Annotated in this window: 44 protein-coding genes, 4 pseudogenes and 1 riboswitch (1 of these 49 running past the window's edge); of the genes and pseudogenes, 24 read left to right on the forward strand and 24 right to left on the reverse strand. The window is 38.0% G+C overall.

The window, feature by feature from the left end:
- Positions 1 to 862: 862 nt before the first annotated feature.
- The 9 genes from metF to ADICYQ_RS03860 all read right to left on the reverse strand — a co-directional run bounded on the left by metF (position 863) and on the right by ADICYQ_RS03860 (position 14,011).
- On the reverse strand, positions 863 to 1,816 hold the full coding sequence (gene metF, locus ADICYQ_RS03820; protein ID WP_020890426.1) for a methylenetetrahydrofolate reductase [NAD(P)H]: 954 nt from the start codon (positions 1,814 to 1,816) through the stop codon (positions 863 to 865).
- Between the two features lie 168 nt (positions 1,817 to 1,984).
- Positions 1,985 to 4,699: a methionine synthase gene (metH, locus tag ADICYQ_RS03825; protein WP_020890427.1), complete on the reverse strand. Its 2,715-nt coding sequence runs from the start codon at positions 4,697 to 4,699 to the stop codon at positions 1,985 to 1,987.
- Between the two features lie 4 nt (positions 4,700 to 4,703).
- Positions 4,704 to 5,747, reverse strand: coding sequence for a homocysteine S-methyltransferase family protein (locus ADICYQ_RS03830; protein WP_020890428.1), 1,044 nt, complete (start codon positions 5,745 to 5,747; stop codon positions 4,704 to 4,706).
- Positions 5,748 to 5,822: 75 nt separating this feature from the next.
- Positions 5,823 to 5,924: riboswitch (SAM riboswitch) on the reverse strand.
- Positions 5,925 to 6,193: 269 nt separating this feature from the next.
- On the reverse strand, positions 6,194 to 7,501 hold the full coding sequence (locus ADICYQ_RS03835; protein ID WP_020890429.1) for a hypothetical protein: 1,308 nt from the start codon (positions 7,499 to 7,501) through the stop codon (positions 6,194 to 6,196).
- Between the two features lie 78 nt (positions 7,502 to 7,579).
- Positions 7,580 to 9,130 carry a PAS domain-containing hybrid sensor histidine kinase/response regulator gene (locus tag ADICYQ_RS03840; protein WP_020890430.1) on the reverse strand — a complete coding sequence of 517 codons (1,551 nt, stop codon included), beginning with the start codon at positions 9,128 to 9,130 and terminating at the stop codon, positions 7,580 to 7,582.
- A 55-nt stretch (positions 9,131 to 9,185) separates the two neighbouring features.
- Positions 9,186 to 11,534 (reverse strand): PAS domain S-box protein, encoded by a 2,349-nt coding sequence (locus ADICYQ_RS03845; protein ID WP_235114353.1) that lies wholly within the window; start codon positions 11,532 to 11,534, stop codon positions 9,186 to 9,188.
- Positions 11,535 to 11,856: 322 nt separating this feature from the next.
- Positions 11,857 to 12,090, reverse strand: a complete 234-nt coding sequence (locus ADICYQ_RS26570; RefSeq protein ID WP_040414398.1) for a (2Fe-2S) ferredoxin domain-containing protein — start codon at positions 12,088 to 12,090, stop codon at positions 11,857 to 11,859.
- A gap of 29 nt (positions 12,091 to 12,119) precedes the next feature.
- A complete protein-coding gene (locus ADICYQ_RS03855; RefSeq protein ID WP_051160114.1) occupies positions 12,120 to 13,319 on the reverse strand; it encodes a DUF819 family protein in 1,200 nt (399 codons plus the stop codon).
- A 50-nt stretch (positions 13,320 to 13,369) separates the two neighbouring features.
- Complete coding sequence (locus tag ADICYQ_RS03860; protein WP_020890435.1) at positions 13,370 to 14,011, reverse strand: NUDIX hydrolase; 642 nt, start codon at positions 14,009 to 14,011, stop codon at positions 13,370 to 13,372.
- Between the two features lie 215 nt (positions 14,012 to 14,226).
- Between ADICYQ_RS03860 and aceK the strand changes: the two are divergent.
- Positions 14,227 to 15,953: pseudogene (gene aceK, locus ADICYQ_RS03865) on the forward strand (bifunctional isocitrate dehydrogenase kinase/phosphatase).
- Between the two features lie 118 nt (positions 15,954 to 16,071).
- On the opposite strand, the gene ADICYQ_RS03870 reads toward aceK, so the two are convergent.
- Entirely contained in the window at positions 16,072 to 16,587 is a 516-nt protein-coding gene (locus tag ADICYQ_RS03870) for a gamma carbonic anhydrase family protein (protein WP_020890438.1), read from the reverse strand.
- Positions 16,588 to 17,295: 708 nt separating this feature from the next.
- On the opposite strand from ADICYQ_RS03870, the gene ADICYQ_RS03875 reads away from it, so the two are divergent.
- The 6 genes from ADICYQ_RS03875 to ADICYQ_RS03895 all read left to right on the forward strand — a co-directional run bounded on the left by ADICYQ_RS03875 (position 17,296) and on the right by ADICYQ_RS03895 (position 22,222).
- Positions 17,296 to 18,018, forward strand: coding sequence for a YceI family protein (locus ADICYQ_RS03875; RefSeq protein WP_020890440.1), 723 nt, complete (start codon positions 17,296 to 17,298; stop codon positions 18,016 to 18,018).
- A gap of 83 nt (positions 18,019 to 18,101) precedes the next feature.
- Positions 18,102 to 19,382, forward strand: coding sequence for a chorismate-binding protein (locus tag ADICYQ_RS03880; protein WP_020890441.1), 1,281 nt, complete (start codon positions 18,102 to 18,104; stop codon positions 19,380 to 19,382).
- Complete coding sequence (gene gdhA / locus ADICYQ_RS03885) at positions 19,383 to 20,732, forward strand: NADP-specific glutamate dehydrogenase (protein WP_020890442.1); 1,350 nt, start codon at positions 19,383 to 19,385, stop codon at positions 20,730 to 20,732.
- An 8-nt stretch (positions 20,733 to 20,740) separates the two neighbouring features.
- Entirely contained in the window at positions 20,741 to 21,700 is a 960-nt protein-coding gene (gene dinB / locus ADICYQ_RS03890) for a DNA polymerase IV (protein ID WP_020890443.1), read from the forward strand.
- The gene (locus tag ADICYQ_RS28170; RefSeq protein ID WP_020890444.1) at positions 21,681 to 21,818 is read left to right on the forward strand and encodes a hypothetical protein; all 138 of its coding nucleotides are present in this window, start codon (positions 21,681 to 21,683) and stop codon (positions 21,816 to 21,818) included. Before dinB ends, ADICYQ_RS28170 begins: the two co-directional genes overlap by 20 nt.
- Before the next feature lie 197 nt (positions 21,819 to 22,015).
- The gene (locus tag ADICYQ_RS03895; RefSeq protein ID WP_020890445.1) at positions 22,016 to 22,222 is read left to right on the forward strand and encodes a hypothetical protein; all 207 of its coding nucleotides are present in this window, start codon (positions 22,016 to 22,018) and stop codon (positions 22,220 to 22,222) included.
- On the opposite strand, the gene tamL is transcribed toward ADICYQ_RS03895, so the two are convergent.
- The 4 genes from tamL to ADICYQ_RS03910 form a co-directional block, all read right to left on the reverse strand.
- Positions 22,219 to 23,817 carry a translocation and assembly module lipoprotein TamL gene (gene tamL, locus ADICYQ_RS03900; RefSeq protein WP_020890446.1) on the reverse strand — a complete coding sequence of 533 codons (1,599 nt, stop codon included), beginning with the start codon at positions 23,815 to 23,817 and terminating at the stop codon, positions 22,219 to 22,221. The genes ADICYQ_RS03895 and tamL overlap by 4 nt on opposite strands.
- Positions 23,771 to 24,553: a hypothetical protein gene (locus ADICYQ_RS29515; protein ID WP_316929261.1), complete on the reverse strand. Its 783-nt coding sequence runs from the start codon at positions 24,551 to 24,553 to the stop codon at positions 23,771 to 23,773. The genes tamL and ADICYQ_RS29515 overlap by 47 nt, the downstream gene beginning before the upstream one ends.
- Positions 24,540 to 29,564 (reverse strand): translocation/assembly module TamB domain-containing protein, encoded by a 5,025-nt coding sequence (locus ADICYQ_RS03905; RefSeq protein WP_020890448.1) that lies wholly within the window; start codon positions 29,562 to 29,564, stop codon positions 24,540 to 24,542. Before ADICYQ_RS03905 ends, ADICYQ_RS29515 begins: the two co-directional genes overlap by 14 nt.
- A 109-nt stretch (positions 29,565 to 29,673) precedes the next feature.
- Positions 29,674 to 31,185, reverse strand: coding sequence for a catalase (locus ADICYQ_RS03910; protein WP_020890449.1), 1,512 nt, complete (start codon positions 31,183 to 31,185; stop codon positions 29,674 to 29,676).
- A 292-nt stretch (positions 31,186 to 31,477) separates the two neighbouring features.
- Between ADICYQ_RS03910 and miaB the strand changes: the two are divergent.
- The 7 genes and pseudogenes from miaB to ADICYQ_RS03940 all read left to right on the forward strand — a co-directional run bounded on the left by miaB (position 31,478) and on the right by ADICYQ_RS03940 (position 37,210).
- Positions 31,478 to 32,940, forward strand: a pseudogene (miaB, locus tag ADICYQ_RS03915) (tRNA (N6-isopentenyl adenosine(37)-C2)-methylthiotransferase MiaB).
- Between the two features lie 10 nt (positions 32,941 to 32,950).
- Complete coding sequence (locus ADICYQ_RS03920) at positions 32,951 to 34,153, forward strand: sigma-54 interaction domain-containing protein (RefSeq protein WP_020890452.1); 1,203 nt, start codon at positions 32,951 to 32,953, stop codon at positions 34,151 to 34,153.
- Positions 34,153 to 34,263: a helix-turn-helix domain-containing protein gene (locus tag ADICYQ_RS30640; protein WP_438830473.1), complete on the forward strand. Its 111-nt coding sequence runs from the start codon at positions 34,153 to 34,155 to the stop codon at positions 34,261 to 34,263. The genes ADICYQ_RS03920 and ADICYQ_RS30640 overlap by 1 nt, the downstream gene beginning before the upstream one ends.
- Positions 34,250 to 34,783, forward strand: coding sequence for an LPS assembly lipoprotein LptE (gene lptE / locus ADICYQ_RS03925; RefSeq protein ID WP_040414400.1), 534 nt, complete (start codon positions 34,250 to 34,252; stop codon positions 34,781 to 34,783). Before ADICYQ_RS30640 ends, lptE begins: the two co-directional genes overlap by 14 nt.
- A 40-nt stretch (positions 34,784 to 34,823) precedes the next feature.
- Complete coding sequence (locus ADICYQ_RS03930; protein ID WP_020890454.1) at positions 34,824 to 35,696, forward strand: DUF8458 domain-containing protein; 873 nt, start codon at positions 34,824 to 34,826, stop codon at positions 35,694 to 35,696.
- A 14-nt stretch (positions 35,697 to 35,710) separates the two neighbouring features.
- A complete protein-coding gene (gene secG, locus ADICYQ_RS03935) occupies positions 35,711 to 36,076 on the forward strand; it encodes a preprotein translocase subunit SecG (RefSeq protein ID WP_020890455.1) in 366 nt (121 codons plus the stop codon).
- Positions 36,077 to 36,232: 156 nt separating this feature from the next.
- Positions 36,233 to 37,210: a sterol desaturase family protein gene (locus ADICYQ_RS03940; protein WP_040414403.1), complete on the forward strand. Its 978-nt coding sequence runs from the start codon at positions 36,233 to 36,235 to the stop codon at positions 37,208 to 37,210.
- A 55-nt stretch (positions 37,211 to 37,265) separates the two neighbouring features.
- Here ADICYQ_RS03940 and ADICYQ_RS03945 read toward each other — a convergent pair whose 3' ends face one another.
- Positions 37,266 to 37,979: a hypothetical protein gene (locus tag ADICYQ_RS03945; RefSeq protein ID WP_020890458.1), complete on the reverse strand. Its 714-nt coding sequence runs from the start codon at positions 37,977 to 37,979 to the stop codon at positions 37,266 to 37,268.
- 227 nt (positions 37,980 to 38,206) lie between these two features.
- Between ADICYQ_RS03945 and ADICYQ_RS03950 the strand changes: the two genes are divergently transcribed.
- The 3 genes from ADICYQ_RS03950 to ADICYQ_RS03960 all read left to right on the forward strand — a co-directional run bounded on the left by ADICYQ_RS03950 (position 38,207) and on the right by ADICYQ_RS03960 (position 40,751).
- Complete coding sequence (locus tag ADICYQ_RS03950; RefSeq protein ID WP_020890459.1) at positions 38,207 to 38,485, forward strand: co-chaperone GroES; 279 nt, start codon at positions 38,207 to 38,209, stop codon at positions 38,483 to 38,485.
- Between the two features lie 52 nt (positions 38,486 to 38,537).
- The gene (gene groL / locus ADICYQ_RS03955; protein ID WP_020890460.1) at positions 38,538 to 40,166 is read left to right on the forward strand and encodes a chaperonin GroEL; all 1,629 of its coding nucleotides are present in this window, start codon (positions 38,538 to 38,540) and stop codon (positions 40,164 to 40,166) included.
- A gap of 210 nt (positions 40,167 to 40,376) precedes the next feature.
- Positions 40,377 to 40,751, forward strand: coding sequence for a response regulator (locus ADICYQ_RS03960; RefSeq protein ID WP_020890461.1), 375 nt, complete (start codon positions 40,377 to 40,379; stop codon positions 40,749 to 40,751).
- A 158-nt stretch (positions 40,752 to 40,909) separates the two neighbouring features.
- Here the strand turns inward: ADICYQ_RS03960 and ADICYQ_RS03965 are convergent, their stop codons facing one another.
- The 7 genes from ADICYQ_RS03965 to ADICYQ_RS03995 all read right to left on the reverse strand — a co-directional run bounded on the left by ADICYQ_RS03965 (position 40,910) and on the right by ADICYQ_RS03995 (position 47,804).
- Positions 40,910 to 41,950, reverse strand: coding sequence for a phosphatase domain-containing protein (locus ADICYQ_RS03965; protein WP_020890462.1), 1,041 nt, complete (start codon positions 41,948 to 41,950; stop codon positions 40,910 to 40,912).
- 2 nt (positions 41,951 to 41,952) lie between these two features.
- Positions 41,953 to 43,350 carry a TolC family protein gene (locus tag ADICYQ_RS03970; RefSeq protein ID WP_020890463.1) on the reverse strand — a complete coding sequence of 466 codons (1,398 nt, stop codon included), beginning with the start codon at positions 43,348 to 43,350 and terminating at the stop codon, positions 41,953 to 41,955.
- On the reverse strand, positions 43,347 to 44,702 hold the full coding sequence (locus ADICYQ_RS03975; RefSeq protein ID WP_040414405.1) for an HlyD family secretion protein: 1,356 nt from the start codon (positions 44,700 to 44,702) through the stop codon (positions 43,347 to 43,349). The genes ADICYQ_RS03970 and ADICYQ_RS03975 overlap by 4 nt, the downstream gene beginning before the upstream one ends.
- Before the next feature lie 11 nt (positions 44,703 to 44,713).
- Positions 44,714 to 46,420, reverse strand: coding sequence for a peptidase domain-containing ABC transporter (locus ADICYQ_RS03980; RefSeq protein WP_020890465.1), 1,707 nt, complete (start codon positions 46,418 to 46,420; stop codon positions 44,714 to 44,716).
- Positions 46,413 to 47,090, reverse strand: a complete 678-nt coding sequence (locus tag ADICYQ_RS03985; RefSeq protein WP_020890466.1) for a TetR/AcrR family transcriptional regulator — start codon at positions 47,088 to 47,090, stop codon at positions 46,413 to 46,415. The genes ADICYQ_RS03980 and ADICYQ_RS03985 overlap by 8 nt, the downstream gene beginning before the upstream one ends.
- A gap of 112 nt (positions 47,091 to 47,202) precedes the next feature.
- Positions 47,203 to 47,586, reverse strand: coding sequence for a DUF983 domain-containing protein (locus ADICYQ_RS03990; protein WP_040414407.1), 384 nt, complete (start codon positions 47,584 to 47,586; stop codon positions 47,203 to 47,205).
- 14 nt (positions 47,587 to 47,600) lie between these two features.
- Positions 47,601 to 47,804, reverse strand: coding sequence for a hypothetical protein (locus ADICYQ_RS03995; RefSeq protein ID WP_020890468.1), 204 nt, complete (start codon positions 47,802 to 47,804; stop codon positions 47,601 to 47,603).
- 260 nt (positions 47,805 to 48,064) lie between these two features.
- Between ADICYQ_RS03995 and serA the strand changes: the two are divergent.
- From serA to ADICYQ_RS04030, 7 genes and pseudogenes are all read left to right on the forward strand, one after another.
- Positions 48,065 to 49,956 (forward strand): annotated as a pseudogene (serA, locus tag ADICYQ_RS04000) (phosphoglycerate dehydrogenase).
- A gap of 766 nt (positions 49,957 to 50,722) precedes the next feature.
- Positions 50,723 to 51,645 (forward strand): annotated as a pseudogene (locus ADICYQ_RS04010) (universal stress protein).
- A gap of 82 nt (positions 51,646 to 51,727) precedes the next feature.
- Positions 51,728 to 52,693: a DUF4412 domain-containing protein gene (locus tag ADICYQ_RS04015; RefSeq protein WP_020890475.1), complete on the forward strand. Its 966-nt coding sequence runs from the start codon at positions 51,728 to 51,730 to the stop codon at positions 52,691 to 52,693.
- Between the two features lie 25 nt (positions 52,694 to 52,718).
- A complete protein-coding gene (locus tag ADICYQ_RS29520; RefSeq protein ID WP_020890476.1) occupies positions 52,719 to 52,997 on the forward strand; it encodes a dihydrofolate reductase in 279 nt (92 codons plus the stop codon).
- Positions 52,998 to 53,041: 44 nt separating this feature from the next.
- A complete protein-coding gene (locus ADICYQ_RS29525; RefSeq protein WP_316929260.1) occupies positions 53,042 to 53,221 on the forward strand; it encodes a dihydrofolate reductase in 180 nt (59 codons plus the stop codon).
- Between the two features lie 102 nt (positions 53,222 to 53,323).
- A complete protein-coding gene (locus ADICYQ_RS04025) occupies positions 53,324 to 54,583 on the forward strand; it encodes a competence/damage-inducible protein A (protein WP_020890478.1) in 1,260 nt (419 codons plus the stop codon).
- A gap of 81 nt (positions 54,584 to 54,664) precedes the next feature.
- On the forward strand, positions 54,665 to 55,930 hold the full coding sequence (locus ADICYQ_RS04030) for a dihydrolipoamide acetyltransferase family protein (protein WP_020890479.1): 1,266 nt from the start codon (positions 54,665 to 54,667) through the stop codon (positions 55,928 to 55,930).
- Here the strand turns inward: ADICYQ_RS04030 and ADICYQ_RS26575 are convergent.
- Positions 55,923 to 56,726, reverse strand: coding sequence for an ATP-binding protein (locus tag ADICYQ_RS26575; RefSeq protein ID WP_235114357.1), 804 nt, complete (start codon positions 56,724 to 56,726; stop codon positions 55,923 to 55,925). The genes ADICYQ_RS04030 and ADICYQ_RS26575 overlap by 8 nt on opposite strands.
- Positions 56,618 to 57,671 carry the 3' portion of a histidine kinase dimerization/phospho-acceptor domain-containing protein gene (locus ADICYQ_RS04035; protein WP_020890481.1) on the reverse strand. 914 nt of this gene lie beyond the right edge of the window, so 1,054 of the gene's 1,968 nt are visible here — the last part of the coding sequence; its start codon lies off the right edge, out of view — the gene reads right to left on this strand; the stop codon is at positions 56,618 to 56,620. Before ADICYQ_RS04035 ends, ADICYQ_RS26575 begins: the two co-directional genes overlap by 109 nt.

Consider the following 57,671-nt stretch of genomic DNA (forward strand, 5'->3'; position numbering starts at 1 on the left):
GCATAATCCGGGTTAAAACCCGAAATAGGCAATAAATATTCTATTACGGGGATATAATCACTTCAAAATCAACCACTTCGTTGCTATTTTCGACCTCAACATAACATGGCTATGATTCAGTCTCCAAATAGCTCGATTTTTTTATGATTAAATCCCTTCCCGATTAATTCGGGACAGGAATTACAAAATCTATTGCATAATTCCCAGTAAAACTTTATAGTTTAAAATTACTTTCTATGTTGATGTCGACTTTGAAATTTTATAAATCCCAAAAACCCGTGGAGGGGTGAAATTTTTGAGCCAGGGGGGTGAGCCCCTGGTAAATACAATGAGCGCAACACGATTTTGGCGGTATTGTTGCTTTTTTTCTGCAACAATGCTGACAAAATCTCTCAAGTTAGCTTCATTACGTTACACTTCCCCATGTCTTCGGACCCGAGTTAAAACCCGAAATAGGCCATAGTTATGTTGTTACTAGATCTAGTCACTTCAAAATCAATCACTTCGCTGCTATTTTCGTATCACCATAGCAAAGCTATGCATAAGTCTCCAAATAGCCTGATTTATTTTGTGATTTCAACACTTCCCGCAAAAAGGAAGGTAGGCATTAGTAGTCCTATTACATAATCCATCTAACGCTTTGTAAATACAACGATTCATCCAATAGCCATCGGTTTTAATCATGGACAGGAGAAATATATAGTACCTGGTTTTGGCTTCAAAACCTTACCTGTCAATGTCTTCGGATCTTGGTTAAATCCGAAACAGGTGATTGCTACTACTTCCCTAATAAAATCGCTTCATTGTCAATCAGCCGTTTTTATTAAGACCCTAATTGAGACAGTTCGTATCAATTAGGGATTTAAAATACCTCTTTGGCCACCTTGTAAGTTGTATCGGCCTTGCTCATGGTGTAATAATGCAAGGTAGGTACTCCATATTTGACCAATTCTTTACTTTGCTGTATGGCCCACTCGATTCCTACTTCTTTAACATCAGCATTGTTTTTGCATTTTTCCAATTCCACCATTAAATCATCAGGCAAATCCAGGAAAAACATTTTCGGCAAGTTAACCATTTGTGAAAGCGTAGTGATGGGTTTCAAGCCTGGAATAATCGGTACATTAATTCCTGCAGCCCTCACTTTCTCAACGAAATCAAAGTACTTTTGATTGTCGAAAAACATTTGGGTTACAATATAGGTAGCTCCCGCGTCAATTTTCGCTTTCAATTTTTTCAAATCGAAATTCAAACTAGGTGCTTCAAAATGCTTTTCAGGATAGCCTGCAACGCCTATACAGAAGTCGGTTTGAAAACCAATCTCCGTCTCGTCATGAAGGTATTTACCCTGATTCATTCCTGTGATTTGCGCTACAAGTTCAGAGGCAAACTGGTGGCCATCTTTATTGGCAACGAAATTCGGTTCCAATTTGGGTGCATCTCCCCTTAAGGCCAATACATTCTCTACTCCTATAAAATACAAGTCGATAAGCGCGTTTTCAGTCTCTTCCTTGGAAAAACCTCCACATAACAAATGAGGCACCGCATCTACCTTAAACTTATTCATGATCGCCGCACAAATCCCCACCGTTCCTGGTCTTTTCCTGGTACTTATTTTTTCCAGAAGACCATTGGCGTGTTTTTTATACATGTATTCCTCTCTGTGATAGGTGACATCTATAAAAGGTGGATTGAATTCCATTAAAGGAGTAATTCCTTCTAATAGGTTGGTCAAACTCTGCCCTTTTAGCGGAGGCAGAATTTCAAAAGAAAAATGCGTTTTATCTGTATTTTTTAAGTATTCGGTAACCTTCATGATAGTGAATTGATAAGCAATCTGAAAACTGCTTTTAAAAATGTCTGAATTAATTTTTATCTACCCTAAACTTATTTTAACCCAAAATAGGCAATAGTCCTTCTATTACGTGATGAAACCAGTGAACTGACATTATTTGTGTCAATTGTTTAAATTGGTGCTGTGGCCCTATTGGGGTGTTGAAGTCAATTTAGGTGTGTAAGCAAGGTTAGGCGAAAGCCATTTCTCTGCTTGAGCTAAGGAGACTCCTTTTCTACGTGCATAGTCTGCCACCTGGTCTTCTCCAATTTTGCCTAAACCAAAATATTTACTTTCTGGATGACCAAAATAAAACCCACTCACAGAAGAGGTTGGATACATTGCAAAGCTATCTGTTAGCGTCATACTGGCATTTTTCTCCACCTCCAACAAGTCAAAGAGCGTTCTCTTCTCTGAATGCTCAGGACAAGCAGGGTAACCTGGTGCTGGGCGAATGCCAGTGTAATTCTCTTTAATTAACTCCTCATTTTCCAAAGACTCCGCTGGTGAATAGCCCCAGAAATCTTTCCTAACTCTTAAATGCAAGTACTCTGCAGTTGCCTCAGCCAAGCGATCCGCCATTGCTTTAAGCATGATGTCATTGTAATCATCTCCCTGCTCCTTAAAGTCCTTAAGCTTCGCCTCAATGTTCAGGCCTGCCGTAACAGCAAAGCCTCCCATATAATCCGTAGCATCTGGATGGATATAATCGGTCAAAGACCGGTTAGGAACATTTTTTCCCTTTCGGCCCTGTTGCCTAAGAAAGTGAAACGAGTAAGGCTTCCCTCCAGTGAATTGTGGATCAACCACCAAATCGTCTCCTGATCTTTGCACAGGAAAAAGGCCGAAAACAGCATTGGCTTTTAACCAACCCTCGTTTACTATTCGGTCTAGCATCTTGTTGGCATCATTGTACAATTTGAGTGCTTCAGTTCCTACCACTGGATCCTTTAGAATCTTTGGAAATCTACCTGAAAGCATCCAGGTACTGAAAAATGGCGTCCAATCAATATAGTCTCTAATGACAGAGAGGTCCATGTCTTTTAATACCGTCACGCCTATTTTCTTTGGCTTTACTGGCACATAGGTAGACCAATCAATTGCTACTGGGTTTGATTTGGCTTCTTTATAGGTCGCCATCTGCTTTACTTCCTGCTTGGCAGCATGTACCTCGCGAAGTTTCTGATAGGTGGCCTTTATTTCCTTTTTATACTCGTCTCTGGTTTCTTTATTTATGGCATCTCCTGCTACAGGAACTGATTTAGAAGCATCTGCAACATGAACTACGATACCACTGTATACCGGATCTATTTTCACTGCCGTGTGAATTCTAGAGGTAGTTGCCCCTCCTATTAAAAGAGGTATATCCAAACCTCTTCTTTCCATTTCAGCAGCTACATTTACCATTTCATCGAGAGAAGGTGTAATCAAACCACTTAGACCTATAATATGGGCCTTATTGTCTAGCGCTTCCTGGATGATTCGATCTGTTTCTACCATCACTCCCAGGTCAATTATCTTGTAGGAGTTACAAGCAAGTACTACGCCTACAATGTTTTTTCCGATATCATGTACATCACCTTTAACGGTTGCCAATAAAATCCTCTTTACATTGTCTTCTTGCTCACCTGTAGTCTCATTAGTACCTGGCAAAGGCATATATGGCTCGAGGTAGGCAACTGCTTTTTTCATTACCCTTGCGCTCTTCACTACTTGTGGCAAGAACATTTTCCCTTCCCCAAACAAGTCTCCAACAACATTCATCCCATCCATAAGTGGGCCTTCTATTACCTTTAACGCATCCTTTAATTTTAGTCTTGCCTCTTCCGTATCCTCCAGGATATAGTCCAGAACTCCTTTTACCAAGGCATGCTGCATTCTCTTTTCTACTGTAAAACTTCTCCAGGCTTCGTCTTCCTTGCCCTTTTTTCCGCGAGATTTTACAGAATCAGCAAAATCGAGCAACCTTTCGGTAGCGTCATCCCTTTTGTTCCACATTACATCCTCTACACGCTCCAGCAATTCCTTTGGAATATCATCATATATTTCCAGCATTGCTGGATTGACGATCCCCATGTCCATACCATGCTGGATTGCATGGTACAAAAAGACTGCGTGCATGGCTTCCCTTACAGGATTATTTCCCCTAAAAGAGAAAGACACATTACTCACCCCTCCACTTACTTTCGCACCAGGTAGGTTTTCTTTGATCCATTTGGTAGCACGGAAATAATCTACAGCATTGTTTTTATGCTCATCCATACCAGTAGCCACTGGAAAGACATTGGGGTCAAAAATGATGTCTTGAGGTTTGAATTTTATCTTTTGAGTGAGTAGGTCATAGGATTTTTTGCATATTTCAATGCGTCGATCATAGGAATCTGCTTGTCCCTTTTCATCAAAAGCCATGACAACAACTGCTGCGCCGAACTTCTTGATCGTTTTAGCTTGGTACAAAAATTCCTCTTCACCATTCTTCAAGCTAATCGAATTAACAATTCCCTTGCCTTGAATACATTTGAGTCCTGCTAAAATAATCTTCCATTTGGAGCTATCGACCATTACCGGGATCCGGCTAATTTCTGGTTCTGAAGCTACTAGGTTAAGAAATCTCACCATAGCAGCTTCTCCATCCAGCATGGCTTCATCCATACAGACATCCAAAATCTGAGCTCCTCCCCTTACTTGATCCAAAGCCACCTCAAGGGCTTCATCATAATTGTCATTAAGTACAAGCCTTGCAAATTTCTTAGATCCAGTTACATTGGTACGTTCCCCTATATTTACAAAATTTAAGGTCTCATTGAAAACCAACGGTTCTAATCCTGATAACTGTAAGTTGGGTACTTTTGTAGAATTGCTCATGAAATTAATCTTCTTGGGTTAATGCCTGCTTAATTCTAGGTGGGAAATTACTAGCTGATTTCGCCAAGGCTGCTATATGTTCAGGCGTAGTCCCACAACATCCGCCGACAATATTCAGCCAACCTTGTTTCAAAAACAGGGTCACTTCCTCACTCATTTCTTCTGGCCCCTGATCGTATTCTCCAAACTCATTGGGAAGACCTGCATTGGGATAAACACTCACATTAAAGGGGGATTTATCTGAAAGTACCTTTAGATAAGGTCTTAATTCCGCAGCACCTAATGCACAGTTTAATCCAATACTAAGTAAAGGAACATGTGAAATTGAGATCAAGAAGGCTTCGGTAGTCTGGCCTGAAAGTGTCCTTCCAGAGGCATCTGTAATGGTACCTGAGACCATAATAGGAACTCCACCTTCTGATGGTTCTAAGGGGATATTTCGCTTTTCATAAACTTCCTGAATAGCAAAAATGGCTGCTTTTGCATTTAAAGTATCAAAAACAGTTTCGACCAGTAACAGGTCTACCCCACCATCTAGCAAGCCTTCTATCTGCTCAGAATAGGCAGCAACCAGTTGATCAAAGCTTACTGCTCTAAATCCAGGGTCATTGACATCTGGTGAGAGGGAAGCGGTTCTATTGGTAGGTCCAATTGCCCCTGCGACAAACCTGGGTTTATCAGGTTCTCTGGAAGAGAAATCATCCGCTACCTCACGCGCAATCTTTGCTGATTCAAAATTAAGTTTATAAGCTATTTCAGACAGCCCGTAATCTTCCTGTGCAATAGACGTACTGCTAAAAGTATTGGTTTCGACAATATCGGCACCAGCTTCAAAATAGGCTTTATGTATATCCTTGATAATTCCCGGACGGGTCAAAGAAAGCAAATCGTTGTTTCCTTTTAGGGATTTCTTAACAGCTGCAAGTTCTTGATTTCTGAAATCTTCTTCCTGTAGGCCGTATCTTTGGATCATGGTACCCATAGCACCATCCAATATCAAAATTCGCTTTTGTAATTGTTGGAGTAATAAGTCAGTTCTTCTTTCCATGTGAATCGTATATTAATTAAAAAGCTTATACGAGCATGAACCGATGTAAAACTAGAGAGAATTTCTAACTTTTGCGGCTCATCTTTATCCGGCATTTCCGGAATGGGAATTAGCACCTTGTCAACTCAGGTTGCTAAGACATCATAGGGCCCTACCCTCCGTCTTTCTCGATAAGCGACTCAAAAGTAACATGAATTCAGGAAAAAGATTCTCTTTTTGCGAAAAACTTTAAAACTCCTTGGTTAAAACTGGCTTATATAATACTGTTGACCAAAAGGACCAAAACATTAGCAATCACAGGTCAGCATATTACCGAAATAAAAATTACTTTTTTATCAGTTTTTACAAATAATAATTGGGAGCCGTAAAACCCTCCCCTTTTTAATCAGACAGCGTGTAAGACGATTAAAGGCAAGTCTTTTGACAAACTCGGAAAAGTATTTTTTTTAAGGTCTTAAACCAATACCAAATTGTAAGTAGGGCCCTGCCATGTAACTTGACATGTTTAACTCTCCTAATTTGTAGGTGCTTAATGGCAGTTCATAACCTGCATGGGCAGAAGTTACGAGCCTAAACATTTTATTAAAAACGGGTATAGCATAAGCAACCATTACTTCAGACTTGCCCATTATTCCACTGGTTTTTAAATAACCGTCATAGTCAGGCTCTTCAAATAAAGCAGGGAAATCTGGCTTATTATTGTTTGTTAAGGTATACCGGATATTTCCATATCCCAGTCCCCCAGTAACGCCTAATTCCAGGTTTCTCATTTTATAGAGCTGGTAGCCATAATTACCATATAATCTCACACTGTTTAAGGTATGCTCACGGTTTTCATCGGCCCTACCAGCATTCGCTATATTAAAGACATCAAAGGAATAGATCCATCTACGATTCTCACCAATGATCTTCATTCCTATATTATTGGGCGTTTCATTGAAAGGTGACAAACCATTGTTTACCAAATAGTCATTCAGTTTATCAGGATTGGTGAAATTTACGCCATAGAAAAAGTGTACACCAATACCTGCATCAGGGAAGAAAAGATTTTCATCTGGCATTGAAATACCTGCCCCTAACCTAAAAAAAGCACCACTTTGTAAATTGTCAAAAGTAATGTTATTCATTTTCCAGGCTCCTTCAAATGGGCTAAAAGAGTACCCGAATTTACCAAGAAGGCTAATGTTTTCTTCGAGTCCTGGCACCCCTAAATCATAGCCAAATTGAAAACCTATTTCAGTCAAAAACCCACCGAAATTTTGCGTCCCTTTGTGAATATTTCGCTCCCTTAAAATAAACCCCTGCTCTGGTTGCTGTAAAAATGCACTAAGATCATCCACCTTTCTCTGGTCTTTAAGCATTTCAAAATTCACATACCCCGCACCTAAGGACATGTAATGAATGAGATGAAATTTACCTTCCTCAGTAAGAGAATACCCCACATTCAAATAAAAGCGTGTGCTCTTATTGTCTATGATATAATCTTTATAATAGGAGTTGGCTCCTGTGTTTTGATAAAGCTCAAAACCAAGAATAAAATCAGACAAGCGGTATTGATATCCAATACCTAGTGTAGAGTACCCTCCCCGAAGGTTTGAAATACCTTTATCGGAAAGCATCTCATTGAACTCTCTTAAATTTGCTCCTGACGAACCTGCCAAAACGTAAATTGTAGATCGCTCGGAGACACTACCCTGCGCATGCAGATTAAAGGCCAATCCCAGCCAAAGCGGTATGTATAAAATCCATCTCATAGGGCTAATCAAAGTTGCAAAGATATCATTTTAGCTGGTGAATTCCGCTACCATTTAACCATAAAAATCAATCGAATATCATAGATAATTGATTATTTTCCCATAAAGGTTCTCAGGTGTGAAAGGTTTGGAGATGTAATCGTCCATTCCTGAAGCTTCAAGCTGATCTTTTACCTCTAGTAAAGAAGAGGCCGTAAGAGCTATAATAGGGACATTTCTTTTGGAAAGCAGGTCTAGTTTTCGAATTATTTTTGCTACCTCAAAACCATCCATCTCAGGCATCTGAAGATCTAAAAGAACCAAATCGAAATCATGCTTGATAAAATGATCCAAAGCAATCTTACCATTTTCAGCGAATTTGATTTCTCCAACGCCCCATTTGGACAAATATTTTCTTAAAAGTACCTGATTTACGAGGTTGTCCTCGGCCACTAATATTCTCTTATCACCAAGTTTACCGTCCATTACCACTGTTTCTGAAATAGCCTTTAATTTCTGCTCATTCTGGATTTCAAAATTTATATCAAACCAGAAGGTAGATCCTTCTCCAATTTTGGATTCAAGGTGAATTTCTGTGCCAAATAATTTTGTAAGTTTTTTAACAATCGCTAGCCCTAAGCCAGTTCCTCCGTACTTTCTGGTAGTATCCGTACTGGCCTGAGTAAAGGCATCAAAAATGGACTGAACCTTACTAGGAGCTACTCCAATCCCTGTATCTTGAACGGTGAACCGTACATTTACCCATTCCCCTTCTTGGCTGATAAGCTCAAGAGAAATTTTAATAAAGCCTTTGTCAGTAAACTTAATGGCATTGCTAATAAGGTTATTGAGGATTTGAGCAATTCGAACTGGGTCTCCTATCAATAACTTTGGCAATGCAAAGTCCGGCTCATAGATTATTTCAAGGGATTTGTCTCGAATTTGATAACCATAAGAGTGAATTATTCTATTGATCAGGTTTTTTGGCTCAAAAGGTACTTTTTCCAAGATCAGCTTGCCTGAATCTATTTTATTGAAATCGAGGATATCATTGATAAGGCCAAGTAAATTTTCTGCTGAAAACTGTAATGTTCTTAAATTTTCAAGTTGATCCTCTCTGGGTTTGTCTTCAATCAGTAGGTGAGAAAGTCCAATTACTGCGTTCATTGGCGTTCTGATTTCATGACTCATTACAGACAAAAACTGGCTTTTCGCATTTAGCGCAGCTTCGGCTTTTTCTTTGGCTTTAAATAATTCCTTCTGGGTTTCTTTTAATTTGGTGATGTCTCTTGCTATTCCTGTATAGTACCTTACCTCATTATTTTCGTCTCGTATTACTTTTCCACTCGAACTAAATACCCGATAATGCCCTCGCTTATGTCTTAATCTAAATTCAAATTTTGGGTGGTCCTGAAAATATTTTATAGGACTGGAATTGCCATCCTGCAATACCTGAGCATCCTCAGGATGAAGATAATCGGTAAAGTCACCGCTGGTGAACTCATAGGTTTCATAACCCAAAAATTGCTTAATATTTGGAGAAACATAACTTAGCTCAAGTTGTGCGGTAATGGAAAAAATTATTTCAGTGGACTCCTCAACAAGACTTCTGTACTTAATCTCACTTTTCTTCAATTCCTTCTTTGCCAAATACTCCTCTGAAATATCTCTGACAATCCCCAGAATGTACTCTAACTTACCCTCCTTAAAAAATGGGTTTGGCCGTCAATTCATAGACCCGCTCTAGATAGGTAATTAAATCACTAAGTGTCTTTTTCTTTTCTACTGCTTCAAGAATTAGTGGCTCCACTACCTTTCTTGTAACCGTATGAACTTCTTTTAATGTCCTTCCAATAAAATAGGACTTTTCAAAACCCCAATTGGTAAAGTTTGACCCTTCGGCCACCAAATACCTATAATTTTTATCAATTAGAAAAACATTGGTAAAGGGAATATTAGAAGCGAGCACTCGATACCTGTCTTGAATTTTTTCAATTTCAAGCCTGTCCTTTTTTCGTTCTGTTACATCCTGCAATAAACCTTCGTAAAGAACGACTTTGCCCTCTGCATCAAAAACAGGACGGATTTTATCCTCAACCCATCTATAATTGCCATCTGATGATAGAATCCTGTACTCTCTATTGTATTGTGCCTTTTCAGGACAAATCAATTCTTTCTCGAAAACACAATGGTCATCGGGATGAATAAAATCCATCAAACTAACTGAGTCCCTTACAAGATCTTCAGAAACATACCCAAACTGATTGATATTTTCCGTGATATAAGAAATCTTAAATCCTTCATTTGGCTCCACCTCAAATAGTATTGCTGCACTGTTCTCGATAATCAGCTTGGCTTTTTTCGCCATTTTCTCCCCTTGGATTTTGGTAGTAAGATTTCTTACCAAGAAGGAGTAACCTATTTTTTCTACTTCAGCATTTTGAATCGGTTTAACGGACACTTCATAGGGTTGAATATGTCCTGAATTATCCAATATCTGAACTTCTTCCACACAAATCCCAGAAGCCGAAGCTTTGTTTACCAATTCTTTAAAGGAAATGGGAGGCTCATTTGTGATTTTAAAAAAATCACTGATTTTTCCACCATGTCCATTTTGATTAGGCTCTCCTTCAAATATCGCTACCTCATTCATGTATACCACCTTAAGATTAAGGTCTGTTACATATATTGGTTCATTTACCTGAGCGAGGATTTGGGATTCGAAAAGCAGCCTTCGCTCCACTGTTTTTTTCTCTGTAATGTCATTACAGTAACCAAAGACTTCAAGATTACTTTGGGAAGTAAGCTGGTTGACTTGAATGACATAAGAAATATGCTTTTCCTTGCCGTTGGTATTTGAAAACACGAATTCTCCTGAAACAGATTTTCGATTCTTAAGGGCGCCTTGAACTTTAGATTTTACCAGTTTTCGATCGTTAACCGGAATCAGATTTAGAAAATCACTTATTTCTATTACATCATTGGATGAATCCAGGTTAAAAATCTTGTTCATCCCCTTGGAAAGGAATATTTTTCTTCCTGAATTTTGTAATCTCCAAGATCCAGACTTGGCCAATATTTCAGTGGAACTAAGTAATTTCTCGTTCCGAAACAGCTTGGATTTGGTAGAGCGGTTGATGAGCGCAGCTCCAAATACATCTGCTAATTGTTTAATCCCAAATCTATTGATATGGTTGCTATTCCAGTTGGGTTGAGGTTCGGAATTGCTGAGTGTGAATAAGCCTAAGAGGTTGTTTTCAGCAAAAATCGGAACGATAATATAAGCTACAAAGCCAAGTTTTTCGGCAATAATGGCTTCATAAGAATTCCTGTTTTTAAGGTTTCTAAGATCATCTACTGCAATAAAACCTGATGCTCTCAAGTTGTTTAAAAAATCACTTTGCCCTTCTATAGAGATGTTTTTATTTGCTTTAATCGCCCCATTATCAGCCTTTTCTTTGTATTCGAAAAAACATTCAAGTTGTTGCAATTCATGATTTACATAAAAGAAGTTACCGACTTCCGCATTTTGAGATTTTACGACCATGGATAAGGCCGTCATGAAAACCTTGTCCCATTCTGCCTCTGACGCATTTAAAAAAGCGGTAGATACGTCATTGATTTGTTGGTCAAATTTCATCTTCCTTCTCAAAATGGCTGCCGCATCTTCCTGACCTAAGGTGGCACTTTGTTCATTGTCCAACAAGAAACCGGCTGCTTTTTGTGATTCTGAATAATGGTATTTCCCATTTACGATGCAAATCTTCCCTTTACCTTCAACACTCTTTCCTTCAACAGAAATTTGAAATTCCGAATTCTGATCATGTGTTGAGGACAACTGCAATTGAGATTGGTTCGGATTATTAAAAAATGAATTCACTTCATTCACTAAACCACTAAATCCAGACAGAAAGGTATCCCACGAATTCTTTTCCGATAATTGGTGCTGCCAATTGTCGGAAGAAAATATCACTTGGCTATAATCGAATACCAAAAATAAATCAAGGCTCTTCTCATCACCCTGAAAGAGATCTTTATCAAACTCTTTTTCCATGATTAAAATCAGGTCTAAACCTGTCACAATGCAAAAATTAAAAACTGAAAACCAGTAGCTTTAGGTTGTATAGGATTAATTCTATAAGTTACTAACAATAATTAATTCTCTAACATTATTGAATAAAAAAAACTAGAATTCTTATAAATATTAAACCTGCGCTAAATAAAAAATACCTTTAAATAAAATGAAATTCACTGATAATCAGAGGGATAAAACCTAAAACCTGCGTTACTTCAAGGATTATCAAATATAGTGTCAATTGAAATTTCAGAAAAATTAAAATACTTAACAAAATGGTTATTACCCATTTGAAGAAAAATCACTGAGGCAAGTCTCCTTTTAACAAAAGCGCCAATTTTTCATGGTCCCCCTTTTTTATAAGTTCATTGTTAAATACTGCCACAGGACCTGATTTACAACAATCCATACATTTTGACTTAACCATTTTAAAATTGCCCCTGAAATCACCTTCTTTTATCGTGTTTTTTATGGCTTCAGAAAAGGATTTCGCGTCATTTTTCTTACAATCCTTCCCATTACAAACAAAATAAATTTCCTTCTTGGCTTCATATCTTTATTTGTCTAACCTCCGAACGCTAATTGTAGTAATATTCCACAGATGTAGGCACCATAAGTACCCACTCCATAACCCAAAACGGCAAGCAAAACCCCAACAGGGGCGAGAGCAGGATGAAAGGCTGAGGCAACTATCGGAGCTGAGGCAGCACCTCCTATATTCGCCTGAGAACCAATTGCCACATAAAAGAAAGGTGCCTTTATAATAAAAGCAACAATAAGCATAAAAAGAATATGAAAAGCCATCCATATAATGCCGACCAGAAAAAACACTGGATTGTCAAGAACTGCTCCTAAATCCATTTGCATACCTATAGTGGCTACCAAAATATAAAGCAAAACACTGCCTATTCTGGATGCTCCTACTCCTTCTAATTTTCTCCATCGGGTAAAAGACAATAGCAATCCACCAGTAGTTGCGAGAATTACCAGCCAAAAAAAGCTGGAATCTAAAGAATAGCTTTTTAACCCTGGATAGTTTACCCCAATAAAATCACCTAAATGGCTTCCAAAAAAGTGTGCACAGCCCGTAATTACGAAACCTAAACCCAGGATGGTCATAGTGTCTGACAAAGTGGGGATTTTAAGGTTCTCTTTTTGATGGGCCTCCACTTTTTCCTTAAGAGCGGTTATCGCAGAAGTATCGGCTTTTAAAATTTTGTCAAAAAAGCCTGGCTTACCCGCCCAATACAACAAAAACGCCATCCATATATTGGCAACAATAACATCAACAGCTATCATCTGGCTAAACAACTGAGGACTAGCACCAAAAAGCTCCAACATGGCTGTTTGGTTAGCACTTCCGCCTATCCAGCTCCCCGCTATCGTAGCAAGTCCCCTCCATGTTTCATCAGCCCCTATACCTCCCAATACTTCTGGATAAAACTGAGCAACAATATACAAGGATACAGGACCGCCGATAATGACGCCAAATGTACCCGTTAAAAACATTATTAATGCTTTTGGTCCTAATTTAGCAATGCTTTTCAGGTCTATACTTAAGGTTAATAAAACCAATGAGGTAGGTAAAAGGTACCTGGAGGCAACAAAATAAAGTTCCGAATCTTCTCCCGAAATTAATCCTGTGGTATTGAACAATGCGGGTAAAAAATAACATAGCAGCACTACAGGCACTACCTTATACATCGCTTTGAAAAAAGGATGCTCACTTGCTGAAGTGTAAAACACAAATCCAAGCACTCCCATCAAAAGCCCAAAAACTACTGCATCATTTGTTATCAGTGCACCTTCCACAATTATTTGATTTCCTTCCAAAGTGTTAAAAACTCACTCAATATCATGGCTGTAGCACCCCAGACCACTTCTTCATTGATCTCATAGTATGGGGCTTGAATTTTGTATCCACCTGCCAGATTCATTCCTTTTTTCTTTATTATGGCCTCATCTGTTAATTCATCAAAGCTGCAAATAATAAGTCGATCAACCTCCCTTTCATCAATCTCAAAAATAGGGGGTTCCGAAGAATAGCCTATAAATGGCCTAACAGAAAAATTACTTGGAGGAATATAAAGATCGGATAAGTTTCCCAAAATTTGAATGTCTTTTCTTGACACCCCAATCTCCTCTTCTGTTTCCCTTAGTGCTGTTTCGCCCAAATCCCTATCTCCCAAATCCTTTTTACCTCCCGGTAAGGCAATCTGCCCACTATGTACCCCTTCGTAAGTAGCTCTTTTGATAAACGGGATAATAATGCTTTTTCTATCTTCCGAGGGACAGAGTAACATTAACACCGCCCCCTTTCTTGCATTTATCATCTGATGCTCATCAAAACGTTCCATTTCAAGGGGCATTGGAGCCATTCGCTCTTGAGCGGACCTTCCTGGTAAGGGGCCATTTAGTGATCTTTCCAGGCTGTTAACCAATTTAATGAAATCCATATGGAGTAGTTATAAATTAAAAAAAGGCCTGAATAAAATTCAGGCCTTTTTTACTTATCAAACCTATTAAACCTATTGTGTTATATTCAATAAATGAATAAACTCGAACGAAATTAACGATTAAATTTACAAAACCAAAGGTTAATATTTTGCCATAAAAAATAATATTCTAATATCGACCTCAAAACAACTCTTTTCAAATAGGATTGGCCATTATGGAAAACGAACTTATAAAATGCACAGTTGAAACTATTTTGAATGGTTATGTCTCCTACATTAGTGATTTCAATCAAATTACCCAAAGAATCCCTGGAAACTTTAGGGATAGGGATTGGAAACAACTACATGCCAATCACAGGCAAAGATTACGTTTGTACAAGGATCACCTCAGGGACATTGTTATTACATGTAAGGAACTGCTTAAGGGTCAAGAAGCAGATCAAGTCGTCTGGCAAAAAATCAGGGCTTCTTATCAAGAAGCCATTCTCCCAAATGCAGACAGGGAGTTGGCTGGGACATTTTTCAATTCTGTATTTAGAAAAGTTTTCCCAGGAAAGGTGATTCATGAAGCTTTGATGTTTTACAATTTACCCAGCACTTTAGACTCTGGAGACATCAATGATTCCTTGTTTCGCAATTACCCTGCACAAGCTGATCTCCATGAAGCCTTTGCAAGGATATTGGATGATTTTGATTTTGGCGTTCCTTATTATCAGAAAGAAAATGACATTAACCATTTAGTGGAAAGTGTGAAAAAGGTGATTCTGAGCAGGTACAGAGCAACCAATGAAACGACTACACAAGTATTAAGAGACGTCTTTTACCGTAATAAAGCCGCCTATCTAATTGGCAGAACTTATTTGGGCAACAAATGGATGCCATTTATTATTCCTTTTCTACACAACGAAAAAGGAGTCTTCGCTGACACTTTGATTTTTGATCCAAATATCATGAGTGGGATTTTTAGCTATACCAGGTCCTATTTCATGGCCCCTATAAAAATTCCTGCCCAAACTGTTAATTTCCTCCAATCTGTCATCCAACACAAAAGACCTTATGAACTTTACAATGCCATAGGATTTAATAAGCATGGCAAAACAGCTTTTTACAAGGACTTCATAAATCATCTTGAGCGTAGTAGCGACAATTTCATTCTAGCAGAAGGGATCAAGGGCATGGTAATGACCGTCTTTACGCTTCCTTCCTACAATGTAGTTTTTAAGTTGATCAAGGATCATTTTGAGCCTCCAAAAAACATGACTCGCCAGCAGGTAAAAGAAAATACAAGCTTGTAGGTCTGCATGACCGGGTTGGGCGAATGGCTGACACCCATGAGTTTGAAAACTTCAGGCTTCCTCTAAATCGAATCGATCCTGCTATGATGAAGGAATTAAAAATGAATGTTAATTCCCTTTTATCCATTGAGGGAGACACGCTCATTATCAAACACATGTACATTGAGCGTCGATTGCGTCCATTGAACCTCTACCTGGAGGAATGCAGCCTCGAAGAAGCAAAACATGCCGTAGATGAATATGCCAAAGCTATACTTCAGATGGCCCAGGCCAATATTTTCCCTGGGGATATGATGACGAAAAACTTTGGTGTTACACGTCAAAACAGGGTGATATTTTATGATTACGATGAAATAGAATTTCTCGATCGAATGAATTTCCGTATCAAACCAAAGCCTGAAACTTATGATCAAATTTATGCCTCTAAACCTTGGTATGAAATAAACGAGAACGACGTGTTTCCAGAAGATTTCAAACGATTTATGATAGGCCGCCAGGATGTTCGGGCTTATTTCATCGCCTCCAACCCAGAACTATTCGATCCAGAATATTGGGCGGCCATTCAGGACAAACTTGGGAAAGGTGAAATGATTCACGCCTTCCCCTACCCTGAATCCATGAGATTCAGGCCCGATGAGGTGGTGTAACTAGAAATAGGAGATCGTAATTATTATTACTTAAGGTCTTGAGCATGGCAGGACATCCTAGAAGCCATAATGTTACCCCGGGCGTGATTTCAGCCCGGGGTAAGTAAAAAGCCTCATTTTATTCATCTTTGTACCAACTTGCATATTTGGGATAATTAGAGGCGATTCTTAAAATTGTCGCTTCCATTTCTTTCCCTGTATCTTTCACTTTTTTGGCTGGGATGCCCGCATAAATGGTATTGCTTTCTACGATAGTTCCTGCAAGTACTACCGCTCCAGCAGCAATAATTGCCCCTTCATTGATAATTGCATCGTCCATGACAATGGCACCCATACCAATCATAACCCTATCTTTTATAGTACAACCATGGACAATCGCGTTGTGAGCGATAGATACCTCTGAACCAATATTCACTGGTGATTTCTGGTAAGAACAATGAATAACCGCACCATCCTGAACATTGGTTTTATTCCCAATCTTAATATAGTGTACATCTCCTCTGATCACAGCATTGAACCAAACGGTACAATTATCCCCCATTACCACATCGCCCGTAAGAGTTGCATTGTCTGCAAGCCAACAGTCTTTGCCCCATTGTGGAGATTTGTCATTTACTTTTTTTATCAACGCCATGTTTCGTATGTTTTTTTATTTGCAAGAATTGTAATTATTTATAAGAAGTTTGTTCCGAAATACGCAATATCTAAACCAGCTATTGCAGGAAGGAATCGCTTCAAAACCAGTCAATCGTTGTCATTTTGAATTTCATTTCAGGCAACTCAACTGATTTACTTGCAATTTCAACAGCTTCTCTGAAATTCAAAACATAATATTGCCTTAACTTCAGCTATACCCCAAACTTACAAGGTTAGAAGCTTAGTTTCAATCATGGTTGGGAATACTTCCATACGATTCCCAAAATACGATGGGCAATAAACGCCCCATTATTTGCTGAAATCTCTCCCAATTCATCCTATAGATATACCCTATCCTTTGTCGCAGTACCATTGTCGATTAAGCACTTTGCGCTAAAAAAGGGAAACCGCTATACCGGTAACTGTCCTTCTTTTAAACGATTACTCCAAAACCCAAAAAGCTAATTAAATAGGTTGATTAATTCTTAAGTTAGAATAGGCAGTGGTTAGGTGAAGCCCTCTGATTTTCTTACCTTTATGGTACTCATCACTATAATAATTGGATAATTCAGTATTAATCCCGAACGTCCTTAAATCTTAGCGGATTTAATTTCAGAAAATTGAACTTTTTTATTTACATTTAGTTTAAGTGTATATACATATAATTACGGAACCAATCTTAAACTTATTTAATCAATTCACTATTATGAAAACATTTAAATTATCAGGTTTCTTACTCGCTGCCGCTTTACTAACCTTCTCTTGTGGACAGAGTAGCAATACAGTTGAAACGACTGAGGCTCAAGAAGAAGCAGAAGCAACTGGCCAAACGTTACAATTGGACACCAATGCTAGTACTGTTAACTGGAGAGGTTACAAACCAACCGGTCAGCATCATGGAATAATCCCTGTAACCAATGGCGAAATTTCTGTTGAAGGTGATGCCATCACTTCAGGTGAATTTACTTTTGATATTACAAGTCTTGAAGTTCACGATTTAGAAGAAGGAAGTGAAAACCATGGTAAATTATGGAATCACTTGCAGTCTGAAGATTTCTTCGATGCTGCTAATCATCCTAGTGCTACTTTTGTCATCACTGAGGTTACTCCTTACACATCAGAAGACAATATAGAAGACCAGGAACAATTTGAGACTGAGAACACACCACAAAGTGAATCTGAATTGGCTCCAGCTACCCCTACCCATTGGATCAGTGGTAACTTAACCATCAGAGGAACTTCCAAAAACATTAAATTTCCAGCTGCAGTAACTTCTGCTAATGGAATGGTTTCTGCTCAGGCAGGTTTCAACATAAACAGAACTGACTGGGGACTGGCTTATGGTGACGAAGCAACTGCAGTGGACAAGGCCAAGGATAAATTCATCTACAACACTGTAAGTGTGAATTTTGACATCAAAGCCAACTAAAAAAATTAAGTCATTAATTTTTTATTTGAAAGGGGGATATATTTATCCCCCTTTTTTCATGGCATTTCCCTATTTTTGTAGGAATGTCAGCAACAGAAAGCAAGCTTACGGTTAATAAAACTTCCGACTGGATACCTAAAATGCTAGAATGGGCCAATCTTAATTTCGCCTATTTTGGTTATTTTACTTCACATGATATAGACTACCCGTCTGGAGGATTTGAGCATGTATTTTATGCTGGATCTCAAGCAGTAAGTCTGGAAAACATCAATCAATTACCTAATAATAAGCCTAAAATAGGAATCGTTAGCTACGATCAAAAAAACAAATACGAAAAGCTTACCAGCAATAATAACGAAATAATAAACTGCCCAGACAGCTTATTTTTCAGTCCTGATTTGACGATCTCCTTTAACCAAGAAGAGCTTACGATTCAAAGCTCTGCTCCTAATGATTGCTACAAACAAATTCTAAATACTAAATTACCAGATGATGTCAATCATGGCAATTGTAGCCTCCACAGTTCTCATGATGAGGAAAGTTATCGAATCACCTTCAACAGCATTCAAGACCATATCCTGGCCGGGGATATTTATGAATTAAATTACTGCATGGATTTTCATGGAGAAGTATCCAATATTGAACCTATAAGGATATTTCTTGACTTATGTGAAAATTCACCAATGCCTTTTAGTGCCTTGTTCAAAGCTGTAGATTTATATCTTTGCTGCGCCTCACCTGAAAGATTTCTAAAGAAAAAAGGAAGAAAATTACTAACCCAACCTATTAAAGGAACCATCAAAAGGGGTCGTAATATTCAAGAAGATGAAGCATTAAAAAGACATCTGGCAGAAAGTGAAAAAGAGCGGGCAGAAAACCTGATGATCGTTGATTTGATGAGAAATGACCTTGCTCGAATGGCCTTAACTGGGACAATAAAAGTAGAAGAGTTGTTTGGAATCTATTCTTTTAGGCAGATTACCCAGATGATATCTACCATAAGCTGCCAATTGCCTCTTTCAGAAAATTTTGAGCATATAATACCTAAAACCTTCCCAATGGGAAGCATGACAGGGGCGCCAAAAATAAAATGCATGGAGTTGATTGAGGCTTATGAAAATTTTAAAAGAGCTTGGTTTTCAGGCAGTATTGGTTACATCGATGAGCAGGGAGATTTTGATTTTTGTGTGATTATTAGAAGCTTAATCATGGATCAAACCAAAAAATCCTTTTATTTTGGTGTCGGTAGTGCCATTACCATAGATGCCGATGCCAAAAACGAATACGAGGAATGCTTGCTAAAAGCCTCTTCAATTATCAAAACTTTAAAAAACACCTATACAATTATTAATAACCCAAATTAAATGTCAACACTGAACAATATCCTAAAATCCGTCATTGATAAAAACCCCAACGAGGCTGAATTCCACCAAGCAGTAGAAGAAGTTTTTGAAAGCATCCTCCCCGTCCTTAAGGCCAACAATTTATATGTTGATGAAAAACTTTTTGAAAGAATCTGTGAACCAGAACGAATCATTTCTTTTCGTGTGTGCTGGACAGATGACCAAGGAAAGGTACAAATCAATAAAGGCTACAGAATACAGATGAACAGTGCACTTGGACCTTATAAAGGAGGTCTGCGCTTTCACCCAAGTGTAAATCAAAGTATTCTTAAATTTTTGGCATTTGAACAAGTGTTTAAAAATGCATTAACGGGATTAATGCTAGGTGCAGGAAAAGGAGGAGCGGACTTTAACCCTAAAGGAAAATCAGATGGAGAAGTGATGCGTTTTTGTCAGTCATGGATGATGGAGGCTTATCGCCATATTGGTCATTTCACCGATGTCCCTGCTGGTGATATTGGTGTCGGAGAAAGGGAAATTGGCTACCTGTTTGGGACCTATAAAAAGATTCAAAACGAGTTCCAGGGAGTGCTCACTGGCAAAGGAAAAGATTGGGGTGGTTCATTTTTAAGGCCTGAAGCGACAGGTTACGGGCTTGTCCATTTTGCCCATTTTATGCTGACGGAAATCGATGAGAATCTAAACGATAAAGTTTGTCTTGTTTCCGGAGCAGGCAATGTTTCTCAATTTGCCATTGAAAAATTACTTCATGAAGGAGCTAAAGTAGTGGCCTTTTCTGATTCCACTGGGTTTATTCATGATCCTGAGGGCATGACGGAAGAAAAATTAGACTACTTAAAAACGGTAAAAAATGGGCAAAGAAAGAGTATTTCTGCCTTTGCTGACAAATATGACTCCGCAAAGTTCACTGCCGTAGGTGATAAAAACCTATGGTCTATTCCTGCAGATTGTGCCTTTCCTTGTGCGACCCAGAATGAACTGGATGAATCAGACGCCAAACTTCTTAAGCAAAATGGCCTAATCCTTTTGGCTGAAGGCGCAAATATGCCTTGTACACCAAAAGCAATTAACTATTTACAAAAAACCAATGTCCTGTATGGCCCTGGAAAAGCGTCCAATGCCGGAGGAGTAGCTGTCTCAGGTTTAGAGATGACACAGAATAGAATGGGGCGTTATTGGACTAAAAGTGATCTTGAAAAACAATTGAGAACAATCATGAAAGACATTCATGAAAAATGCCTGGAAACTATCATCAAACATGATTTACAGAAGCAAGATTATCTCAATGCGGCAAATATTGGAGCTTTCGAAAAGATAGCAAGAGCAATGCATGCCCAAGGAACTGTATAAAACAAATTATGGAAAACTACCGGAAAATCATACATGTAGACATGGATGCTTTTTTCGCATCGGTAGAACAATTAGACCATCCTGAATACAAAAACAAGCCCCTTGCTGTCGGAGGAAACAAAGAAAGAGGGGTGGTAGCTGCTGCCAGTTATGAGGCGAGAAAATTTGGCGTCAGATCAGCCATGTCTTCTAAACTGGCAGCACTAAAATGCCCGAATTTAATTTTTGTACCCCCACGGTTCGAGCGGTACAAAGAAATCTCTCAGGTAATTCGAAAGATATTCCTGTCTTATACAGATCTTGTAGAACCCTTGTCGCTGGATGAGGCTTTTCTGGATGTGACCATCAATCATTTCGGCCTTCCTTCTGCCACCCTAATTGCAAAGGAGATACGTCAAAAGATCAAGGAGGAAACAGGTCTGAATGCCTCTGCTGGGATTTCGTACAATAAATTTTTAGCGAAAATAGCCTCTGATCTAAACAAGCCCAATGGTCAAGCTTTGATCACGCCTGAGAAAGCGGAAGCCTTTTTGGAGAAACTACCAATTGAGAAGTTTTTTGGTATAGGCAAAGTTATGGCCAAGAAAATGAATGGTTTTGGTATCTATTATGGATACGACCTAAAGCAGTATTCTTTGCCATTCCTCACCAGTAGATTTGGTAAATCTGGCCTTCATTTTTATCAAATAGTCAGGGGTATCCATGAGAGCGAAGTCAAACCCAATCGCATCCGGAAATCCCTCGGGGTAGAGCATACTTTTGAAAAAGACCTGATAGCAACATCCGAAATTAAAGCTACCCTAAAGGATAAATTATTGCCCGAATTTTACCGAAGACTGGAAGGTAACAGTGCCTATGGTAGAACACTTACGCTTAAAATAAAATACAACGACTTCACCCTACACACGCGAAGCAAAACACTTTTTATCTCCTATCCTCATTTCGAGTATGGAAAACATCGTCAATGAACTCCTTGACCAAGAACCATTGATTCTGCCGATTAGGCTACTTGGGGTAAGCCTTTCCAACCTTATTTCTAAAGACCAGGACAACCCTTCTGGAGAACAACTTAAGATCGATTATTGATCCAGAATTTGATTTGGAAAGAGGTAAATGCATCTTTTTACCCCTAAAAAATTTACTATTAACGTAATAAAAAACGGCATTAATATTGTTTTTATTATACAATAGCTTGGCCATAATGCGGTGGATTCATTCCTAAATAGTTTCAGGAAATCCCAGTGTACAGCCAAGGCTTAAAATTTTAACTAAAGAGAAAAACCATGAATACTGAAAAGAAATACCAACAATTTGGCTTGAAATATGGCATTCCATTGGCCATCATAACCGCAACTTTGGCCATGAAAAAATCAAGTGGTATCGGGAAATTAATTACCTTCTCCATTGTCACGCCTGCTATGCTGGGCTATTTATACAGCTTGATAAAGGTAAAAGACAAGGTAAATGAGCTACCTGAGTCTGAAAATTAAAAAGGATAACCGATTGCGAAATTAAACACTAAATTATCACTCCTCCAATCGCTATCCCCAATTTTAAATTCTTTGGCCCAACGCTCTCCTTCAGGTAAAAATGGACTCCTGAGGGGAGTGGCCAAATCAAATCTGATTACAAAAAACTCAATATCAACCCTCAGTCCAATCCCCGCACCAACTGCCAATTCCCGGTACCAATCCTTCCCAAACTTACCGCCAGGCAAAGCCTCATTTTCATTGACCAACCATACATTTCCAGTATCTACAAATGCTGCTCCCTTAAGGTAAGGAACTATGGGAAATCTAAATTCTAAATTACCCTCTAGCCTAATGTCACCAGCCTGGTCAAAATAATTACTCGTACTCTCTGCATCTGGCGAATAAGAACCGGGCCCTAGGGACCTTATGCTAAAAGCCCTGATACTATTGGGCCCTCCGGAAAAATACTGCTTGGCAAATGGTAGGGAAACGGAATTCCCATAAGGTAATCCTGCACCACCAAAAAGGCGAAAAGCAAGTAACTTTTCTTCAGTAAATCGCCAATAATACCGAAAGTCAATGTCCCCTTTATTGTATTGGGCATAATTGAAGCCCAGGAAGGTGTTTTGGTTTTCACTGCCTAGCGCATTATTCAGCAACCGTAGTCCTCCTCCAGCAAAATCCAGATTTGCCCCAAAATAAATGCTATGCACCCTGTACTTGTCCATGAGCTTATTAAAGGCAAAACTGTAGGTAAGCCCTGCTATAAATTGATGTTCAAAGCTTTGCTTCAAAAATAGATTGCTATCTAATATTTCATCAAACTCAGTTGAAGTATTGGACAGGTCCACAAAGTTTAAGGCGATGGGCGTAATCTCGTGATAAACAAAACGGTTTGCATTCCAAAAATACCCATAAGATGCTGAAACAGTATTTAACCTGTAATACCCTCGCCTATCCTGGTATTCAGTCCCTAAGCTTATCTTCGTTTTTGGCACCGAATACGCAAATCTTTCTTTTATAGAAATAGGAAACACAACTCTGGGAAAAATCAAATCTCCCTTCAAACCGACCTCAAAAGCACTTAAATTCTCTCTATCACCGGAAGCTATCTGACTTTCGTAACCGATTTGCCCTGTAAGACTGAAAGTTTCTCCACCCTGAAAAAGATTTCTGTTCCTATAATTCAGTAATAAATTTGGCCCTGCAAAATTATTAGATTTGGATACTCCTTGAAGTTCAGCCCTAAGAGAACGTTTTTCCAGAGGAGTAAGGTAGATATTTGCATCCAATGCCCCTTTGCCTTCATGAATCGTGGTATCTGTTTCTAGGTACCTTAAATTCACAAACCTAAAATTCCCTATCCCTGTTAATCGACTACTGGTTAACTTGGTATCTTTGGCGTTAAAAAGGCTATCCTTTTCGATCAAAATATACTGTTGAAGGAGCTCGGGTTTGAATGACAGCCCGTCCTGGATAAAGTCTATGTTTTCTATGGTAGTGGTATCCGTTTCTTGCCCATATTCATCCGATGAATAATTTGGATACACCCGGATATTTTTGATTTCATATGGCACAATTCCTTTTTCCGGAGCATTTTCTTTGAGCCTCAAAAAAAAGGTCGAATTTCTTATTATCGTACTGATTGGTGTCCGCTTCAAAAATTAAGAAATCTGGGTTAAAGTTATAGAACCCTTCATTTTTAAGTCCTTCATCCAGCCTAGTCCTTTCATTTTTCATCATTTCTAAAGAGAAATAGTCCCCTTCAGCAATTTTCGTAGCTTCAAGCAATTTCCTTATACTCCGATCAATCGGCAAACTATCCTTTTCATATTGGTAAGAACCCAACTGATAGGGTTGAGCCAAATCCACTTTATAATTGACCGATGCTTTTTTAGGTTGCTCTTGTACCTCAGAATTAACCTCAGAGAAAAAGAATCCATTGTTATCCAACCTGTTAAGGATCAACCCCTCTGTTTTTGCTATTTCTACACTACTGAAATAGACCGGCTCTTCTCCAAGCTTCTTATAAATAAACCGGTTGATAAACCCTGGATTTTCCTTCTGTACTTTATAATGACTCCATAAACCAACACGCATACCCAAGATCTTACTATTTGGCTCAGGTTTGAGCAGGCCTTCTAGTTCCGCATTGAGTTCCTTGAATCCTTTAACCGAAAAGTCCCTATTAATTTCTATAGTGGCACCAGTATATAATTTCTCATTTTCAGGAATATGTTTGGTAACACCACAACCTACTAAAAGCCCAAAAGGCACAAGTAAACATAAGATCCTTATTGACCTTAAATTCAAAAAACCAATTGAATATGTGCCTCTATTCCTTCTCATTTGTCTCCTCTTCTGCATTTATATCTGTAGCTCTTTCTTCCCTTTTAGATTCTATTTCTTTCCACAAGTCTTCAAATTTATTAAACTCCCTATTGAAAATTACGGATAGACCAGTAACGACCAACTGACCATCAATTAAACTTTCAAACTGATTCTTTCTAAAACCTCTTATTCGATAGCGCCCATTTTCGGAGAGTAAATACTCCACGCTTACATTTCCTAAAAGTGAACTACTGCTACCCGTAGAAGAACTCCCTTCTATGTCAATCTGACTGCCTACTTGTACTACCAATCTGTCATCCAGAAAACGTTTACTTGCATTTACGTTAAGTTGTGTTCTGGATTGAGGCGAATCCCCTTCATAATCCTCAAAACTATCCAAGCCTACATCCAACTCTAATCCTGTATCCCCTACGATGCTATTGGTGAAAGTATTTAACTGTCCTGAAAGTAACTGACTGACACTTGATCTGGCCATGGCAGTTGTTCCTCCACTGCTGGAACTTTCTCCACTAGGGAAAAATCTATTCAAAACCAAAAGTGAAAAAACCTGACGATTCAATTCTCCTTCCTGATTGTTCAATTGCTGCACCTGAGTGTATACAGCTCCGCCAATTGCCCCCCTTTGATCTTCAGGCATATCCATTCTAAATGAAATTTCTGGCCTAAGCAATTCACCATCTATATTCAGGTAAACGATAAAAGGTAACTCTTGACGGTATTTGGACATGGTCTCAAGGGAACCACCTGCTACCGTTGCTGTCATCAGATCGGCCGCTGAGGTTTTGATATTGTATATCGCTGTAATGTCCATGTTGGCATCCATGGGTTCACCAGCCCATGTTATGGTGCTCCCACTCTGAATTTCGAACTTTCTACTTACCAGATTATACAAACTCAATTCATAATGCCCTTTGGTTAGCTCATAAATCCCCGTAAGCGTGACTCTTCCGTTTGGATCCATGTTTAGCCGGAGGTCAGCAGCCCCTTCCACCATAAGGTTGTCTCCAGACCGCTCATCTATTACCAAGTTGAACACCGCCTCAGGTGAAATATTTAGTAGCATTGCCACTTTGTATCCGGTATATCCGGTATTGCTGGTTTCTTCTAGTCTTTTGGTCAGAATATCCTCGGGATCATTTCTATTTACAAATGTCACTACGCCATTTCTTTCTACAATATCCAATTGGCTTTCAGGAATGACAACACTTAAATTGGTGCCCTTATCCACACTAAGTTTGGCATCCACAATTGGCAAGTTTAGATCACCTTTGATTGTTACATTTGCCCCAATTATGGCATCTCCATAAAACAGATCATTGTCTTCTTTTGTGGAGTTTAACACCTTGAAATTTTCAGCTACCAGAGAAAGATCGAACTTGGGATTAATAAAATCGTCAGTTAAAATATCCCCATCAAGTACAAAATTATTTCCTTGTTCATCTTTTATGGTTATTTGATCCAGAAAGATCCCTTGGTTATCGACTTTAATTTCATCATCAGCAATAGCAAACCTGGAATTCAATGTTGCAACGGTAAACTCAGTCCCGTTAAACACCAAATTACCATCATAATTTGGGTCTGCTGTACTTCCCTCTACTTCGAAATTTCCTGAAATAAATCCCTTTCCCCCACTAATGGCACCAGCAGAAAGTCCATCCAATATACTCAGCTCAAATTTATTCAGCGCCAGGTCCAAATTTAACCTCGCTCCCAGAGGATCAGCAGTGAAGCCACCTGTTAAATCAAGGTCTATTCCCTGGTCTTTTATCTTTAAATCGAAGTCATAATTCTTTTGGTCATTACCAGTCGCATCCAGAGACAGATTACCTAAAGGAACTTTAAGTACCTCCATTTCTTTTACCGTAATCCCAGCTTGCAAGCCCATGGCTCCAAAAGGGTTTTCCACCTTAATTGATCCATTGACAATACCTGCTGCCAATATATCCTCAGGATTCAATAAACTGGTAAATGTTCTTAACCTGAAATCATTAAAAGTAAGATCAAAAGAGCTCTCTTCTGGATCATTGCTAAATGAAATAAGCTGCGTACCTCGTGAAAATTCAAAATCTTTAAATTTCAACCAGTCTGGCCCTAAAGTGAAGGAATTATCGGCTGGTACTTCCCATTTCTTTTTGTTAAAAATAATGCTGTCAGGAGCGATGTGTAGCTGCAAAGAGTCTTTTTCTATTCCCAAATCAAAATTAATATTTGCTAAAACTTCGGTTTCATGTCGTGAATTAAAATTGACATAAAGTAGGTTTTCGAGGACTTCACCCGTGAAATAGGTAGGTCCAACTACGAGCGGACCAGAGGACAAACCCAAAACTCCAAAATCAAAGGTAAAATCTGAAGAATCACTCTTCACATTAAAATCTAAACTATCCACTATAGCCCCTGCATAGGAAATATAAGGGAAGTTAATCCTACCCTTTAATGAAGATTTTCTTTCATCAAAGTCCAATTGAATTGACCCCTCTTCTATCCTTTCCAACCCTGGTAAAATCACCTGCTGTAAAAGCAAGGTAGAGGGTATCGTAAAATCCATTTTAACATTGACAGGTCTTTCGAAGTTTGATGTATTTTGAAATGTGCTATCAAGAAAGTATTGATTGAAATGACGTGAAATCCCTTCATAGGTTTCTCCGGGACTTACATTAGAGCTTAGTTGCCCTACCAAAACATTGCTCTCAATGTCAAAATCCGTTGAATCTGGTAAAATTTTCAAATCTAGATTCAAGTCACCCATTGGGTAGGCCTGGTCATCTAAAACTACCGTTCCATCCATTAACTTTGATTGGAGTTCAAAGCTTTCTGAATTGCCGGAAAAAGTCGTATTCATGGAAAATTTCGTCCGCAACTTTTTAGAACTGAAGTTCAACCCATACAAATCGGCGCCATTTAGATCCAAATCCAAACCAAGGTTGTAATTAGCGGTATCTAGAGAGACTGTTGCCAGCAAGCCCAAATCCAAAAACTCGTCTTTATGAATTAACCTGAATTCTCCCTCTCCATCAATAATTTCACTGCTCAGCTGAATACCTTTATAATTGTGTCCATTATAAGTCAAATTGCTCACCTCGGAAGCCAACTTGAAATCAAGTTTATCCAGCGGACCCGTATTGCCTTTTGCTGACAATTCCATATCAAGCTCACCATAATTGATCGTGTCACCCAATATTTCCCCTAAAGGCAATGCTGCTATAGTTGTGTTCAAATCATAAAGGTAAGTCCCCTCTTTGGTGGACATTTCACCATTGACCATTATGGAGGCCTCGTAGGCCTTAAGAATTGACTCAAGACTAAATTCATCAAGTGATCCTGATGAGGCAACCGTTAGGTCAAGTTTATTGGGGTATTTTATGCCCAAACTGTCTTCAGAAACAAAGAGATTAAGGTCCTTATCACTTGACACGAAGTTAAAATCATTTATATCCCAAGAAACTCGGTCCACATCTATAGGATTATTAATCGAACCGGAGACTGCAAGTCGGGTGGAATTGCCCCATCTTGCGGAAAGCTTTTTCAGATTTACTTTGTCCAATTTACCCGAAGCATACAAGCTTGCGTTAAGCTTTTTCTTGGCAAATGTCTTTATGTAAGTATTCGTTTTAAGTGTTGGTGAGAAGTAATAGGCATCTCGAATGCCAACATTTATGGTATTGAGTGCTAAATCTAAAGTTGCCTTTTCAGGGTTTTCCATTACCTCGCCCAAACCAGGGTATTGCATGGTAGCTCTTCCTTTCAAATTGCTATTGCCTGTGGCTACAATTAAATCTGTTAAACGTAAAGATTCATTGTCTAAATCTAACTGTAATTGAAAGTCTTCTAGTACAAACCCAGATTTTTCAATAAACGCAAATTTATTTAAAGCAAGCCCTGCCTTTTCTGGCTTAAAAAAAAGATTATTGACCTCCAGGTTAAAATTCTCTATGCCTATATCATTTGGGTCAAACCCAATCCCTGCACCTTGAGAGCCATTTACAAGGTAATTTATTTTATTATTGGAAAGGTTCAAAGTTGATAGCTCCACTTCCCATTGAGGCCAGCTAAATGGTTCAACTTCCGCTTCACTTTTAGTTACTGTACTTTCCGGATTGCTTTCCTTGCTTTGATACTCAACGAAAGAATCATGTAGAGAAAAATTCTTTATTAATATCCGCTGCTTCTCAAGATCTGCTTCGGGCATTTCCAATAACAAATCACCTAATGTTGAATGTACTTCCATGCCATCGGGCAAAGAAGCGTAATCAATATTTATATTTTTTAAGGATAACTCTTCTAAAATCAGCAAAGGCATTGGAACCTCACTGCTACTGGAATCCTCACTTGGAGGAAAAGGCTTGAACTGTTGATAGGCGATGGAGGAATTTTCCCATAAAATACTGTTGACATGAAAATCCATTTTATTCAAATCAAGACTTTTGATCTGAATCAATAACTTCCCAAGGTCCAGTTTTCCCTCTAAACCCAATAATTCGTCGGCATAATTTAAATTCCAGTTTTCTACTTTTACAGGGCCCACGCTGATCTCAGGATAGGCACTTGTTGTCATTGAGGCTGTATCAATACTCGTAGTATCAGAACTGGTTTCGGCTCCTGCAAATGCATCAATGAGATAATTGAAGTTAAACGCACCAGTACTATCCCTCTGAATATTAGCCGTTAAACCTTCCCATTCAAGCCTGGAAATACTAATTTTGTTGTTTCTAATGAAAGGGATTAAGGCTAGACCAGTCTCAAGTTTGTGACTGTAAATAAGCGTATCTCCTTTTGGGTCTTCTAAATAGAGACCCTCCAGGTAAAGGTTGCCTCTGAAGGTCAAAAATAACCTGTCTATGTTGACTTTGGTATTCGTTTTTTCTGAAACATATTGGGTGACCTTATTTACGATTATTTTTTGACCGAAAGGGCTTCGGACAAATAGTAGAATAAGGAGCACCAATAAGCCAAGGCCTAATAAAACCCATCCTCCAATTTTAAAAATTCTTTTACCTAAGGTTTGCGCCAATGTTGTTTTTTATTTACCAAAAAAAAGAGCGGATGAACAATCCACTCTTTTTATAATTCTCACTATTCAGTTCATAAATAATTAAATATCAATTATTATACCAATTCCATTAATGGGAGCCTACAGAGGCAGACATAACTGCATTAATATCTACACCCAGGCCTTTTGCGACCCGACTACCAAACTCATCGTCCATTCTAAACCAATGGCAAAGTTGACGATTTATAATTACATCCCTTTTGGGGCCGGTGATACCACTCATTGCGCCTATAGTATTATTGACGGTATTGTCTTGCTCACTTTTGCTCATCACATCTCTAAACAAACTTCTTGGCTGGGAGTAATGGTCGTTGTCCCCTACTTTACTGTTTCTGTCATACCAATCCGCAATCGTGTCTTCGAGTTGTTCTGACGGTTCCTGATAAGTCTTGTCCACTTCAATCTCATCAAAACTGTTGGGCCAGTAATTGGGTTGCTTGCCTCCGTTACCATCTACCCTCATCGTGCCATCTCTTTGGTAATTGTTAACGGCAAAAGGACAACGGTTTACCGGAATTTGTTCATAATTAGCCCCGATTCTATACCTTTGGGCATCCGGATAGGAAAGTAACCTGCCCTGAAGCATTTTGTCTGGACTATAGCCAAGGCCATCCACTACGTGTGCAGGAGCAAAAGCAGATTGCTCCACATCCTGAAAGTAATTGTCAGGATTTTTATTCAATTCCAACACCCCTACATCAACTAAGGGAAATTGGGAATGTGGCCATATTTTGGTAATGTCAAAAGGATTAAAATCTACCTTTCTAGCCTGGTCTGTGGTCATTACCTGAATTTTAACGTTCCATTTGGGGAAATCGCCATTGTCTATGGATTCCAATAGATCTCTTTGAGCAAAATCTAGGTCTTTGGATTTCATCTGAGCAGCCTCCTCGTCAGTAAAGTTTTTTATTCCCTGGGCAGTTTTAAAATGGTATTTCACAAATACTTTTTCATTTCTCGCATTGATCATGGAAAAAGTATGCGAACCGTAGCCATTCATGTGTCGATAACCTACGGGTGTTCCTCTGTCACTCATTAAAATTAAAACCTGGTGCAAAGATTCTGGTGTCAAAGACCAGTAATCCCAAACCATCGTCGGTGACTTACAGTTGGTGTAAGGATCCCTCTTTTGAGTGTGTATGAAGTCTGAAAACTTTTTAGGGTCTTTTATAAAAAATACAGGCGTATTGTTCCCTACTAAATCCCAATTACCATCTTCCGTGTAAAATTTGATCGCAAATCCTCTTGGGTCTCTTTCTGTATCAGCGGATCCCTTTTCACCTCCAACAGTAGAGAATCGGAGAAATACTTTTGTCTTTTTGCCTATTTTATTAAAAACTTTGGCTTTTGTATATTGGCTAATATCCTCGGTAACCGTAAAAGTGCCAAATGCTCCTGATCCTTTGGCATGAACAATCCTTTCTGGTATTCTCTCTCTGTTGAAGTGAGCCATTTTCTCATGAAGAATATAGTCTTCTAAAAGAATGGGCCCCCTGGGACCAACCGTCTTAGAATTTTCATTTTCGACATATATCCTTCCAGATGCTGTCGTTAACTTGTTATGGTTTTTCTCTTCTGACATGACGCTTATTTTTAATTTATGTACACGGTATTGCTTCGATGAAATAAAGATAAGGGGAAAATACTTATAGTAAAAATTGATTGTTTCTATAATACGATAGTCATAATCTATAACTCAAAATATAAGTTGTCGCTTTTGCCAGGCAAGTTCAAAAAGCCACAAAAAACAATAGGCATTTCAGCTTTCTTTCCAGATTCCACAATTTTACTTGAATAATGTCAGAATAATAAAGTGAACTACTGTCAATATGTCGGTATTTTATTAAATTTGCGATCTGAAATATAGTCAGCCAATGGAAAATATTATTAAGGATATCGATATCATCAGCGGTGAGGAAGACACGAATAGTGATTTTAAGGTAACCGCCGAAGAAAATACAGGTAAAGCGAAGCGGTTATACATCGAAAGCTATGGTTGCCAAATGAATTTTTCTGACAGTGAGATTGTCGCTTCCATCATGAAGGAAACGGGATTTGATACTACCTCTGATTTCAATAATGCAGATGTAATTTTACTTAACACCTGTTCTATTAGAGACAAGGCAGAGCGGACGGTACGCAAAAGATTAAGTCAGTTCAATCAAGTCAAAAAAGCCAACCCTGAATTAAAAATTGGTGTTTTAGGCTGTATGGCAGAACGCTTAAAAGAAAAGCTTTTAGAAGAAGAGAAATTGGTGGATTTAGTTGTTGGTCCTGATGCTTATAGAGACTTACCAAGTCTAGTAAGTTTGGCAGAGGATGGGCAAAAAGGAATAAACACATTTTTATCAAGGGAGGAAACTTATGCTGACATTTCTCCGGTAAGACTAAACTCCAACGGAGTAAGTGCGCTCATATCTATAATGAGAGGCTGTGACAATATGTGTTCCTTTTGTGTAGTTCCTTTCACAAGAGGCAGAGAGCGAAGTCGTGATCCACATTCCATTACCAAGGAAGCCAAAGAGTTATTTGACCAAGGCTACAGGGAGGTTACCCTTTTAGGGCAAAATGTAGACAGTTATAAGTGGTCTTCGGAGGAAAACAACAAAGCGCGTCTCAATAAAAAGGAGAACGAAGTATCCCAAGTTGTTTATTTTTCTGATTTACTAGAGATGGTAGCAAATGTAGACCCAAAACTTAGGGTTAGGTTTTCCACTTCTCATCCCAAAGACATTACAGACAAGGTCTTGGAAACGATGAAGCAATACGAAAACATTTGTAATTACATTCATTTACCTGTTCAAAGTGGCAATAGCAGGGTTTTAGAGATGATGAACAGGACTTATGACCGTGAATGGTACTTGGACCGAATCAAAAAAATACGCGAAATATTGGGTGAGAATTGTGGGATTTCTTCGGATATGATTGCAGGATTTTGTTCTGAAACAGAGGAAGAGCATCAAGACACCTTGAGTATAATGGACATTGTAAAATTTGATTTTTCTTACATGTTTTATTATTCCGAGCGTCCCGGGACATTGGCAGAAAAGAAATACAAGGATGATATTCCTTTAGCAGTAAAAAACGTAGGCTCCAGGAGATCATTGACAAGCAAGGTGCCCTTTCACTTATAAGACATCAAAGAGAAGTTGGGCAGGTACAAGAGGTTTTAGTAGAAGGATTGTCCAAAAGGTCCGAAGATCAATTAAAGGCCAAGAATTCAGCCAATAAGGTGGTGATCATACCGAAAAGCAATTTAAATATAGGAGATTATGTCACAGTTAGGATTACAGATTGTACCTCTGCGACCCTATTTGGAGAAATTGTCAATCAATAAATAAAAAATCATGATCTCTATAAGTGCATCGGAAATATTGAGCGTCAAGCAAAGGTTCGGAATAATTGGAAACAGTCCGCTACTCAATCATGCCATTCAAGTGGCCATGCAGGTTTCTCCTACAGAAATGACCGTGTTGGTCACTGGTGAAAGTGGTAGTGGTAAAGAATCTTTTTCTAAAATCATCCATGCACTTAGCCGTCGTAAACATGGCAAATTCATAGCGATTAACTGTGGTGCCATACCAGAAGGAACAATTGATTCAGAGTTGTTTGGTCATGAAAAAGGTTCATTTACGGGTGCTCACGAGGCAAGAAAGGGATATTTTGAAGGTACTGATGGTGGTTCTATTTTCCTGGATGAAATAGGAGAAATGCCTCTGGGAACTCAGGCGAGACTATTGCGGGTATTGGAAAATGGTGAATTCATCAAAGTTGGCTCCTCAAAAGTTTTGAAAACGGATGTTAGGGTAATAGCTGCTACCAATGTAAACCTTCTAAAGGCTGTTGAAAAAGGCAAATTCAGGGAAGATTTGTATTACAGGTTAAACACAGTTCCCATTTTTGTCCCCCCCCTAAGGCAAAGAGGAGATGACATAGCTTTATTGTTTAGAAAATTCACAACTGATTTCTCTGAAAAGTATCAGGTTAAGCCTATTACACTTTCCGAAGATGCGAGAAAACTTCTCCTCAAATTTCCTTTTCCTGGAAATATCAGACAATTAAAGAATTTAGCAGAGCAAATTTCGTTATTGGAGGAGGAAAGAGAAGTTGATATAGAAACCTTAATCAAATATCTTCCTGAAGAAAAAAGCAGTTTACCCGCATCAATCAAGGGAAACAATGACAAGCAGGATGCTTTCTCGGATTTTTCTGAACGTGAAATCTTGTATAAAGTCCTTTTCGATATGAAAAAGGACATGACCGATTTAAAAAAACTTATATTAGAGTCTTATCATTCAGGTGGCTTGGATCAAAATATCATGAAAAAGCATCAAAACCTTTTTGAAGATATGGAGTCATCTTCTCATTATGATGAGAGCCCCAATCCCTCTAAGAACCTACCTTTGGTATTGGAGTCTCGGAGTGCGAAGAAAGAACAGAAAGAAGAAAAGGAGAGCACAAGAAAAAACTACGAGGAAGATATCATTGAAGATATAATTCATGAAGAAGACGACAATTCGCTTTCTTTGGAAAAAAAGGAAAAGAACTGATTACCAAAGCATTAAAAAAACACCATAACAAGAGAAAATATGCTGCCATGGATTTGGGAATCTCTGAAAGAACGCTTTACAGGAAGATCAAGCAATATGATATTCAATAGAATCCTATTATTATTACTAGGCATAACTTGTTTGGTATCCGCCTGCAAAATTGAATACAGTTTTACAGGCACCACCCTTGACTACAATGTTACCAATACCTTTTCAGTAGATAATTTTTTCAATGATTCGGGAGGAGGTCCAGCCAATATGGGGCAGGTGTTCACCGAAGATCTGAAAGATTATTTTCAACGGAACACTCAGTTGGAATTGGTTCAAAACAATGGAGACATCCAATTTCTGGGAGCCATCACCAAGTACACGATAAGCCCTCAAGCGACTGTATCCAGCACTAACAGTAATGAACCTGACAGGGCAGGACAAATGCGCATCACAATATCGGTGGAATTGGAGTTCATCAACTTGTCAAATGAAGAAGAAAATGCAAAGAAAACATTTTCATTCTTTCAAGATTACGACCCAAGAAGCAAAACTTTGTTACAGGTGGAAACTGAATTAGTCGAAGTTATTTTTGAAAGTATCATTCAGGATATTTTCACATCTACTGTCGCCAATTGGTAAAAATTGTTATATTTAAAGAACCTATTTAAATATTGATACTGTGAACGCTCAAGCATTTTTAGAACTTATTAATAAAGCCGACAATCTTGACAATGCTGATTTAAAGAAAGCATTAAAACTTCAAGAGGAGTTTCCTTACTTTTTGGCACCGAAAGTACTTGCAGCTAAATACGAGTGGGACAAAGCCTCAGGTGAATCTCAAACGTTACTTCATTGGGCTGCTGTGGTAAGCCCTGAAAGGAAAAGGTTAAAAAGCTTACTGACCGGCACATCACCTATAGTTCCAGCATCAGTTTTAGAAGACGAAATCACTAAAGCATCTATTGCTGAAATCACAGTGGACGAGCCAATTGTACAGCAAGAGCAGGAAAGCAAAGTTGCCTCAGCAGACACTCCTCCCCTACCAGTAGAAAAGCCAATCCCTGCTGAGGGGAAATCTTCAGAGAATATTTCCCGGCCTAAAAGAGATGAAATATTAAGGCGTTTGGAAGAAAACCTGAAAAAGATAAACAAAGTAGCACCTGCCAACCCGGATGGTACTGAAGATTTAAAAAAAAAGGCCATACCCGAAAAAATAAATGAAGAAAAGGACACTTTAATCAATAAGGCAAGTACCTCTCCTGAAAAAACTGTCACTAAGAAACTCAATAAAGACCAACAAGAATTAATAGATAAATTTAAAGAGAAGCCCATACGGTTAAAAAGGGAAAAAATGGATGAGATAGTGGAATTACCAGACTTGTCCGAAAAAAGCACCCTTCTAAATAACAGCATGGTGTCCGAGTCTTACGCCAAATTACTGGCCAAGCAAAACAAAAATAAAGAGGCCATAGAAATATATCAAAAATTAATATTGAACTTTCCAAAGAAAAAGGCTTTCTTTGCAGATCAAATTGAGAATTTAAAAGAATAAAATAAATAACAAGCATGTTTGCAGTAATCATCAGTATCATTATCGTTTTAGCCATATTATTAATTTTGGTCATTTTAGGTCAAAACTCTAAAGGTGGCGCAGGAGCAGCATTTGGTGGTAGTGCCTCACAAATCATGGGCGTTACCAAAACTGGTAATATCTTAGAAAAAGCTACCTGGGTTCTAGCCATTGCAATTTTTGTTTTGTGCCTAGGTTCTTCAGCTTTTCATGAAAGTAATTCTTCAGGATTTACTTCTCCGAATGTTGAAAACGCACAAAAACAAATCCTCACTCCATCTTTTGATGACGAATCAATTCTACCTTCTGAAGGGACTGAGGAAGTAACTCCACTGGAAACAGCTCCAGATACAGAAGAATAACAAAAAATGCAAACACGATAAAAAAGGCCTGTTGAAATCAACAGGCCTTTTTTTTAAATTTTAATATTATTTAAGTAATCAAAAATTGAAGAAGAGCCGGAATATGATTAAATTGACACTTTAAAACCCTGAATAAAACAACCAAAGTTAAAGTCTATGTTTGAAAATCATTTAAGTATGGAAGATTTAGGTGCGGACAAATGGCCTAATGTCATTTTATGGGCCGCTCCTGTGATGTTTTTATTGGTATTTATAGAATGGGGAATAAGCTTATACCGAAAAAAAGATACCTACGATAAAAAAGATTTCCTCGCTGCATCTACAATTGGACTTGTAAATGTTGGAATAAGTGCCTTAATTAAAGCCTTTACATTCGGAGTAGCGCTATTTTGCTGGAACATTGTCCCTTGGAAAGTGCCTCCAACCTGGTGGTCATTTATATTTTGTTTCTTCGCTATAGACCTTGCAAGGTATTGGGCACATAGGGTCACACATGAGCAACGCTTTTGGTGGGCAACTCATATTACTCACCACAACTCTACTAAGTACAATTTCTCTGTTTCCTTTCGCCTAGGATGGACGCAGCACATAAAGATTATCTTTTTTGTACCAGTGATGTTGATGGGCTTTAATCCATTCGTCTTCTTTATTTGTCACCAGGTCGCTGTATTGTATCAGTTCTGGATCCACACTGAATATATCCAAAAGCTCCCTAAGCCTATTGAATATTTCTTTGTGACACCATCTCATCATAGGGTGCACCATGGAAGTGATGCCCATTATTTGGACAAAAATTACGGTTCTACTTTTATCATTTGGGACAGGATTTTCGGAACATTTAAGGCAGAGGAAGGAAGACCAACGTATGGCATCACCAAGCCAGTCACTTCTTATAACCCCGTTTACTTGGTTTTCCATGAATGGGCAGATATAGTGAGCGACATCAAAAAAGCAAGAGACGGAAAAGAGGTATACCAGATCCTATTTGGTAAACCTGGCGATGAGGTTATTAAAAACAGAGAACTCAGGGAACAATCTGAAACTGAAACCACAAAATTAAAAAGTAACGTAGCTTCCAGTCCTACCCCAATATTGGTTTCCAATGAGAATTCATTGTTGAAAAAAGAGGACTAATAACAAGATTCATAATCATCAAATAAAAAATGGGAAGACTAAATCTTCCCATTTTTTATTTGATGACAATATTCCTTAGTAACAATCGCTTACTAATGGGCAAAAGACTCTCTTGTAAAGGTACATCATGTTTGGAATTAATCCGCCAGGTAGATGGATTGGGGAGGTCCGTAAAGTTTTTGATCAAATCAAGTTTAATTCGGTGGCAGGTAGTCGTGATGCTTTTCCTAAAAGCTGCAATAAATTTAAGTACTATGCCCCTATATTTGTCCATGCTATTTTGAAATAAATCAACTTTATAACGGTAAACCAGAATGTCTTTTGAACAGCCATTGGAGACCAAAGCATAGCCTTCCTTCTGATAGATTGCAGAAAGCCCAACCGGCTCTATTTCCAATTGATCTTCTATGAAATCATATATACTCTTCCCCTCTTCTATTTGCTTTTTAATTTGCGGCAGGGCATAGGCTATGATTTCCCCTAATTGTCTCATTACTTCATCCTCTTCAGTTTTATTCTTATAGCTAATGGCAGCTTTTTTGAAATTTACAGTGTCAATTTCCCGAGGAAATGCAGCTTTTAATTGATGCCTGTTTTTATTTAATTCTTCAAGCTTCTGATGGTGTTTAATCAGTTCAGCTAATGGAGGATAAAGCTTAACTGATTTAAACTCTTTTTCTACTTCTTTCAAATAGGCCAAAAGCAGGTACTTTTTATATTCAAAATCGACCCAGCCTTCAGAAATCCAATTATCCGATAAATTTCTCATAAAACATCCTATTAAATTACAGTTATAAAGTACGTAAATGTGACATAATTACCAATTCCTCACCGCAAAATTGACAGGTTCACTTAATTTTTGCTTTGATTGAACTGTCAGTATTGATAAGTAATTAAGACTTTATGTCAGTAAAAATGTCAATAATACGATTGGCATAGAAAGTGTAAATAAGGTTTTGTATTATAGAAATTAAACTTTAAAAATAACTAAATCACATGTCTAAAGTTAACATCCAACCTCTAGCAGACAGGGTTTTGGTAGAGCCCGCTGCCGCAGAAGAAAAAACGGCCTCAGGTCTTTATATCCCTGATACTGCCAAAGAAAAACCACAAAAAGGTACCGTAATCGCAATCGGTAATGGCAAAAAAGATGAGCCATTAACTGTAAAAGTTGGCGATACTGTTTTGTATGGCAAGTATGCTGGCACTGAGCTATCTGTAGAAGGTGCTGATTATTTGATCATGAGAGAAGCGGATATTTTCGCTATCCTTTAATTAAAGGTCCTATAATCAAGTTTAATCAATTAAAACTCAAAAAAGTTTAAAAATGGCTAAGGAATTATTTTTCAATACCGACGCAAGGGATCGCCTAAAAAAAGGAGTCGATGCCCTAGCTGATGCAGTAAAGGTGACATTAGGTCCAAAAGGAAGAAATGTAATTTTGGACAAAAAATTTGGTGCTCCTTCTATTACTAAAGATGGTGTAACTGTAGCTAAAGAAATAGAATTAGAAGACCCTATCGAAAATATGGGTGCTCAGTTGGTAAAAGAAGTAGCTTCCAAAACTGCTGATGATGCAGGTGACGGTACTACTACTGCTACAGTTTTGACTCAGGCAATTTTTTCTGTAGGCATTAAAAATGTGGCTGCTGGAGCAAACCCAATGGATCTTAAGAGAGGTATCGACAAAGCTGTAGAAGCAATCGTTGGTCAATTAAGAGCTTCATCTAAAGAAATCTCTACTTCTAAAGAAATTGCACAAGTAGCTACAATTTCTGCCAACAATGACGAGGAAATCGGCAAAATGATCGCTGATGCCATGAAAAAAGTAGGCAAAGATGGTGTTATCACTGTTGAAGAAGCAAAAGGTACTGAAACAGAAGTAAGAACTGTTGAAGGTATGCAGTTTGACAGAGGTTACCTTTCTCCATATTTCACTACCAATACGGAGAAAATGGAAGCTGAATTGGAAAACCCTTACATTCTTATATACGATAAGAAAATTTCAGCAATGAAAGAATTGCTTCCAATATTAGAGCCTGTTGCTCAATCTGGAAGACCATTGGTAATCATCGCTGAAGATGTTGACGGAGAAGCACTTGCTACTTTGGTAGTAAATAAAATCAGAGGTGCACTGAAAGTTGCCGCTGTTAAAGCGCCAGGTTTCGGAGACAGAAGAAAAGCCATGTTGGAAGATATCGCTACTCTTACGGGAGGTACTGTGATTTCTGAAGAAAGAGGTTATAAATTAGAAAATGTAACTGTAGATTACTTAGGTACTGCAGAGAAAATCAATATCGATAAGGACAACACTACCATCGTTAATGGTGCTGGTGAAAAAGCCACAATCGAAGCTAGAATCAATGAGATCAAATCTCAAATTGAAAAAACTACTTCTGATTATGATCGTGAGAAACTTCAAGAAAGATTAGCTAAGCTATCTGGTGGTGTTGCTATCCTTTACATAGGAGCTGCTACTGAAGTGGAGATGAAAGAGAAAAAAGACAGAGTTGATGATGCACTTCATGCAACAAGAGCTGCTGTACAAGAAGGTGTAGTAGTTGGTGGTGGAGTAGCACTTATCAGAGCTGCATTAGCGCTTGAAAAACTGAAAGGTCTAAACGAAGATGAAGATACTGGTATCAACATCATCAAGCAGGCTATCGAAGCACCTTTGAGAACAATCGTTTCCAATTCAGGTGGAGAAGCATCAGTAGTAATCAATAAAATCAGAGACTCTAAAGGAGATTTTGGTTACAACGCGAGAACAGACAAGTATGAAGACTTGTTCAAAGCTGGTGTTATTGATCCTACTAAAGTAACGCGTCTTGCATTAGAAAATGCTGCATCTATAGCTGCATTATTGCTAACTACAGAATGTGTAGTAGCTGACGTTAAAGAAGAATCCCCTGCAGGCCCACCAATGGGCGGCGGAGGAATGGGTGGAATGATGTAATTCATTTCACATAAAATGCTTAAAAGGGAAACTATAATGGTTTCCCTTTTTTTGTTTCCACCAATTTGAGACCAAATCCCATTACTTTAGTTAAAACTTTAACGCAATCAATCTTACGAAAATTTAAAACTTTATTTTAATAGTGGAATTATAGTGTTAAATTTCAGACGTAAGAGAACGAGAGAGAGAAAAGTTATTATTTAATAGTCAATGTATCCATTCGATTTAATTGTTTTAATTGATGATGACCCAATAAACAATCTGATCAATAAACGGTTAATCAACAAATTAAATTTATCACCTAAGACCATCGAATTTTTAGAGGCTGAGGTAGCGTTACAATACCTTAAAGATCCAGATTTGGAAAAAAGGATATTGATCCTTGTCGATATTAATATGCCTGTAATGAATGGTTGGGATTTTTTAAGCCAGTACCTGGAACTTGAAAATGGCAGGAAGGATCGTATCATTATGCTATCCAGTTCAATCGACTTTCAAGACAGACAAAAATCAAAAGAATTTCCTTTTGTAAGTGGTTTTATTGAAAAACCGCTCACCCATGAAAAACTAGAATCCCTATTGTAATGTCTATTATTTTGCCTTCACGCAGATATAGCCAAATCCTGCAATAGTTTTCCCTAGCCTAAAAAAAGCCTTAATTCAAAGCTTCCTATATCATAGGAAACTTAAAACATCAACCCTTCCATTTCTGAAGTATGAAAACGCCATTAACCAATTTGAGGTTATAGGGGTAAATATGTTTTTGCATGATCAATAGCATCAGTGGAGTTTTTGACCCAAGCTATTTTATTTTCAGGAAGCAGGTCGTTTAATTCCTTTTCTCTGGAAAGGTCTATTGCCCCAACCTGCCTAATGTATACGCCTTCCACTCTATGTTTATATTTCCCAATAATTTCCGCATAAATCTCGGGATCATGTTGGCCACTATCACCTATAAGTACGAAATTTAGTTCAGGATAAAAGTCCATTAAAAATGCTATCTTCTCTACTTTATGCTCGTGGCTTCCACCACCCGATTTCCAAATATTTCTCAAACTCATGTGTCGATCCTTCAGCAATATTGGACCCATGGGAATATTCCTATATTTCATAAAATCTTGTATCAGGTCAAAAAGATTCCAATCGCTACTGGAAACATAAAAAACAGGAAAATCTCCATTTGCCGACAGCAGTCGATATAAATCACTAACTCCCGGGAAAGGTCGTCGGGTATAGGCATTCTTGGATACAGAAAGCCAAAATTTTTCCTGAATATTGGTAGCTTTGGAAATAATAATTGTGTCGTCTATGTCGGAAATTATCGCACGGGGGTATTCTTTATTAAATCTTAATATTTCTTTGGTAACGGAGGCCGCTTCCGGTTTTAAACCCTCTTCAGGTAGCAATGACAATTGAACTGTTTTTATTGATTTAGATGCTTCACTATTAAGTTCATAAAGCACTTCGAAAACACCTTCTTCATCCGTAATTAATGTTTCTTTAAGGTCTCCTACTGTTAGTTCAACCTTTGCTTCTGGTACACTACTGCCAGCGTACCTTCTCAAAGTAGCAAGTATATTGTGCAATGTGGTGTTTTTATCTGAAGGTCTACTCTGTTTATAGGCTTCAACCACCCTACCCTTTACAAAAATATGTGAGCTATTTCCTAAAACCACAAATACCTCTACGCGTAATAGGTCGAGTTTACCTAACTTCCTTTTAACTATGGAGAAAAAATAACGGATAGGCCATGTTAGCCATCTTAAAAGATAAATGTACTTCATATTTATAAGTCTTCAAATCCCAGGCCAGCGGCGGTTCTGATCTTTGAATAAGCAATAATTAGATCCACATAAAGGGCATTATTGATTAAATTAGAATCAAACAAGCTTGTTTCTCTGGCATTAATTAAAAACAAAGAGCTTTCCCCTAAATCAAACTTAATTCTTTCTCCTTTCAATAAGCTTTCTAAGCCCTGAATATTTTGAGAAAAAATATTTAACTGCCGACTTAAAACTTCGTATTCGTTGAAAACTTTCCTAAGTTTTGCGCTAAGCTGCTCAAATTTCAAGTCACGCTTATAATTCACATCCACAATTTTGGTTCGGGTAATGCCCAAATCCCCTCTTTCTTTTCGCAACAATAAAGGAGTCGCAACCTGAATTCCAAATTTATAATTATTCTCCAGGAAGCCAAATTGTTGCAGTCCTCCAAATGTTTCTGTCAAAAAGTTATACTTAAGTTTAATTTTGGGTTTCAACTGTTCCGCTTTGTACCTCCTCTCGATATCCAGGTAATCCAGATCATAATCAATTAGGCGTATTTCAGGATGATCAAGTACGGCTTCATAATAAAATTCCTTGTTCAGCTCCTGAGAAGCCGACTTGAAAAGCTGTTGAGGGAAAGTTAATGGCTCCAGGTCTATAGGCTTTTCCTCTTCATCCCAAAGAAAAACATTCAATTCCTGGGTATTGGAAAAGTAGACATAGCCAGCCTTTTGTAATTTTATACTTCTATTTAAAACCTGAGTATAAGCTTCTACAGTATCAATGGCAGGTAGGTCACCTTGTTCAAAGCGACCTTTTACTCCTTCAAACCTTACCTTGGCAAGTCTTAGTACCTCTTCATGCACTTGCAGATCTGCATAAGAACCAGCCCATTTCCAATACACAACCGTGGCCTCGTAGTACAAGAGGTTTAGTCGCTGTCTTCTCTCTTCGACAGATGCCAAATTATAAATTTTAGCTTGTTGAAGCGCTGCTCTTCTCTTATCGATAAATAACCCATTCCCAATATTGACTGCTGCCCCTACTGCATAAAGCCCATTATTAGGCACACTTTGCTCTGGGTTGAGATAAGTCCCTCTATTTTGCTCCACAATTCCCTGAAATTCTACTCCAGCTACTGTAGGAATTAAAACACCTCCTTCTCGCTTGTTGTAATACTCTTTTTCATCGTATTGCTTTTCGTCTATGCTGCCGTACAAGTAAGGATCAAACCCTCCTCTAGCCTTTCTCATCTCTTGCTTTCCAAAGGCTAAAAACAAGTCCGCCTGTTTGACCACCGGGTGATACTGCTGCACCCACAACATAAATTGGTCAAAAGAAAGGGTTTTATCCTGGGCGCTAAGAGGTGTGGATATTAACAGCAGAAATAGTCCAAGGAAACCAATATTGTATTTCATTTTGCTTGACTTTTTATTTCCTTAGATTCTTGAAGCGTATAATAATCTGGCGGGAAGCCATTCATTTGACGCCATATTTCATACCATACCGGGACATCATTTAGCAATGCAATTCCGTCAGCTCCGGCACCAATTCTCAAGGCTTCAGGCCATGGTTCTTCATCAGGGTCAGGCACTACTAACACCCGGTATTTATTATTTGTGCTGGTGAAATTATCAATAGCAAATACCTTTCCCCCAAAGGTACCATTTGACAATTCAGGCCATCCTGAAAACACTATAGCTGGCCACCCATCAAAGATAAATCTGATTTTACTTTCTAATTTAACCAAGGGAAGATCTATAGGATCCACATAAATCTCAACCGCCAAAGAATAATTCTGAGGCATGATGCTAATTATTTGAGCTCCTTCTTTAATGGTTTCACCTATCCCTACCTGAATGGCCTTGGTGATATAACCCGACTGAGGGGCCAAGACATAATACATCCCAGACCTTACAGTATAGTTGGTCAATTCATTTTTCATTTTATTAACTCCAGCCTCTGCATCATATTGACCTGAAAGTGCCGAAAATCTTTCAGAACTTACTTTGGCCAATTTGTCTCTAAAATCATTGTCAATGGCATTTAACTCTATGGTGGCCGAAATGGATTCATTTCTGCTACCAAGTAATTTATTTTCCGCACTCAATGCTTTTGCCTGAGACTCTTGAAGTTTTATTTTCCTTGTTTCCAGATCAGTAAGTGACTTCAAGCCCTCGGTGTATAGTTTCTCCATTCTGAGAAACTGCTTTTCTGCCACCAAAAAACTAACTTTCTCAGCTTCTAACATAATGCTGTCTGAAAGCACTTTTAGATTTGCCTGCTTAAGCTTGTTTTGTGCCTGTTCCTTTCTCAAGGTGTTGTTTTCTTTCAAAGCAACCAATTGTTGTTCCTGTGCTTTGATCTTTGCCTCATAAGATTTTACGGACAATTCTTTTGCATCAACTTGTAATTGCGTCCTGCTAAGTAAATCAGGATCCATGTATTGTTCCTTAACCTCTGAAAGGAAAAGTATGGTGTCTCCCTTTGTTACAAAATCACCTTCCTGAACAAACCACTGCTCAATCCTTCCAGGGATAATTGAATGTATGGTTTGTGGCCTATGTTCGGGTTTTAAGGCCGTCAAAGTTCCTTTTGACCTGAAATTTTGAGTCCATGGTAAAAAAAGAAAGACAAACCCGGTCATCAATAAATACAATAAAATTCTAATCCTTCTACGGCTTTGATTACTTGAACGTGTCAAGTGATAGCTTTCAAAAGAATCGACATCAATTAAATGTTTGATCGAATTTCTAGAAATATTTAACATTGGATTAACGTTTATTCTGGTTTCTGTAGCGTTCGTAGTTTGAAAAAATCCCCCTCAAAAGCAACCTCTCCTGACTTCATCACCACAATTTTTTCTGCTCTTTTTAAAATAGAATCCTGTGTTGATACCATTACCATTGTCCATGGACCTGAAAAAATAAAATCAAATACTCTATCAGATTCTTCCTGGCTTAGGTAATTAAGTTCTTCTTCAAGCAAAAGTAATTTGGGAGAGAAACAAAGGCTTCTTGCCAAAATGATTTTACTTATGTAGGAATTATTAAGGCCTTTTCCTTCTGGCAAAAGAGTTGTTTCAAGATCATCTTTAAGTCTATAAACATAATCGTTCAACCCAACAACCTCCAAAACTTTTCTCAACATGGTTTCGGAAACTTCTTCATTCCCTACAGTAATATTCTCCCTGATGGTTCCATGAAAAATAGATTGTCTAGACAAACTATCCCCTATTAATGACCTTAATTTCTCCAGAGACAAAGTACCCATAGGCAATTTATTTACAATTACCTTTCCCTGATAATCCTCTTTCAATCCTGCCATTAATTGTAACAATGTGCTTTTACCAGCCCCACTCTCACCAGTGACGATGACTTTCTCACCTTCCTTTATTTCAAGGTTAAAATTGTTGAGAATAGATTTATCTTTGTCTTCAGAGAAGATGGAAACATTTTTAAAGGCATAAGACAATCCCGAATTCTCTTCATTTAAAGCATTCACCTTTCCCGTTGACCTCTCCAGATCCATATCCATTATAAGCCCTAATTTTTCAGTGGCAGTTAGGGTATCATATACCGTTTCAAGGCTAAGTATAATTTTCTCTACCGAGTTGATTATCAAAACAATAATGATTTCTGCTGCAACAAACTGACCAATACTGATCTCATTGTTCATTAATAATAAACTTCCTGCTACTAATAGTATCACCACAATAACCACTTTAAAAGCAATCAGGACTTTGTATTGAAATATTAATACCGAAAAATGTTCGTTTCGAAAGGAAACATACTTCTTCACCAATTCATCTACCCGCTTAAATGGTAAAGGAGAAAACCCTGAAAGCTTAAAGGTTTCTAAAGTCCTTGCTATCTCTTCCAACCAATAGGCGATTTCATATTTAGCAGAGGACTCTTTTAAACTGGTTTTCATCCCTTTTGGGCTTGTATACTTGAAGATAAGGTAAATAGTAAGTACCAAAATCAAGGAGAAAATGATGAAAAACGGATGATAAATCGCCAACAAAATCAAACCGAAAAAGACTTGAAGAGATGCCGTACTAAAATCGATCAGTAATTTAGACAGTCCTTTTTGCAGGTTGATGGTATCGAAAAATCTATTGACCAGCTCAGGAGCATATTCTCCGCGCAAGGACTCCATTTTCAATCTGGGTAGACGGTAAGCAAATTCGATTGCCGAATTACTAAACACACGTTGTTGCAATTTCTCAGATAAATAGAGCTGACTAACTTGTAAAAAGCCACCAAAAACAACTCCAAGTGCTACAATAATCACCAGAATCACCCATGAGGTGGTAAGCCTTCCTCCCAAAATAAAATTGAGAATTGCCTGTATTCCCAGAGGCAAAGAAAGCGATACGAGACCATTCAGAACGGCGTAAAAGTAAATCGCATAAATCTCTCTCTTCTCACTCTTTAAAAGACTAAAGAACCTCTTTAAAGGGGTATTAATCAAATTTTCATTCATTTATTAGCGAATTAAAAACCAAATTGTAATAAAAGTCTACTTTTTGTTGACCAATGAAATTATCCTCAATCAAATTCGGCACATGATTAGAACAGAATGCGTTAAGAAGTGTTGACCAGATGAGCGTGGATACAAAGGCTTTTGGAAATGGATGATTGGGATTAAATTCCAAGAAAATCTTAACCAGTCGCTCACTAAAATTATAGAATTGATCAAAAAAACCACTGTTATTTTCGCTTCCAACCTCTTTTGTCATAAAAGCTTTGGATGATTCTTCGGTGACAACACTTCTAAGTAAACTTATGTTTAGATATAAGTTTTCATCAAACGAAGGACCTACTACCAATAGATTTATCGCCATTTTGATTTTGTCTTTGGGACTATCCATATTGGCTGTACCATAAACGAGATTATGCTCGAGCCATCCCCAATACCAATTGATGTAATACAATAATAATTTATGTTTGTTTTCGAAATACCGATAGATGGCGGCTTCAGTGCTTCCAACATGTGCAGAAAGTCTTTTGAAATTAAAAGCTTCCATTCCAAGCTCATCTATCAAGACTAGGCTTTCTTCAAGTACCTTTTTGCCCAAATCGGAACTTAGAGGATCCTTGATAAAAATACCTGGTTTGACAGGTATAATGGTATTATTCAATATACGGTGCATAATAAAAACATAGTAAGTCTAACGCTTATGTTATACGAACTAATCAATAGTAAGTTTTACTAACTGAAAAAAAATAAAAATCTCTTTTGAAGATTCAAACGAATGACTTCCGTTATTTTTGCTTAGGGTCGTAGGATATTTTACCTAGACCATACAGGTATAAAACCTTAGAATACCTCAGCATTACAGGCAATAATACAATGTTAAAAAACACCACCGAGACAATGTAAACCATGAGTTCTGGGTCATCGAACACATAATTCAAAACGATCATTACGTTAATGAATAATGCCACAGACAGCGCATAGCTGATGTACATCGCTCCATAATAAAAATCGGGCTCAGGTACAAGCTCGACTCCGCAGTGGGGACAATTGTGATTAACCTCAGTTAATTTTCTAAAACTAAAAATTGATACAGGGAAAATATTTCCTTTCCTACATTTTGGGCATTTAGCCTTGAGGATAGCTCCTGCTAAACTATTATTTTCATTCATACTATTATACTTAATTAGCGGACTTCGTCCAAATCATAATCTTTACCTTTCCCCCAACGTAAAAGCTCATCAATTTCATAATACTCCAGGGTATCCAAGTCTTTCATCTTGAAGTTTTCCCTTCCGGTTCTTTCCATAGCTTCTAAAAACCTGATTTCCCCATAATTGATAAGCTTGTATACACGGCCTACCCTTATATTGTCTATTGCTAATGGCATACGAAATTTATATTAATTAGGAAGATTATTGATGAACACAATCTCAGAAATTGACCTTGAAGACTCCAAAGTTAATTTGTTTTATCTTCTAAATCCGCTTGAAGCTCAAAACCTTTATAATTTCATTGAATTTAAGTCCCCTATTTCCGTATTCCCTGATGATCAAAAATATTTGAATCTGTAATTGAGTTATTTTATATCAATAACTTCAAATTCCCCAATAATCTATTAATTTTGCAACTCATAAAAATTGCTTTAGAATGACTGCCACCAAAAAGTTTATTATTGATTTTGACAGCACTTTTACCAAGGTTGAAGCTTTGGATATTTTAGGTGAAATTAGTTTGAAGGATGATCCTTTAAAAGTTGAAAAGCTACAATCAATAAAGGACATTACCGACCAGGGAATGGAAGGTAAAATCACTTTTAGGGAGAGCCTTGTTCAGCGAGTAGAAATTTTGAATGCCAATAAGGATCAAATTTCAGAATTGATTGCTGCTTTGATGAAGAAAGTGTCAGATTCTTTCCAGCGAAACAAAGAGTTTTTGCTTGAAAACAGGAATGACATATATATTATTTCTAACGGTTTCAAAGACTTTGTAGCTCCTATTGTAACAAGTTTTGGAATCAAGCCAGAAAATGTTTTTGCCAATGAATTTGTATACGATGAATCCGGCAAAATCACTGGTTTTAATAAAGACAACCCACTTTCTCAAAACAATGGTAAACCTGATACCATAAAGAAGTTAAACCTAACAGGTGACATTTATGTCATTGGTGATGGATATACTGATTATGAGATTAAGGCCTCAGGGGTAGCCAATAAATTTTACGCCTTTACAGAAAATATCCACCGCCCTTCGGTGTCGTCTAAGGCGGATCACATTGCGCCAAGTCTGGATGAAATTTTATATGTAAATAAGATGAACAAAAAGTTTTCCTATCCAAAAAGCCGTATCAATGTGCTATTATTGGAAAATGTACATCCAATTGGCGTTGAATTAATGAAAGCTGAGGGTTACAATGTAGAGGTGATTAGTTCAGCACTCTCTGAGGACGAATTGGCGGAAAAAATAAAAAAGTATCTGTACTTGGCATCCGATCTAAGACTCAGGTCACCAAAAAAGTTTTAGAGAATGCGAACAGATTAATTTCCATAGGGGCTTTTTGCATAGGCACCAATCAAATCGATTTGGAAACTTGCCAAGAGAAAGGAATCGCTGTCTTCAATGCTCCATTCAGTAATACCAGATCAGTTGTAGAACTTGCAATTGCTGAAATAATCTTTTTAATGCGTGGAATGGTTGATAAAACGACCAGTATGCATGATAGTAAATGGGATAAAAGCGCCACTGGCAGCTTTGAAATCCGAGGTAAGAAATTGGGAATAATAGGTTATGGTAATATTGGGTCTCAATTGTCAGTTTTAGCTGAGAATATGGGCTTAAATGTTTATTACTATGATGTAATAGAGCGACTTGCCTTAGGAAATGCCACAAAAATCGATTCATTAGATGAACTACTTGAAACCTGTGATGTCATTTCTCTACATGTAGATGGAAGGACAGACAATGAGTTATTGATTGACAGGGAAAAGATTGCTCTGATGAAAAAAGGGGCCTATTTGATCAATCTAAGTAGAGGACATGTAGTGGATGTGGCTGCACTTCGGGATGCGCTGATATCAGGACACCTGGCAGGAGCTGGTGTAGATGTGTTCCCTAAAGAGCCAAAGAACAACACTGAGCCTTTTGAATCAGAACTGAAAGGCCTACCTAATACTATCCTTACTCCTCATATCGGTGGAAGCACTTTAGAGGCACAACAGAACATTGCCCAATTTGTGCCTGGTAAGATCATTGAATACATCAATACTGGAAACACCTATAATAGTGTCAATTTCCCCAACATACAATTACCCTTCCTGCATGATGCACACAGGTTGATCCATATTCACCTAAATGAGCCAGGAATAATGGCCAGGATCAATAAAATATTGGCAGATTATGACATCAATATTGTGGGACAATACCTTAAAACAAATGAGAAAATCGGTTATGTCATCACTGATATAGATAAAGCCTATAGCAGCAAAGTAATTGACGAACTGAAAGCCATCCACGGCACAATCAGATTTAGAGTATTGTACTAGGATACTAGGAAACAAAAAAGGGGACTGACAAGCAGTCCCCTTAAAATATGGTCCGAATCATGGAGTGTTACAAACCTCCGGTAAAACAAGATTTGAGCTGCACCTTTCTCGCAACCTTCCACTGTTATCCTGCATCAATAAAGCTACGAGGTCTTCCAAATGGAAGATGAGGCCTGGTTTTGAAAATGTGCTTCACTCGGTATATTAATTAAATTGTGAAGTTTGAACATGTCGCTGACCCGAACCACAATGCAAATATACAATCAATATGAGGAAACCTCAAACCTCATCTTACGGTATTTGAATTTCGAAACCCAAAATGCCCTTAACAGTACAGCTCCAATTGTCATTCTATTTCATGATGGAATAGCGTCAAAATCAGCTATTTCAATGCATAATTCTTACCATCACACTAGCACAAGACTTTATTCTCCAAAAGGCTTGATTACCTTATGATTACAACATTTTCTTAAAAAGAGAAAAAAAAAGGCATTATCCCATATGAAAAAAATAAATTACAAATATGATGGTCTATCTTCTCAAAAAGAGAAAACAAAAAATTGTATTAAGAAATTATTTTGCTAATTTAAAAATTGTAGGCAATTAAAGTCAGACGTCAAAAATAGACAAAATCGAAATAGGCGATAGGGCTTTATTCCATGACAGAATCACTTCCAGACAAGGACTGGGACAGGCTATCACGAATCCTATTGCATATTCAGGTTAAACAGCTTTTATCGGATAGAATCTATAATTATTTTACATAATGTATCAAATCAAAAAAATAATTGTTTGCCTTGATCAATCAGAGATGGACAAAACGCTCGTGAAATTTGCCACATTTATAGCAAAGAGCAACCAATCCAAAAAAATTTACTTTACGAATATCATTAGAAACTTAAGTATTCCTAAAGATGTTTTAGCTGAGTTCCCAAACCTCATCGACAATATGGTAGAGGAACGAAAAAGTCAGATGAAACAGGTGGTTAAGGAAAACCTAGATCCGGATCTAAATATCAGCACAGCCTTTATAGTAAGGGAAGGACAACTTTCAAAAAAAATACTCAAACTGGCCAGTGAAAAATCCGCCGATTTAATTCTTGTTGGAAAGAAAACATCCATTAACGGATCAGGTGTAATCACTCAGAGATTGGCAAGAAGAGCCTCCTGCTCACTTTTAATCGTTCCAGAAAACAGTGTTCCAAAAATTAAAAAATACTTGTCCCGAGTGATTTTTCGGATTATTCCAAAGACGCCATGGAGGAAGCCATTGAAATAACGGAGAAATATGATGGGAAGTCAGAAATAATTTGCCAAAATGTTTTCTCAGTACCTTCCGGTTATCATTTTACCGGAAAATCCTACGAGGAGTTCAGTGATATTATGCTGATGCATGCCAAGGTTAACTACAAAAAGTTCATTCGAAAGATAGACACCAAAGGGCATGACATCACCCCACTATACACTAGAGATGAGGACGATGATCCAGTCATAGACATCATCAACAAGGCGCAAGAAATAGAAGCAAACATCATTATTATAGGAGCCAAAGGCAGAACAGCCGCCACAGCTCTGTTCATAGGCAGCTTAGCAGAACGGCTAATTCAAACAAATAATAAGGTTCCTCTTTTAGTCACAAGACCGAAGGGTAAAAATGCTGGCATAATTGAATACATACTTGATATTTAGGTTTTTACATACACAAAAATATTGTTTAGGACTTTTTATGAATATTTCATAACTTTAAATATTCTCTAAAATTAAGTATGAAATGAAAGTAAAATCATTGTTTTTATTGGTAATGGCTCTGTCCTTTTTTAGCCTTGATGCTGAATGTCAGCTCTTGAGGAAATTAAAAAGAGCTGCATCTGAGGGTGTATCACAAGGTGTATCCAGAGCTGTGGAAAAGACAGTCGCTAAACAAATGGAGAAAGCTACTGAAAGGCAACTTGAAAAAGCTTTCGAAAATCTTTACGGAGATGATGACATTGGTAACAATGATGGAGATAGCACTCATCAAGAAGGCAAATCTTATGACATCTCTAAAATCATGGGTTCCATCAACATGAATGTTGATACGGAAAGCGAATATAACTTTTCTGGCGTCGCAGTGATGGAAATCAAGAGTACCAATAAGAAGGGAAAAGAAGAAGACCCTGTATTATTCAATTCCTATTTATCTGAGAATCCTGATTATTTCGGAATGGAATTCGTTGATCCAGATAAGAAAGACGCAAATGAAAAGTCCATTATTATCATGGACCATAAAAATAAAGCCACCGTCATGTTGATGGAAAATGAAAAGGAAAAATCAAGCATGGCCTTTGGGATGGATTGGAGTGGAATGCTTGACACCTATGCTGACACTGCGGTTCACCAACCCTACGAAAGTTTGACCTTTGAAAAAACCGGTAACACAAAAGACATTCAAGGATACAGTTGCGAAGAATTTCGTATGGATTCAGAAGATGGTGAAGGCACGTATTGGATAAGCAAAGAGTCCATTGAAGGACTAGAGGGCTTTTGGAGCAAAAACAGTCCATTTGTAACCAAGAAAATGAAAGAGCAAAACAGTACATTTTTTGGTAATTTCCCTGAAGGAAATATTATGGAAATGACTTTTAAAAGCAAAGAAGACGAGAGCTCTTCAGAAATGAAAATAATAAAAATCGACAATTCACAGCGCACAAGCTATAATTTAGCTGACTATCCTAACCCGATGAAAGCGGCTAATTAACAAACCTTAAACACCTGTATCAAAATTGATCACATCTATTATTGTAGCCAAGGCGACCAACAATGCCATAGGCTTAAACGGCGATTTGCCTTGGCGACTTCCTGCAGACCTCAAACACTTCAAAAGCACTACCGCAGGCCACCATGTGATCATGGGTAGAAAAACCTTTGAGTCTTTAAATAAACCTTTGCCAGGTAGGGTCCATATTGTAATTACCAGTAATTTAAATTATACAGTTCCTGATGGTCATGAAGTAGTCCATAGTTTAGAAGAAGCACTTGCAATAGGATTGAAAAAAAATTAGACAAGATTTTTATTTTGGGTGGGGCTGAAATTTATAAATTAGCTTTGCCCTTTAGCCAAGAAATGATCATTACAGAAATAGATGCAAAGCCGGAAGCTGACACATTCTTCCCTGATTTTGACATTAAGGACTGGGATATTACCGATACTAGCAACCATAATAAAGACAAAAGCAACCCATTCGACTATGCTTTTGTGACCTACAAAAGAAAAACCATTACCTAGGGTGCTATTTTTACCATTTCAATTATAATTTTTACTCCTTATTCAAGATTGCTACTAGGAAACTTTTAATTTTGAATTTCCGAAAGATTAAAACCGTGTCACATGAACAAACCTGTTACAGCAGAAATCATATCCATAGGCGATGAATTACTTTATGGCCAAATACTTGACACCAATAGTAAATGGTTGAGTGAAGAGATGGACAAGATTGGAGTTAGAGTAGTAAGGAAAACCACTATTGGTGACGACCCGGAAGCAATGATTGAAGCTTTTAAATCAGCCTCAAAAAAAGCAGACATTATTCTAATGACTGGTGGGCTTGGGCCTACTAAAGATGACTTGACAAAAAATGTACTTGTAGATTTTTTCAATTCATCAATGAAGCTCTTTCCTAATGCACTTGAAGATGTACGCAAGTTCTTTGAAAGCCGAGGTAGAGAGTTATCCCCTACCAACCGCAGTCAGGCTTACCTACCTTCCAACTGTACCTACATTCAAAATGCCGTAGGCACAGCACCAGGGATGTGGTTTGAAGAGAACGGATCAGCATGGATGTCAATGCCTGGGGTACCTCATGAAATGAAGTACCTTATGGAAAATGCCGTGATCCCAAGAATTAAAGAGAAATATAAATTACCTGTTATCTATCACAAGCTTATAAAGACCATTGGAATCGGCGAAAGTTGGTTGTCAGATATCATCTCAGACTGGGAAGATCAACTGCCTCCACATATACGTTTGGCCTATTTGCCATCATTAGGAGAAGTCAAGTTAAGGTTAACTGGTTTCGGAGAGTCACTCCCTCCTATTGTAAAGGAAGTTGATGATCAAATAGCAAAATTGGAACCATTAATCGCTAAATACATTTATGGATATAATACAGATACAATTGCATCTGCATTGGGTCATGAGTTGATTCAAAGGAATGAAAACATTGCCATAGCAGAGAGCTGTACAGGAGGATATTTATCTCATGTTATTACAAGTATCCCTGGGGCAAGCAATTATTTCAATGGATCAATAATACCCTATCACAACACCTATAAAGAGCATTTGCTTGGTGTAAGTCCTGAAACACTTGCTTCAAAGGGAGCCGTAAGTGAGGAAACAGTTATAGAGATGAGCAAACAGGTGAGGCTTAAATTCAATTCAACCTATGGCTTGGCTACAAGCGGAGTAGCAGGTCCTGGAGGAGGTAGTGATGAAAAGCCTGTTGGAATGGTTTGGATCGCTTGTCATGACGGTGAAAAATGCTGGACGCGCATGTTACAGCTCACAAAAGACCGAATAATCAATATTCAATTAACAAGCACCGCTTCTTTAAACCTATTGAGGGAGACAATATTACATAATAGAAAGTAAAATTTAGGGATTTTCCTTTTGTAAACCAGCTACTAAATTTTAGTTTTATAGCTAGGGAGATTAAAAAAATAAGCAAAAGCTATGGCAACAGTGGAAATGGTGATGCCCAAAATGGGAGAGAGCATTATGGAGGGCACTATTCTTTCATGGCTAAAGAAAGAAGGGGACCTAATAGACCAAGATGAGTCTGTACTTGAAGTGGCTACTGATAAAGTAGACACTGAAGTGCCTGCCACACACTCTGGCGTTTTAAAAACGATCCTTGCCAAGGAAGGAGACATAATAGAAGTAGGTAAGCCTATCGCCATAATAGAGGTAAAACTCGAAAACATGGAAGAGGCTAAGGCGACTGATCTACCAAACAAACCCTCCACCGGAAACGGAAAAGAGCTTTTTCAAGATGTTCCCGAATTCACCTCTATAATCTTAGGAAAAGAATCCAATACAGAACCAGTAGGCTTTGAGGAAAAAAGGTTTTATTCCCCATTGGTACAAAGTATAGCCAACCAAGAGAATGTAAATTATTCAGAATTAGCAGAAATATCTGGAACTGCAAAAGGTGGAAGGGTCACCAAAAAAGACATTTTAGAATATATTGCAAAAAGGAAAGAGCCTTTGGTGCCCTCTCCTGGTAATCAGAATGATGAAATCCTGGAGATGGACAGGATGAGGAAAATGATCGCCCAACGAATGCTGGATTCGAAAAACATTTCAGCACATGTCACCTCTTTTATGGAGGCCGATCTTACCAATATCGTGTTTTATAGAAACCGAATCAAAGATGCTTTTCAAGCAAAAGAAGGCGAAAAAATAACCTTTACCCCATTCTTTATTCAAGCGATTGCGAAGGCCTTGAAAGATTATCCAATGATGAATATTTCTGTTGAAGGAGATAAAATCATCAAGAAGAAAAACATCAACATCGGCGTTGCTGTGGCCTTGGCAAATGGGAACCTGATTGTACCTGTGATTAAAAATGCAGATCAATTGACCCTGGCGGAGTTGTCCAAAAAAATCAATGAACTTGCAATGAGAGCAAGAGAAAACCGATTAAATGCAGAAGAGTTAAAAGGAGGCACCTATACACTCTCAAACATAGGTTCTTTTGGCAATATCATGGGGACTCCAATCATTGTACAACCTCAGGTGGCTATTATGGCAGTAGGAGCAATTACCAAAAAACCTGCTGTGATAGAATCTCCTACTGGAGATTTGATAGGCATACGTCATAAAATGATTTTGTCACATTCATATGACCACAGGGTTGTAGATGGAGCACTAGGAGGAATGTTTGTGAAAAAAGTTGCAGACTATCTCGAGTCTTTTGATACAGAAACAATTATTTAACCTCCTTTTCTTTTAACAGGATACAATTCTTTATTCTTTCTACAATCTGTTGAATTCTTACAGGTTTGGTTAGGTAATCATTCATGCCAATATTCATTGCCAGCTTGATGTCTTCTTTGAATACACTCGCTGACAAACCAATGATCATCATTTTCTTACCATTTGGCATGGTTCTAATTACTTTAGTGGCATCCATTCCATTCATTCTTGGCATTTGGTTGTCCATAAAAACCAGGTCAAATTTCTTTTTCTCCACTGCTTTTATTGCTTCAACGCCATTTAAAGCAACGTCAGGTGTATAGCCCATTTGCGACAAAAGCATAACCATAAATTTTAGATTTATGTCATTGTCCTCTACAAGCAAAATGTCAAGGGGGTGCTTATCCGCCAAATTCTCAATCGCTAGGTTTTCAGCTGCATGTGAAGTAATTTTTGAAATGGTCAATTCCTCTTCACTGGCTTGAGAAATAAGTGCGAAGGTGAAGGTAGATCCTTGGTCAATTTCACTTTCAATGTGCAACACGCCTCCCATTAACTCTATTAGCTTATTGGCGATCGCAAGGCCTAAGCCCGTCCCTTTATAATCACCATTAGAAGCCTCACTTGCCTGCGTAAAAGGTTTTATCAGTTGCGGAATCTTATCTTTGGAAATGCCTACACCATTGTCCTTTACTGTACATGTCAGAATTAGGTTTTCAGTAAAAATAAATTCACCACTAATGGTAATATCAATCTGCCCACCCTTTTTTGAGAACTTAACGGCATTCCCAATGATATTGAAAAAAATCTGCGCCAGTTTATCTTTATCCAAAATAATGGTCCTGGGAACGCTCTTTTTATTTCTAAATTGATTTTTAAAGATTTTTGGTTTGCCATTCCCGAAAAGACATTGACAATTTTTTCCATTTCAGAAGCAAAGTTCATTGCTACTGGGTCCAATTCCATTTTACCCGCATCAATTTTAGAGTAATCAAGAATATCATTTACTATGTTTAAAAGTGATTCTCCGGAATCTCCGATGATAGAGAGTAGTTCGTGTTGCTTTGTTGACAATGGCGTCTTGAACAACAAGCCAGTTATTCCTAATAGACCATTTAAAGGTGTTCTAATCTCATGGCTCATATTGGCCAAAAAGCTCGACTTTTCTCTATTTGCCAATTCAGCTGCTTCTTTGGCTTCACTAAGTCCTCTCTCCCAAAGCCTTTGTCCTGTAATGTCACGCCCCACAGATATCACTCTATCCTCATCCAATTTAAAAAACCTCACCTCAAAATATCTTCTACCAATATCTAGCAGCAAATCGAGTTCCTCGGTTTGCATTTTACCCGTTAAAATGACTTTATTAAATGCCCGCATTGCCTTTTCACCCGCCTCACCAGTTAACACCTCATTTATTTTCTTACCCAGGGATTCTTCAGGAGAAGCGAATAACAACTCTTCATGTTGAACGTAATAGTCAAGGTATATTCCCTCGTTATTGTATATAAAAATTATATCCGGCAAACAATTTAACACTGACCGAAGCCTGTTTTCACTTTTCACCAATTCCTGATCTGCTTGGTATTTATCATTGATGTCAGTAAATATCCCTACTGATCCTTCAAAAGTTAAATCTTCATTGTAGATTAATTTTTCGAAAATTCTCCCCCTAATGGATTCCCCATTTTTCTTTTCCGAGTTAAATTCATAAGAGTAAACCTCTTTTTTTTGCTCGATACATGCCCTTCTTGTCTCAGAAAAG

The organism is Cyclobacterium qasimii M12-11B, from assembly GCF_000427295.1.
Classification (GTDB): Bacteria; Bacteroidota; Bacteroidia; order Cytophagales; family Cyclobacteriaceae; genus Cyclobacterium; species Cyclobacterium qasimii.

Excerpts from the sequence above, each read along its gene's own strand:
- metF (WP_020890426.1), bottom strand. The coding sequence starts at position 1,816 with ATGAAGGTTACCGAATACTTAAAAAATACAGATAAAACGCATTTTTCT.
- metH (WP_020890427.1), bottom strand. The coding sequence starts at position 4,699 with ATGAGCAATTCTACAAAAGTACCCAACTTACAGTTATCAGGATTAGAA.
- ADICYQ_RS03830 (WP_020890428.1), bottom strand. The coding sequence starts at position 5,747 with ATGGAAAGAAGAACTGACTTATTACTCCAACAATTACAAAAGCGAATT.
- ADICYQ_RS03835 (WP_020890429.1), bottom strand. The coding sequence starts at position 7,501 with ATGAGATGGATTTTATACATACCGCTTTGGCTGGGATTGGCCTTTAAT.
- ADICYQ_RS03845 (WP_235114353.1), bottom strand. The coding sequence starts at position 11,534 with ATGGAAAAAGAGTTTGATAAAGATCTCTTTCAGGGTGATGAGAAGAGC.
- ADICYQ_RS03855 (WP_051160114.1), bottom strand. The coding sequence starts at position 13,319 with ATGGGAGTGCTTGGATTTGTGTTTTACACTTCAGCAAGTGAGCATCCT.
- ADICYQ_RS03860 (WP_020890435.1), bottom strand. The coding sequence starts at position 14,011 with ATGGATTTCATTAAATTGGTTAACAGCCTGGAAAGATCACTAAATGGC.
- ADICYQ_RS03870 (WP_020890438.1), bottom strand. The coding sequence starts at position 16,587 with ATGGCGTTGATAAAAAAAGTAAATGACAAATCTCCACAATGGGGCAAA.
- ADICYQ_RS03875 (WP_020890440.1), top strand. The coding sequence starts at position 17,296 with ATGAAAACATTTAAATTATCAGGTTTCTTACTCGCTGCCGCTTTACTA.
- ADICYQ_RS03880 (WP_020890441.1), top strand. The coding sequence starts at position 18,102 with ATGTCAGCAACAGAAAGCAAGCTTACGGTTAATAAAACTTCCGACTGG.
- gdhA (WP_020890442.1), top strand. The coding sequence starts at position 19,383 with ATGTCAACACTGAACAATATCCTAAAATCCGTCATTGATAAAAACCCC.
- dinB (WP_020890443.1), top strand. The coding sequence starts at position 20,741 with ATGGAAAACTACCGGAAAATCATACATGTAGACATGGATGCTTTTTTC.
- ADICYQ_RS28170 (WP_020890444.1), top strand. The coding sequence starts at position 21,681 with ATGGAAAACATCGTCAATGAACTCCTTGACCAAGAACCATTGATTCTG.
- ADICYQ_RS03895 (WP_020890445.1), top strand. The coding sequence starts at position 22,016 with ATGAATACTGAAAAGAAATACCAACAATTTGGCTTGAAATATGGCATT.
- ADICYQ_RS29515 (WP_316929261.1), bottom strand. The coding sequence starts at position 24,553 with ATGAGAAGGAATAGAGGCACATATTCAATTGGTTTTTTGAATTTAAGG.
- ADICYQ_RS03910 (WP_020890449.1), bottom strand. The coding sequence starts at position 31,185 with ATGTCAGAAGAGAAAAACCATAACAAGTTAACGACAGCATCTGGAAGG.
- ADICYQ_RS03920 (WP_020890452.1), top strand. The coding sequence starts at position 32,951 with ATGATCTCTATAAGTGCATCGGAAATATTGAGCGTCAAGCAAAGGTTC.
- lptE (WP_040414400.1), top strand. The coding sequence starts at position 34,250 with ATGATATTCAATAGAATCCTATTATTATTACTAGGCATAACTTGTTTG.
- secG (WP_020890455.1), top strand. The coding sequence starts at position 35,711 with ATGTTTGCAGTAATCATCAGTATCATTATCGTTTTAGCCATATTATTA.
- ADICYQ_RS03940 (WP_040414403.1), top strand. The coding sequence starts at position 36,233 with ATGTTTGAAAATCATTTAAGTATGGAAGATTTAGGTGCGGACAAATGG.
- ADICYQ_RS03945 (WP_020890458.1), bottom strand. The coding sequence starts at position 37,979 with ATGAGAAATTTATCGGATAATTGGATTTCTGAAGGCTGGGTCGATTTT.
- ADICYQ_RS03950 (WP_020890459.1), top strand. The coding sequence starts at position 38,207 with ATGTCTAAAGTTAACATCCAACCTCTAGCAGACAGGGTTTTGGTAGAG.
- groL (WP_020890460.1), top strand. The coding sequence starts at position 38,538 with ATGGCTAAGGAATTATTTTTCAATACCGACGCAAGGGATCGCCTAAAA.
- ADICYQ_RS03960 (WP_020890461.1), top strand. The coding sequence starts at position 40,377 with ATGTATCCATTCGATTTAATTGTTTTAATTGATGATGACCCAATAAAC.
- ADICYQ_RS03965 (WP_020890462.1), bottom strand. The coding sequence starts at position 41,950 with ATGAAGTACATTTATCTTTTAAGATGGCTAACATGGCCTATCCGTTAT.
- ADICYQ_RS03970 (WP_020890463.1), bottom strand. The coding sequence starts at position 43,350 with ATGAAATACAATATTGGTTTCCTTGGACTATTTCTGCTGTTAATATCC.
- ADICYQ_RS03975 (WP_040414405.1), bottom strand. The coding sequence starts at position 44,702 with ATGTTAAATATTTCTAGAAATTCGATCAAACATTTAATTGATGTCGAT.
- ADICYQ_RS03980 (WP_020890465.1), bottom strand. The coding sequence starts at position 46,420 with ATGAATGAAAATTTGATTAATACCCCTTTAAAGAGGTTCTTTAGTCTT.
- ADICYQ_RS03985 (WP_020890466.1), bottom strand. The coding sequence starts at position 47,090 with ATGCACCGTATATTGAATAATACCATTATACCTGTCAAACCAGGTATT.
- ADICYQ_RS03990 (WP_040414407.1), bottom strand. The coding sequence starts at position 47,586 with ATGAATGAAAATAATAGTTTAGCAGGAGCTATCCTCAAGGCTAAATGC.
- ADICYQ_RS03995 (WP_020890468.1), bottom strand. The coding sequence starts at position 47,804 with ATGCCATTAGCAATAGACAATATAAGGGTAGGCCGTGTATACAAGCTT.
- ADICYQ_RS04015 (WP_020890475.1), top strand. The coding sequence starts at position 51,728 with ATGAAAGTAAAATCATTGTTTTTATTGGTAATGGCTCTGTCCTTTTTT.
- ADICYQ_RS04025 (WP_020890478.1), top strand. The coding sequence starts at position 53,324 with ATGAACAAACCTGTTACAGCAGAAATCATATCCATAGGCGATGAATTA.
- ADICYQ_RS04030 (WP_020890479.1), top strand. The coding sequence starts at position 54,665 with ATGGCAACAGTGGAAATGGTGATGCCCAAAATGGGAGAGAGCATTATG.